The sequence below is a fragment of the Rhodococcus sp. IEGM 1379 genome (assembly GCF_030056815.1).
GTDB lineage: Bacteria > Actinomycetota > Actinomycetes > Mycobacteriales > Mycobacteriaceae > Rhodococcus_F.
On record NZ_JASHKR010000031.1, the window covers coordinates 1 to 53,806 of the forward strand.

Genomic DNA, 53,806 nt, shown 5'->3' on the forward strand with positions numbered 1-53,806 from the left:
TCCGATATGTCCAGAAGGCTGGAACTGTGATCAACGCTGTAGGTAACCCGCAAACTGTTTTGCTTCTCGGTGGAACGTCCGAGATCGGCCTCGCCATGTGCGAGGAGTACCTGAAGAAGGCGCCGGTTCGCGTCATTCTGGCGACGCTCCCCGGCGATCCCGGCAGCGATGCCGCGGTCAAGCAGTTGGAAGCCAAGGGCGCCACCAAGGTCGAGGTTGTCGACTTCGACGCCGTGGCCTTCGACAGCCACCCCAAGGTCATCGACGCGGCGTGGTCCGGCGGCGACGTCGACGTCGCGATCGTTGCGTTCGGTCTGGACGGCGACCCCGAGGAACTGTGGCAGAACCAGCGCAAAGCTGTGCTGGTCGCAAACGTCAACTACACCGCGGCAGTGTCCGTCGGTGTGTTGATCGGCGAAAAGATGAAGGCTCAGGGCTTCGGCAAGATCATCGCGATGTCCTCGGTTGCCGGTGAGCGCGTCAAGCGCGCCAACTTCGTCTACGGCTCCACCAAGGCCGGCCTGGACGGCTTCTACCTGGGCCTCGGCGAGGCGTTGGCAGAGTTCGGGCCGAGCGTGACGGTGGTACGTCCGGGCATGGTGCGCACCAAGTTCAGCGCACACGTCAAGGAAGCGCCGCTCACTGTCAACAAGGAAGACGTCGCGAAGCTCGCTGTTGCAGCGTCCGACAAGGGCAAGGAAATTGTCTGGGCTCCGGGTCCGTTCCGCTTCGTGATGATGGGCCTGCGCCACGTCCCGCGCGCGGTTTTCCGGAAGCTGCCCGTCTAAGCTCATTTTCGTGTCACAGACAACAGCCGAACCAGCTCTGACAACGATCCCCCCGTCGCCGTGGCGTAATGCCGCGGCGACGGTGGTGGAAATGCTGCTCGCTGCACTCGTTGCCGTCGTCGTCGCGGCGGCAGGACTGTTCGCTTTCAGCAAGGTCGACTGGCCGGCATTCACGTCGTCGAATGTCACGCAGGCTGTCACGACGGTCCTGCAGGTCGTCTGCATCGCCGTTATCGGTATTGCCGTCCTGATGTTCCGCGCGCAGAAAGCCGAACGTTTCGCGAAACTCCTGTCGTGGGTCGGACTCTCGGGATTCGTGACGACGACGCTCGGGCTTCCCCTCGCTGCGACAACCTTGTATCTGCACGGGGTTTCCGTCGATCAACAGTTTCGCACCGAGTACCTGACCCGGCTCACGGATTCTGCTGCGCTGCATGACATGACGTACGTCGATCTGCCGCCCTTCTATCCGGCCGGCTGGTTCTGGGTCGGCGGGCGGGTAGCGAACCTTCTGGGCCTGGACGGCTGGGAGGCGTTCAAGCCTTACGCAATCGGCTCGTTGGCAGTTGTCGCCGTCGTTGCGCTCGTATTGTGGACCAAGCTGATTCGACGCGATTGGGCTGTTGTTGCCGCGTTGGCCGTCACGGCCGTCGTGTTGGCGTACAACTCTCCCGAGGCCTACGGCGCCGTCGTCAACCTGCTGATTCCGCCGGTGCTGATCTTGGCGTGGGGCGCGCTGGATCGGCCTGGCGCACAGCGCTTCGCCGGAGCGGGCGCTGTTGTGGGCACCGGTTTGTTCCTTGGATTCGCCGCAACCGTCTACACCTTGTACCTCGGGTTCACTGCCTTTGCCGTGACGTTGATGGCGGTCGTTGCCGCGGTACTCGCCGCACGGGCTCAGAATTCGTGGAAAGCTGCTCTGGGGCCGCTGGTTCGTTTGGCAGCAATCGCAGCAATCTCCGGCCTGGTCGCGCTGATCGTGTGGGCTCCTTATCTGATCAAGGCCATCTCGGGCGCTACGGCAGAGTCCGGCACGGCGATGCACTACCTGCCGGATTCCGGTGCGGTACTGCCCTTCCCGATGCTGAAATTCTCACTCGTCGGCGCGCTGTGCATGTTGGGCGCCGTCTGGTTGATTTCTCGTTTCCTGTTCTCACGTCGCGCACGCGCGCTGGGCATCGGCGTTATCTCCGTCTACCTGTGGGCTCTGCTGTCTATGACGGTTACCGTCGCGGGCACCACCCTTCTCGGATTCCGGCTTGAACCCGTACTCATTGCTCTCCTCGCAGCAGCCGGCGTGTTCGGGTTCTTCGAGTTCGCGAGGTGGATTGTGTTGGCCACCAGTGAGAATCCGCGGGTCAAGGCAGTGCTGGTCGCACTCGGCGTGATCGGCGCAATTGCTTTCGCGCAGAACATCCCGCAGGTATTGGCTCCGGATATCGCTGTCGCCTACAGCGATACCGACGGCAACGGCGAGCGGGGCGACAAACGTCCACCCGGAGCCGAAGCGAATTACGCCGACGTCGATCGCATCATTCGTGAGCAGTTGGGCCGCGAACCCCATGACCTCGTAGTGCTGACGGCCGACATCGGATTTTTGAGCTTCTATCCGTACTACGGGTTCCAGGGACTCACGTCGCACTACGCAAATCCGTTGGCAGACTTCCGCGCTCGCGCGGAACTGATCAAGAAGTGGTCGGAACTCGAAACGCCGGACGAGCTGATCGCGGCTTTGGATTCCGCACCGTGGCGAGCACCCGACGCCTTTGTCTTCCGCCAGGGAGCCGACGGCTACACCTTGCGTCTGGCCGAGGACGTCTACCCCAACGATCCCAATGTCCGCCGATACACGGTCACGTTCCCGAAAGAACTGTTCGACAGCCCGCAGTTCACGGTTACCGAGCAGGGACCATTTGTGGTGGTAACCCGCACCGGCGCAAGCCGACCGGGATAGACCTCACAGCGGGTTTCCCGACGAGGGCGTTGACGCAGTGCCCTCCGCACCCTAACTTCATACGGTGACGAGAACCGATGCCCGAGCGGCAATGATCGATGCGGCCGAGCGATTGGTGGCAGAGCGTGGCCTGGCCGCGATGACCTTGCGTGATGTCCAGACCGAAGCGGGGCAGGCAAACAAGTCGGCCGCGCAGTACCACTTCGGTTCACGTGAAGGACTGCTGACAGCGGTGGTTGATTCTCGGATGAAGCCTGCCGGGGAGCGTCGACGCGAACTCCTCGACGCAATCGACCTCGGGCCGCAGCCTCCCACCATGCGCCAACTGGTGGAAGCGTTGATCCTGCCGTTGGCAGAGCAAACCATCGAACGTGAGCACAGTTTGTACGCTCGGTTCCTTGTGCAGTCGATTTTCGATCCGGCGATGTCGTCGACCATCCGTGAACACATGCGCGCTGAGAGTTTCCGGGACGTTCGACGTCGGATCGAGTCCATCTCCCTATTGCCGGCTGATATCGCGGAGTTGCGGACGGGCACTCTGTCGGTTCTCAGTGTCGTTACTTTTGCCACCTGGGAAGGCAGAATTCACGGACCGGAGGAGTCTGCGCCGATCGTCGCCGATCTGATCGAATGTTGCCTCGGTGCCTTGAACGCACCCGCGCCGGCGCGGTAAGTCCCCACCGTTCACACCGAGTTTGTCGCCGTCATCTCCGGGGTATTCGGCTGTTACATGGCGCAGTTGACAGCGACTGCATCCACCCATCTTGCCGGGGCAGGTGATGACATTGAGCGAACTCATTGCTCCAAGTCGCGAATTGGTTCCGCACCGCGCAATCTTGGATGCAGCGGAGCACACTCTTGTCATTGCGCGGGGGCGGCCGTACGGCGCGGAGCAAGCGTTCCACGAGTTGCTGGGTGTTGCCATCCGCCATCGCGTCGAAGTGCTCACTCTGGCGCGGGCACTGATCGATGTCTCCGCCGCACGCCCTCCGGACGACCTTCCCGCGGACACTGCGCATACGGTTGCACTCCAGGAGTGGGGCGACCTCTTGGATCTACCTGTGCAGGAACAACCCTCGCAGGAGGACGGAGCCTCGGACAGCATCGAGCCTGCTGTGGAGTTCCTGCTCTCCTCAGATACCTCCGGACGCGTCGTGAACGTGTCGCTCGCCTTCACTATCGGCGCGATCATCGGACTCTTCGCTCACGACTGGATGGTCTTGTTCATCGCGACTGCGGCGTGCACGATCTGGGCGTCGGCGGCGATCGTCGTGAAAATCGTTCGACTTTCACGCGCACACAGTTGGGCGAGTTCCGATACTCAAACCAAGCCGACTACTCAGGGCAGCAACAACTCTCGCCGTCACGCTATTGCAGCGTAGCGGCGAGAGCAGTCACGTCACTCTTAAAGACGCTGCGGCACACCGTAAGTCACTACCGTGTCACCATTGGACGTCACTGCCTTTGCATACGGCCGAATGGTTACCGGGCCGAGCGCACCCTGCACATACCCGTGAACTCCGGACAACCGCACCGACGCTTCCGGACCGTCGAACGACTGGTCTGACAGCAAGGCGACGTCGGTGATTCCGCCCGGAGTCAGATCGACATCAAGTTCCTGCGACGGGATGATGTCTCCGCCGATCACAAACCCGTTCGAGATGTCGAGTCCCAGTATCGGGTTGTTCACGATATCGCCGATACCGAGATTCGTTCCACCGGTCACGCCCCAGTCGAGTCCCGGAGTGTTGAGCACGACAGTTGCACCGGCCAAGGCGATCGGGTAACCGATCTGATAGCCGATTGTCAGTTTGGTGCCTGTGAAACTGTCGGCACCGGGTCCGTCGATCTTTACGCCGGCAATACCGTCGTGGAAGAACTCGACGCTGAGCGGGGAACTGTCGAGCGGCGGAACACTATGGATTGACGTGTCCATCTGTAGAACTTCTATCCGGTTTCCTTTGGAGTCGACAATCGAACTGGCATTGTCGACGCCTGCCGATGCGCTGGTGCTGCCCAAGGCGATGGCAAGGGCTGCGACTGCCCCGACCACACCGATCCGAGACCTTCTTCCCACACTGTTCTTAGTCGCTTCGCCGTCACAAGCCCGCGTAGTCGTCATGCACAAGCACCATCCCGTCCGGTAGTGGCCCCGGACGTATGTCCAGTTCGTGGACAGAGCAGGAATCCGTCGGGGCTGTGTGAACGAATTCGGGTTTCACGAATTCGAGCAAGACTCTTCCGAGGTACCCACGTCACAAAGCCGTCAAACTGCGGCGGCCGATGATCTCGATCCGAGCACGGCGGATCCGAAATCCGCGAAAGAACGTGTCACAAATGTCCCGCTCATCGCACTGTCGGCGAACTGTGAACACATTGTTCGTTAGGCTGACGGGATAAGTTACCGAATCGATACCTGAGTTGCCACCTCGTAACCACCGAGGTGGATGACATCCGGAAGGCTCCGACTGCATGACCGAGACTCTGCCCGAAGACCGACAACAGCTGGTCGAGGCAACCCCCGGGCGGGTCCGCATCGTCGTCAACCGCAGTCGAATGATCGATCTGGCGATCATGGTGATCTTCGTCCTCGCTGCGGCGTGGGTGATGTCCAACCTCTGGCGCAATCTGGAATCCGGATACCTGGTCAATGCCGGCCGCGACCAGTCCATGTGGGAATGGTTCTTCGCCGATACTGCTCACGCTCTCTCGCAGTTCCGCACGCCGTTGTACAGCGACCTGCTGAATTACCCGCTCGGCGTGAATCTGATGGCCAACACAGCGATGTTCGGCATCAGCATGCCGCTGGCGCCGCTCACGCTGATCTTCGGTCCGACGCCGGCGTACGCGATCGGGTTGACGCTGGGCCTCGCTGGTACCGCAATTGCCTGGTACTGGACCTTCTCCCGTCACGTACTGACCGGCGATTCCATCCGCACCAAATGTGCAGCCGCAGCCGGTGGCGCATTCTGCGGATTTGCCCCGGCCATGATCTCGCACGCCAACGGACACCCGAACTTTGTCGGCTTCTTCGTAATTCCGTTCATTTTCATGCAGGTCATCCGTGTTTCACGTGGAACCAAGCCGGTCCGGGACGGAATCATCCTGGGACTTCTGATGGCCTGGCAGATCTTCCTCGGCGAAGAACCGCTTCTCATCTTCACGATGTCCGCGCTCGTGTTCGGCGCGGCCTACGCGTGCTCGGATCTCACTAAAGCGCGAGCCTCGATCAGGCGCAGCTTGCCCGGCCTGGCCGTCGGCGCGATCGTGTCCATTCTCATCACGGCAGTTCCGCTGTACTCACAGTTCTTCGGCCCCGCCAGCTACGACGGCGTCGGCCACGGTCAGGCCGGAGCCGACTTCGGGGCATTCACCACCCTTCCGACCGAATCCGTGGGCGGCGACTCGAACGGCGCCGAGTTCCGAATGAACCCCACCGAGGAGAACGCGTACTTCGGTTGGCCGATCGTCATGCTGATCCTCGGCGGGACCGTGTGGCTGTGGAAGAACAAGCTCGTTCGTGCCGGCGCAGCTGTCATCGTCTTCATGGGTGTGCTGTCGCTGGGATCCGAACTTGTGTACAACGGCGATCACACCGGCATCACCTTGCCGTGGAAGTTCCTGGCGCACTTGCCCCTGTTCGAATCGGTCCTGGAATCCCGCTTCGCGATGGGTGCGATTCCCGCTATCGGACTGCTTCTGACACTCGGCACCTATCGCGCGCTCGTGGAGATCCGGGATCCTCGCATCCAACGTCGCATCGTGCCCGGCGCCTGGTTGATCGTGTTGGCGATCGCATCGGTCGTTCTCATTCCGACGCGCATCGATACCGTCGAACGCCCCGCCACTCCCGAGTTCATCAGCAGCGGATCATGGGAGCAGTACGTCAGCGACGGCTCTCTCGTATCGATACCCGTATCCAACGGAGAAGAAGTGCGGGCCATGCAGTGGCAGGTCGACTCCGGTTTTGCCTTCCCGATCGCCGGCGGCTACTTCGTCGGCCCGCATTCGATCACCCGGGGTGGCATCTACGGCGCCGAGTCACGTCCCACCTCATCACTCCTGGTGAAGACCAAGGAAACGGGCCAGATCCCCGCCGTCGACGCGACTACCCGTGCCAATGCACTGACAGATCTCCAGTTCTGGCACGCCGACGTCCTCGTGCTCCCCAAAGCTGACGACGACAACGCCCTGCGTCAGACTGTCAACGATTTGGTGGGCTTCGACGCCAAGCCTGTCGACGACGTCTGGGTGTGGGATGTTCGGAGCCTCGTGAGCGGCGAAACCACCAACTAGTTACCTAGTCAGAATCAGCGGTCCGTCCTCGGTGATCGCCACAGTGTGTTCGCTGTGGGCCGCTCGCGCGCCGGAAATCGTCCGCAAGGTCCAACCGTCGGCGTCGTGGCGATAATCGTCGGTGCCGTCGGCGATGAGCATCGGCTCGATAGCGATGACAAGGCCGGGCCGAAGTCTCAGGCCTTTGCCGACGCGACCTTCATTGGGCACATCCGGTCCTTCGTGCATCTCGCGCCCGATGCCGTGACCTCCGTGATCGGCGAGCATCCCGTACCCGAGACTGCGGGCGTGGTTTCCGATCGCGGCTCCGATGTCGCCCAATCGATTTCCCGGTAGCGCGGCCGCAATGCCCAGTGCCAGAGCCTGATCTGTGGCATCGATCAATGCCTGATCTTCACGCCGCCCTTGGCCGACGGTGAAGCTGATGGCCGAGTCGCCGCACCAACCGTCGAGTTTCGCTCCGCCGTCGATGCTGACCAGATCGCCGTTCTTCAGTCGATAGGCGTCCGGAATACCGTGCACTACAGCATCATTGACACTGGCACAGATGACACCCGGAAACGGCGATGCCCCGTGGGGCGCGTAGTTGAGGAACACCGGCGATGCTCCCGCCCCGGATATGACGTCTGCGGCGATCGCATCCAACTCGAGTAGTGTCACGCCGACGCGAGCATTTTCTCGCACTGCAGCCAGAGCCTGTGCCACGATCTTGCCCGCAGCCGCCATTGCGTCGATCTCTCCTGCAGTTTTCAGTTCGACCATCGTCAACATCTCCCTTGCTCGAATAACTATACCGGTATTACTATAGGCATATGGTGCGTGTGCCGTTGACGGCGGAAGAACTCGAACGAGGACAGCGACTGGGCGAACTCCTGCGCTCTGCACGCGGCGACCGGAGCATGGTCCAAGTGGCACTTGATGCCGGAATATCCGTGGAGACCTTGCGCAAGATCGAGACAGGCCGCATCGCGACACCGGCCTTCTTCACCATCAGCGCAGTTGCCGAAGTGTTGGACATTTCACTCGACACGCTCGCCAAGACACTCGAAACGCCGCAATCGCGGGAAAAAGCCGCATCCTGAGTCCGTCTCTCAGGATGTGACGGGCAATACTCGCCTAACATCGTTCCTTGTGCCGCCTGAAGTAGAAGTACCCCCGAAACCTCTCCCGCCTGGTCCCGAAACTCCACACGAGTCGGACTCCCACCGGGTCCGGACGGCACGACTCATCGCGATAGTCACCGGCCTCCTGGGCCTGATCCTGGCTCTCGCAACCCCGTTCCTTCCGGTCAAGCAGGAAGCAGCGAGCATCAACTGGCCGCAAGACGGCACGCTCAGCAGCGTCTCGGCGCCACTCATCTCGTACTCCCCGACGGCACTGGACATCACCATCCCGTGCGGCGCCCTCGGCCAACTGGGCGAAAGCGGCGGGACGCTGGTCTCGACCATGCCGAACGGTGCACCGGACCGCGCTGCGCGAGGACTCACGATCAAGGTGGGCCCACCGGCCGATGGCCTCAACCTGGAAATCATCGCCCGTGACTCCGTCCTCCTGTCGCAGCAGATGAATGAGCCCGGTTGCCAGTCACTCCACATCGTCTCTGACGCCACCGCGACCACCGTCACCACGACCATCAACAGCGTCACTTCGATCAACACTCTGACCGGCGACTACCGCCCCCAGGTCGTCGGAATCTTCACCGACCTACAAGGCGCTGCTCCGGCCGGCCTGTCCGTCCACCTGGACGTCGACTCCCGGTTCTCGTCCAGTCCCACACTGATCAAACTGTTCGCGATGATCGTGGCGGCACTGTCCACCATCGTTTCGCTGTACGCGCTGCATCGGATCGACGGCGTCGACGGCCGTCGCGCCCGCCGCTTCCTTCCGTCACGCTGGTGGAAATTCACCGGCATCGACGCAGTAGTGATCGGCACACTGCTGCTGTGGCATGTGTTCGGCGCCAACACTTCTGACGACGGTTACTTGCTGGGCATGGCGCGGGTTTCGGAGCATTCCGGATATATGGCCAACTACTTCCGGTGGTTCGGTGTGCCCGAGGCCCCGTTCGGTTGGTACTACGATGTCCTCGCGACGCTCGCGAAGGTCAGCACCGCCAGCATGTGGATGCGCTTGCCCGCGTTGATCGCCGGGATCCTGTGCTGGATGGTGATCAGCCGTGAGGTCATTCCGAGGCTCGGAGTTGCGGTGCGCCGCAACAAAGTTGCCATCTGGACCGGCGGGCTTGTGTTCTTGGCGTTCTGGTTGCCGTACAACAACGGCCTGCGCCCCGAACCGATCATTGCCCTCGGCGCGCTACTGACGTGGTGCTCCATCGAGCGCGCTATCGCCACGGGTCGATTACTCCCAGCTGCCATGGCAGTTCTGATTGCCGCATTCTCCCTCGCTGCCGGTCCGTCGGGACTGATCGCGATCGGCGCACTGCTGGCCGGGGCACGTCCCATCGTGAAAATCCTGGTGGCACGGGGCAAACGAGTGGGATTCTTCTCCCAGATCATGCCGATATTGGCGGCGGGCACCATAGTGCTCGTTGCTGTTTTTGCCGATCAAACTTTGGCGACGGTACTCGAATCAACAAGGGTGAGAACGGCTATCGGACCCAACGTTCCGTGGTTCGAAGAGCGCGTCCGCTGGGACGCGTTGATGACCATCTCTCCGGACGGCTCGTTGGCCCGTCGATTCGGCATGTTCGTCATGCTCCTCGGCCTCGTCTTCTGCGTCATGATGATCCTGCGCAAGGGCCGCATTCCCGGCACCGCTATCGGACCGTCCCGGCGCATCCTCGGCATCGTGTTCGCGTCGTTGCTACTCATGCAGTTCACTCCGACGAAGTGGACTCACCACTTCGGTGTGTACGCCGGCCTGGCCGCGACGGTGGCGGTGCTGGCGGCGGTCGGCGTGAGTGCGTCGAGCATGCGCTCCAAACGGAACCGCGCACTTTTTGCGGCCGGAATCCTGTTCATTCTCGCGCTTGCGTTCACCAGTTCCAACGGTTGGTGGTACGTCTCGAGTTACGGCGTCCCGTGGTGGGACAAGCCGCCGTCCATCGCCGGCAAGGGCTTCTCCACCGGATTCCTCGGCCTGACGATTCTCGCTCTGTTGTTGGCGGCCTGGTACCACGTCCGTGAACCACTCCAGAACGGAAAGAACGACAACAACGGCAAGGCAGCCCGGCTACTTGCCGCTTCACCCTTGACGATCGCGGCCGCTGCCGTCGTATTGTTCGAGGTGTTGTCCCTGCTCAAGGGTGCTGTCGCGCAGTATCCGGCGTACTCGATCGGCAAGTCCAACATCGAATCCGTCTTCGGTGGATCGTGCGGCTTGGCCGGCGAAGTTCTGGTCGAATCCGATCCCAATGCCGGTCTGCTCACGCTGATCGACCGGCCGACGGACCTCCAAGGCGGAGGCGCCTTCGGCACAAGTGACGCCGTCGGGTTCAGTCCCAACGGCGTGGCGAGCGATCTCACCGCCGACGCCGAGGACAAAACTGCGGGCAGCGCCAACAGCCTCGACACCACCAACACGTCCACCACCTCCAACCCCGGCACCGGAGCGGGAACCGAGGGTGGCGCGGCGTCCGGCGCCGGAATCAACGGCAGCGATGTCGCTCTCCCCTTCGGCCTCGATCCGGCGACCACACCGGTCCTGGGTAGTTACGGCGCTCCGCAGTCGGCCTCGCTCACCACGGGTTGGTACGGATTGCCCGAACGAAGTGACGCGGCGCCCGTGCTGACGATCGCCGCCGCCGGACGCATCCGCTACGTGAACTCCGACGGCATCGTCACACCCGGCGCGGTACTTCAGGTGGAATACGGCCGGAAACAGCCCGACGGCAATGTCACTTCTCTGGGACGCGTCGATCCGATCGACATCGGTCCGTCGCCTTCGTGGCGCAACCTGCGTGTCCCGATGGATCAACTGCCGGCCGACGCCGACACCGTGCGTCTGGTCGCCAGTGACACCGACATCAGTGGCGAGCAGTGGGTTGCGGTCACCCCGCCACGGGTTTCGACGATGCGAACGCTCCAGGACGTCGTCGGATCCACCGATCCGGTACTGATGGACTGGGCTGTGGGCTTGGCGTTCCCGTGCCAGCGGCCGGTAGACCACCTCTACGGTGTGGCCGAGGTCCCCAACTGGCGCATCCTGCCCGACCGTATCGGCGCGGAATCCACCAACGCGTGGGAAGACCATCTCGGCGGCGGACCGCTGGGATGGACCAGCCAACTGCTCGGGGCGACGGCACTGCCGACGTATCTGAACAACGACTGGGATCGCGATTGGGGTTCACTCGAGCAGTACACGCCGCTCGATCCCGCTGCTGTCCCAGCACAGTTGGACGTGACCACGGAAACGCGTTCCGGCACCTGGACTCCCGGACCGATTCGAAACCAGTCGTAATTATCGCCTGCCCGTAGCTGTTGGATACAGCCATTGCTGTGACGCGTGGACCTACTAATCCCACGGGTGCGTAGGTCTACGCGTCACGCTCGCATACCATCGGTAGCCGTGCCCGACGTCGTAACAGTGTCACCCGTAGCTCCGAGTTCGCCGCCGCCGTCCCTTCCGGATGCCCGCGAACTCTTCCGGCGAACCCGATTGGTTGCGATTGTCGCCGGCCTCATCGGGTTCTTCCTGGCGCTGGCTACACCGCTGCTGCCGGTTACCCAAACGACAGCGGCGGTCAATTGGCCGCAGAACGGCGTCATCGGCGATGTCGAGGCGCCGCTGATGGCCCAGGTCCCTATCGACGTCAACGCATCGATCCCCTGCAGCAGCGTCGGATCCTTGCCGGAAGCCGGCGGCATTCTTCTCTCGACTGCGCCCGCTCAGGGCGCCGGCGCGGCACTCAGCTCCATGTTCGTCCGGGTGTCCGCTACCAACGTCGACGTCCTGGACCGCAATGTGGTGGTGGCGTCGGCTACGCGCGAGGACGTCGAATCGGGTCGATGCACCGCCATCACCTTCAACTCCGACATCAATCGGACAGCTGCCGAATTTGTCGGACTCACCTACCCCGACGGCAATCCGCTTCGAGGGCAACTCGACGGTGACTTCCGGCCCCAGGTGGTCGGCGTCTTCAGCGATCTGCCCGACGGCGCAGCGCCCGAAGGCCTCGGCTTCTCGATGACAGTCGACTCGCGCTTCTCCTCGAGCCCGACGACGCTCAAGCTCGTCGCCATGATCACCGCAGCCATCTCGACCATCATCGCGCTGGTTGCGCTCGCAAAACTCGACGGCACCGACGGCCGCACCCACCGACGCTTCTTCCCGGCGCGCTGGTGGAAGTTCTCCGGTCTCGACGGCGTCGTGGTCGGAACCTTGGTGCTGTGGCATTTCATCGGCGCCAACACCGCCGACGACGGTTACCTTCTCACCATGGCCCGGGTCGCCCCCGACGCCGGATACATGGCCAACTACTTCCGCTGGTTCGGTGTCCCCGAGGCCCCGTTCGGTTGGTACTACGACGTTTTGACCGCGATGGCCCAGGTTTCGACGGCCAGCCCGTTCATGCGACTGCCGGCATTGATCGCCGGAATCCTGTGCTGGATGGTCATCAGTCGTGAAGTTGTTCCCCGGCTCGGACGCGCCGTCCGCCGGAGCAACGTCGCTCTGTGGACCGGCGGCATGGTCTTCCTCGCATTCTGGCTCGCCTACAACAACGGCCTGCGCCCCGAGCCGATCGTTGCACTCGGCGCACTGTTGACCTGGTGCTCCATCGAGCGCGCCATCGCCACCGGCCGGTTGTTCCCTGCTGCCATCGCAGTTCTGGTCGGAGCCTTCACCTTGGCTGCCGCGCCCACCGGATTGATGTGTATCGCAGCGCTTCTCGCCGGCGCTCGCCCGCTGATCCGCATCGTCGTCAAGCGTCACCGCGAGGTCGGCACCGCGGCTCTGCTCGCGCCGATCATGGCTGCGGGCACCATCGTGCTGGTTGTCATCTTCGCGGATCAAACCCTGGCCGGTGTCCTCGAAGCCACCCGCGTCCGCACCATCATCGGACCGAACCTCGAGTGGTACAAGGACTTCCTGCGGTACTACTACCTCTTCGTCGAGACCGTCGACGGCTCCGTGGCGCGCCGCTTCGCGTTCCTGACGATGATCCTGTGTCTGTTCACCACACTCTTCGTGATGCTGCGTCGAGGCCGCGTTCCCGGCGCGGCGACGGGTCCGTCCTGGCGCCTCGTGGGAGTCGTCTTCGGCACCATCTTCTTGATGATGTTCAACCCCACCAAGTGGACTCACCACTTCGGCGCGTATGCAGGCATCGCCGGTTCTCTTGCAGCTCTGACGGCTGTCGCAGTCTCCGCGACGGCTCTGCGGTCGCGTCGTAACCGCTCGGTGTTCGTTGCCGGACTCCTGCTGATGTTGGCGTTGACCTTCGCCGGCATCAACGGCTACTGGTACGTCTCGAGCTACGGCGTGCCGTGGTTCGACAAGACGGTGTCCTTCAACGGCCACGAATCCAACACTCTGTTCCTCGGACTCTTCGCTCTCGCACTGGCAGTGGCGGCATGGCAGTACTTGCGCGAAGGATTCGCGCCGGCACCCGAAAAGCCGAACACCGCCAAGGGCAAGCGCATTCGTAAGTTCGCGGCAGCACCACTCACCGTGATCGCCGGCCTGATGGTTCTTTTTGCAGTGCTCTCACTCCTCAAGGGCGCAATCTCGCAGTACCCGGCATATTCCTTGGGTCGCAGCAACATCGAAGCCCTCGCCGGCAAAACCTGTGGCATGGCCGACGACGTCCTCGTGGAGACCGACGTCAACTCCGGAAACCTTCGGGTCATCCCCACAACCGGGTCCAATGCCGAAGATCCACTGTCCGGCGCCGACGCGAAGGGCTTCTCCGCCAATGGAGTTCCCTCCGATCTGACTGCCGATTACATCGAAGTCAAACAGGGCATGGGCAACACCGACAACCAGAGCGTCGGCCCCACATTCGCCACCGGATCCGGTGCCGGGACCAGCGGCGGCACCGGCAAGGTCGGCGCCAACGGCAGCACCGCCAAGCTCCCCTTCGGTCTCGACCCGGCGGTCACTCCCATCATGGGCAGCTACCAAGCCGGCGTCCAAGAACCGGCCTCACTCATTTCGAGCTGGTACCAATTACCCGCTCGCAGTGAACAATCCCCCCTCGTGGTCATGTCGGTCGCCGGGCGCGTCTGGTCCGTCGACATCACCGGCGCCGTCACCTACGGACAATCCTTGTTGGTCGAGTACGGCAAAACTCAGCCCGACGGAACCGTCGCAGCGCAGGGCTCGTACATGCCGCGCGATATCGGGCCTGCCCCGTCGTGGCGCAATGTTCGCATCCCCATCGACGAACTTTCCGCCGACGCCGACGCCGTCCGGGTGGTCGCATTCGATCCCAACCTGACGGGCGATCAGTGGATGGCGTTCACGCCGCCGCGTGTCCCCGAGCTCGAGTCCCTGAACTCGTACCTGGGTACCGAGCAGCCGGTCCTCCTGGACTGGGCTGTGGGCCTTCAGTTCCCGTGCCAGCGCCCGTTCTCGCATCTGAACGGTGTCGCCGAGATGCCGAACTTCCGCATCCTTCCGGACCGCCCCTTGGCCGTGAGCTCCACCGATACCTGGCAGTCCGCGGACAATGGCGGCCCCCTCGGATTCACCGAGGTACTCGCCGGCGCCACGACGGTCCCGACGTACCTCAAGGACGACTGGTCCCGCGACTGGGGCTCACTCGAGCGCTACGACCGCTTCTTCCCGAATGCCACTGCGGCAGTAGTGGACACCGGCACCGCCACCCGTTCGGGTAGGTGGATTCCAGGCGAGATGCGGGTGCACTGACCGAGCCGGCAAGGTCCCAAGTCACTGCTTCAAAAGATCATGCAAGTGCTACTCGGGTGCGTTTGACGGAGACGGCTGATACCGCCCCGACGACGACAACGCATCCGAGTAGCTGCATAACACTGGGCCGCTCACCTACGAGGAGAACTGCCAGAAGGACAGCGAGTACCGGTTGCATGAGTAGGAGTGTCGCTCCGACTTCGGCGGAAAGCCGCGGGAGCGAACGGCCCATCAACACCCAGCCGAACACTTGACCGACGAGAGCCAGCGCGACGAGCCAGAAGAACGCTTCCCAGCCCGGAACAAAATCGATCCGCCCCCACAGTGATCCGATCATGGAACCGGCAATACCCGCCGAGATCGTGGAGGTCAATACCTGACTAGCGGCTCGATCCGACGCCCCGGTGAAGCCGACCATGAATATGTATCCGCCGTAAGCGATTCCGGAGACCAGGGACAGTACTGTTCCCAAAATCAGGTCGGGTCCCGCGACCCCGCCACCGATCACACCGCCGGCAAGGGCAATGCCTCCGAACAGGAACGGCAATGCGAACAGGAATCGTCGCGGAACCCGATTGCCGAGTATCAACCAAGACAGCGCAGGTACCACGATTACCTGCACATTCACGACGACGCTCGCGATGCCTGCGCCGATCATCAGGATGGACTGCGACCACAGCGCGAAGTCCACGCCGAGCAGTATTCCGCCGAACAATTGCAGGATCACTGCCCTGCGGGTGGGCATGCCTACCCCGCGACATTCGCGCCACGCCATCCACGCAAGAGGAGGCAGCGCGAGGAAACAGCGAAAGAAGACAGCCGTCGACGGTCCGACATCGGCGAGTTTGATCAGTATCGAACTGACAGAAATCGCTGCCGCACCGGCAATGACCAGCACTCGAGGATCGATGCTTGCCTGAGCAATTCCGACGGGGTGGGGTGTTCCGGTAGTCGTACCGGTCAAAGACGTCACTACGACAATGTTCCTATTGCTAACTATTCAGCACAAGCAAATATTCACACTGATTATTCAGTAGCATTGCTACTGTGTTGAATCTCGAAAGACTACGCGCGCTGCATGCTGTCGCGGAGACCGGATCAGTCGCTGCTGCCGCCCGCGCCCTGCACGTCACCCCTTCGGGCATTTCTCAGCAGTTGAACAAACTCGAACGCGAGGTCGGAGTGCCACTACTCGCACCCCAAGGCCGCGGTGTCCGCCTCACGGAAGCAGGATGGGTGCTCGCCCGCCGAACCGGTGAGGTCCTCTCGGTACTCGCCCAGGCCGAAGCCGAAATCGCCTCTCTGCAGAGCGAAGTGACGGGTCGACTACGCGTCGGCGCATTGGTGTCCCCCAGTCGAACCGTGCTGCCGCGAGCAATCGCCGAGATCAAACAAAATCATCCCCGGCTCGAGATCACGTTCCACGAAGGCGAATCCGAAGAACTCCTGCCGGCCCTGATCCGCCGCGACCTGGACATCGTAGTAGTGGACAGTTGGAGTACCGCTCCCGTCGAACTGCCCGACGGGATCTCGTTCATCCCCGTACACGACGATGTGGTGGTCGCCGCGCTTCCCGCGTCACATCCATTGGCCGACAACAAGATCGTCGCACTCAGCGACCTGTCCGATCAAGCCTGGGCCACCTGGACGCCGGGCACGGACTTCCACGCCTTCACCGTGAGAATGCTGCGCTCTCAAGGATTCGATCCTCGCATCGAATACGAGGTTGCCGAATTTCCCGCGCAGGTAGAGTTTGTCGCCCAAGGACTTGCCGTCGCGCTGATTCCACGGCTTGCGAGAGTTGTACCGCCCGAAGGCGTCCGAATGCTCGACACGATCCCGCCATTGGGACGCAGCATCTACCTGGCCTGGCGAACCGACAGTGATCGACCGGCTGTGCGGGCAGCAATCGAAGCGCTGCGCCGCCAGTTCGACGCACTCGACGGTCAGCCGCTCAATCCCTGAGCGGCCGACCGGAGCAAAGCAACTAAATTACAGTTACAGCGGGACCAAGTTGTGCTTACGCGGGTTCTTGTAAACCGCCTTGTCCTTCAGCAACTTCAGGGCCTTGCGGATCTCGAGGCGAGTCTCCGACGGTGCGATGACCGCATCGATGTATCCGCGCTCGGCCGCGATGTACGGCGTCGCGACAAACTCGTTGTAGAAGTTGATCAACTGCGCGCGAACTGCCGGCGCGTTGTCCCCGGCCTCGGCAAGCTGACGACGACCCATGATGTTGACGGCACCTTCGGCACCCATCACGGCGATGCGAGCGGTCGGCCAAGCCAGGTTGATGTCCGCTCCGAGTTGCTTGCAGCCCATAACGGCGTAACCGCCGCCGTACGACTTACGAACCACCACAGTCACCTTCGGCACCGTCGCTTCGATGTACGCGAAGAGGAAGCGACCACCACGCTTGATGACACCGACCTTTTCCTGCTCGACGCCGGGCAGGAACCCCGGTGTGTCGACAACAAAAACGAGCGGAATGTTGTACGCGTCGCACAACCGCACGAAGTGCGCAGCCTTGTCGGAACTGGCGGCGTCGAGCGCCCCACTGAGGTACGTCGGCTGGTTTGCAACAACACCGACAGGCAAGCCGTCGACGCGCGAGAACCCGGTGATGATGTTGTGCGCGACCTGAGCACCGACTTCGTGGAAGGTACCGTCGTCGAAGATCCGCAAAATGATGTCGTGCATGTCGTAGCCCGCATTGTCGGCGTCCGGCATGAACGCGTCGAGATCGAGGTCCGACTCGGTCATCTCGGGTTCGAGACCCGGGTTGACCACAGGAGCCTTCTCCTGGCAGGAGGAAGGCATGAAGCTCAGGTACTCGCGCACCCAGTCGAAAGCAGCCTTCTCGTCGGGAGCGACGTGATGGATGTTTCCGTATTCGGCCTGCTTACGAGCGCCACCGAGATCATCGAGGCTGACCTCTTCGCCGGTCACCGACTTGATGACGTCGGGACCCGTGACAAACATGTAGGACTCTTCGGTTGCAACCACGATGTCGGTGTTGATCGGCGCGTACACCGCTCCGCCGGCACACTTTCCGAGGATCACCGAAATTTGTGGGCAGATTCCCGACAGCGGCTCCTGGCGCGAACCCATATTGGCGTACCACGCCAGCGAGGAGACTGCGTCCTGGATTCGAGCGCCGCCGGAATCATTGATGCCGACGACCGGGCAACCCACCTTGAGCGCGAAGTCGTTGACGGCCGCGACCTTTCGGCCGAACATCTCGCCTGCAGCACCGCCGAAGACCGTCTGATCATGCGCGAACACGGCAACGGGACGCCCGTCGACCGTTCCGTGGCCGGTCATGACGCCGTCGCTGTACGGGTTGCCTTCGCCCGCCATCTTGACCAGTGCGCCGATCTCGATGAAGCTGCCCGGATCGAGCAGCATGTCGATGCGCTGGCGGGGCGTACTGTGGCCGGCGGCGTCACGCTTGGCAATGGCCCGGGCCGAGCCGGGTTCCTTTGCCTTTTCCAGCTTTTCGCGGAGTTCAGCTAGCTTCTCCGCGGTAGTCGTCGTCACTTCTGAACTCCGGTTTCCGCTGTCTCGATCTGGGCCAGCTTTGTGGTGAGGTCTGCCGCGACCTTCGCGATGTACGGCTCGTCGACGATCTGCAGGTGGTCCCCGCCGATGTAGACGACCTCGAGGTTCTTCACGTAGCTGCCCCAACCGCCGTCTGCCTTACGCGTTTTGAACGCAGGTTCGAGCGAGATGAGTTCATCGTGGTATTTGTCAGCCATGTAGATCACGACGTCGCCGTCGTAGTTCTTGAAATCGGCAGTCTGGATGGCACGGTTATCCAACCACGACGTGCGCTGATGCTCGATGATGCCGCCGGGAATCTTGACGCCGCTCATCTTGATCATGTCCATGAGGAACTGAATCTGATCTTCATCGGATTCGATCTCGGCCAGAATGTCCACCGGCAGTGGAACATCCAGGTTGTAGGTGCGCTTTGCGAAGGCTCCGTACCGCTCCCAGCGCTTCCGCCGCTCTTCCTCGGTGTTGGGGACATCCACGCCGGCCATGACGGTGTCGAGCATGCCGACAACCCTCACGTCGGCACCTTGCTCACGCAGGATGTTCGCGACCGCGTAGGACAGCACTCCACCGAGCGACCAACCGCACAGGACGTACGGTCCGTCACCCTGAATCTCGCGCAGCAGTGGCACATACGCGGCGGCACGTTCCTCGATAGGACCCTCGATGCGCTCGAATCCGTACATCGGCGTACCGGCAGGCAGGCGCTTGAGCAACGGCTCGTACGTCACCGTCGAACCACCGGCCGAATGGAAGACGAATACCGGTACAGCAGTGGAACCTTCGGGGCGGCCGCGCAGGACACGCATGACGCCGTCGATCTTGCCGTCGTCCTCGAGGTACTGACGGACAACGTCCGCGAGTTCCTCGATCGTCGTGGAATTACGCACGTCATCGGCAGTGACTTCGCCGTCGGCACGCTCGGAGAGTCGAACCGACAACTTCTCGGCCGTCTCGTCGTCGACAGCCGGCAGGGTGTTGAAGATACCCTTGGCCGACGCGCCGGTGACTACGGCCCACGTCGCAAACGTCAAGCGCTCGGCCGCATCTCGCGGCGGAACATCGGATCCGGCGTCGTCCGCAGTACCCGCACGCGAAGGATCGGCAGGCGAAGCGGGAACTACGGGAGCAGTAGGAGCATCGGCAACCGGTGCCGGCATCTCTGCCAGCGACTCCCCTGACACTGCCTCGTCGTCAGCAGCATCTGCGGCCAACTTCTCGGCCGCCTGCTTGTCTGCCATCTCCTGAACTTCTTCACGGTTCTCGATCGCGTAGCGCAGGTACTTGTTGACCTCGAGCAGGCTTGCATCCTTGACTGCCTGCAACTGCAACTGCGGAATATCGAACTCGTACTCGACGCGGTTCTTGATACGCATCGCCATCAGCGAGTCCAAGCCCAGTTCGATGAGCGGAACCTCGGCCGGCAGATCTTCCGGCGAGTAACCCATCGATTCGGCGACAACGATCTTGAGGCGATCGTCGAGGCTCTGCGAACCGTTGGGGTCCCACTTGTCTCCGGCGTCTTCGACGACCTCGGTCAGGGCTTCCATCGTGCCTGTAGACCGAACCGGTACAGCTACAACAAGTTCCGGCAAAACCTCACCCGAAGTGACGACGGCGTCGAGCAGCAACCGGAAGCTGCCACCTTCACGTGCATGCACCTGCAACGACGCACCACCGGGATGCGGGTTCAACGTGGTGGTCAACGTGACAGCAGTGACAATGCCACCCTGCGTGACACCGACAATGCCGCTCTGCGTGGCACCGACAAGCTCGCCCTGCGGAACAGCTGCAGTAAGCGTCACGTCCGAAAGGACCTGCGCGGCAGCGGCAGTCACGAGAGCGTTCAGATCACCGGCAACTGCGGCGTCGACCTCCCACACGTGGCGGCCGTCGGGCAACGCGACGTGCGAACCCGGAACGCGGGATGCTCCACCGGCACTGACACGAATGTCGAGCCAGTACGGCTTACGCAGGAAAGCGGTACGCGGCAAGACCGCGAATTCGCCTGCGGGAAGCAGAGACTCGAGATTCACGGCATGGCCGTGCACGTAGAGCTGAGCCAAAGCCGTCAGAACGCCGGCAGATTCGTCTTCTTTACGCTTGAGCGTCTGGATGAGCGCCATGTCGTGCAGACCGGCATCGAATGCCGTCGCAGCCACCGACATCAACGTCACCGGGTTGGGAGCAAGCTCCACAAACGTGGTGTGCCCGTTGGCAACTGCAAGCCGTACGGCGTTGGTGAAGTACACGCTGTGGCGCAGGCCCTTGACCCAGTACGCCTCCTGATGGATCGGCTCGTGGCCGGCCCGGTAGAAGGTTTCCTTGTCGACGGACGAGTAGACGCCCAACTTCAACGTCCCCGGTTCGATACCGGCCAATTCGGCAGCAAGCTCGCCGAGCAGCGGATCAACCTGCGACGTATGGCTTGCACCCTTGGTCTGCAGAACCCGAGCCATCTTGCCGTCAGCCTCGGCCGCAGCGACGATAGCCTCGATGTCGGACTGCGGCCCACCGATCACCGTGTGCGTCGGAGCTGCGTAGACGCACACCTCGAGCTTGGGATACGTGGGAAGTAGTGCTTCGATCTCGGATGCACTGTACTCGAGCAGAGCCATCAGACGGATGTCGTCACCGACCAGGCCGCTCTCAGCCTCACCCATCAGACGTGAACGCGAACAGATAACGCGCACAGCATCTTCGAGGTTCAATCCACCTGAAATGTATGCTGCGGCAGCCTCGCCCATCGAGTGGGGAACAACCGCTTCGGCGTCGGCGCCGTGATGACGCAGCAGTGCCGCCAAACCGACCTGGATGGTAAAGATAGCTACCTGAGCAGTTTCGACGTTGTACTCGAGCGAATCGTCGAGGAACATCTCGGCCACCGAATAACCGGCTTCGTCCTGGATCAGCGCATCGACCTCGTCGACGGCTGCCTTGAATACCGAATTCTCCGTGTACAGCTGCTTGGCCATCTTGCGATGCTGCGAGCCGAAGCCCGAGAACACCCACACCGCACCCTTGGGCGACGGCGAGTCAGCCGAAAATACTCCGGGAGCAGGCTTTCCGGCAGCAACGGCACGCAACGCGCTGATCGCTTCGGAACGAGTCGTGGCAACTACAGCGGCGCGCGAACGACCGTGGTTACGACGCGAGAGTGCGCGCGCAACATCGGCAAGCGGCGTCGTGCTGCCGGCTTCGGTTTCGAGCCAGTCTGCCAGGTCGGCAGCGGCGCGGCGACGACGCGACGGTAGTGCACCGGAAACTGCGAGCACAACGGCCTGGTCCTCGGCGGCGTCGGCCGGAATCCCCATCGACTCGGCGGCCTCGGCAAGAACACCGGCGGCTTCCGTCTCGACATCCAGATCAGCGTCGGGGGTAACCGGCACGTACTCACGAACAACGACGTGAGCATTGGTTCCACCGAAACCGAAGCCGGAAACGCCCGCAACAGCTTTGCCGGTGTACCGCGGCCAGTCCGTCGTCTCCGACGTCACCTGAAGATGGGCCTTGTCAAAATCGATGTGCGGGTTGGGGCCCAGGTAGTTGATGGTCGCAGGAATCTTGTTTTCCTGCATCGCCAGGACGACCTTGATCAGACCGGCAGCACCGGCCGCGGCCTCGAGGTGTCCGAAGTTGGTTTTTGCGCTACCGAGCAGTGCCGGCTTGTCGTCGTCGCGACCTCGACCTACTACGCGGCTGAGAGCGTCGGCCTCGATGGGATCCCCGAGATCGGTGCCCGTGCCGTGTGCCTCGATGTAGTCGACGGTGCTCGGCAGGATGCCGGCGTCGCGGTACGCGAACCGCAACACGTCGGCCTGAGCATCGGGGTTGGGAGCGAGGAGACCGTTGGAGCGGCCGTCCTGGTTGATCGCGGTTCCGGCGATCACGGCAAGGATGGAATCGCCGTCACGCTCGGCGTCCTCCAGACGCTTGAGCGCAACCAGTCCGCCACCTTCGGAACGCACGATGCCCTCGGCCTGAGCCGAGAATGCGCGCAGTTTACCGTCGGGTGCGAGCATGCCGATCTGATCGAAACCGAGGGTTCCGGCAGGAGCCAGCAGCATGTTGACGCCGCCGGCCAACGCGAGGTCGGAATCGCCGCTGCGTAGCGAGCGCACAGCCTCGTGTACCGCGACCAGCGAGGACGAGCACGCGGTGTCCAGAGCAATGGACGGTCCACGGAAATCGAAGAAGTACGAGACACGGTTCGCGACGACGGCCGTCGACGTTCCGGTCAATGCGTACGGATGCGCATTCGGATCGCTGACAGCGAGCAACTGGTAGTCGTTGGCGGAACTACCGATGAAGACACCGACCTGCTTGCCTTTGAGTCCGCTGGCGGGGATGCGTGCGTGCTCGAGCGCTTCCCAAGCCAATTCGAGTGCGAGACGTTGCTGCGGATCGACGTTGACAACCTCGAGCGGAGACATCGCGAAGAACTCCGCGTCGAATCCCTTGACGTCGTCGAGGTAACCGCCCTTGGTGTGAGCTTTCTCGATCGCCGCCTTGATCGCGGGATCGGACATGAACTCGACCCAACGATCCTCAGGCAGGTCGCTGATGCCGTCGCGGCCCGCGGCGAGCATCTCCCACATGTCCGAAGGGGTGTGCCCGGCGCCGGGGAAACGCGTCGACATGCCGACGATCGCGATGTCGTGAGCATCCGTCGCGGCACCTGACGCGTAGTACGACGCGTCAATAGTCTCTTCCGGCGCTTCGGGCTCACCCTCGATGATCCGGGTAGCCAGCGAGGCGATGGTCGGATGTTGATACGCAACCGTCGCGGTCAGCGTGATGCCGAGCAGATCTTCGATGTCGCCGCTCAAGGCAACCGCATCGCGAGATGCGAGCCCGAACTCTTCCATCGGCCGATCGTCGGTGATCAATGCCACGGGCTGACCCGTCGCGTTGGCAATCCAGTTGCGCAGCCACTCACGTAACTGCGAAACACTCATGTCGACGCCGTTCACGCTGGAGTCGACTGTATTGCCCTGCGTACCATCTTGTTCAACCATCAACTCACCAAGCTACCGATCATGTAAGGGAATGTTCCTCAAACGCTATCGGGGAATGCAGATTGCTGATAGCCACCACGCAGCGTTCCCTCGATGTAGCTTGCCTTGCACGCACGCCGAGCGATCTTGCCGCTGGATGTACGGGGAATGGAACCGGCCGGAACCAGCAGAATGTCGCGTGCCGTCACACCGTGACGAGACGCAATCGCAGCCCGGACGGTATCGGCGATCGGCTGCGGATCAGCCTTACCGGCACCCGGCGCACGCTCTGCGACGATGACCAACTGCTCCGACGCATCGTCGTCGTCGAACGTCAGACCCGAATGGGAGTTCGCGAACACGACGGGCGGCAACTGGTTTGCCGGAACGGCGAATGCCGCGACAAATCCCGGACGCAGAGCGGGGCTTGCTTCCTGCGCCGAAACCTCGATGTCCTGCGGGTAGTGGTTGCGGCCGTCGACGATCACAAGATCCTTGACGCGTCCGGTGATGTAGAGCTCGCCGTCGACGTAGACGCCGAAGTCGCCGGTACGCATCCAGTTGGCGTCCATCGGCAGGTCTTCGGTGTGGCTGTCTTCGGGCAGACGGTTGGTCAGCTTGTTGTGGAAGGTCTCGGCGGTCTCGTCGGGACGTCCCCAGTAGCCGACGCCGATGTTCTCGCCGTGCAACCAGATCTCGCCGACATGATTGTCGGGAACCTCGGTCGCAGTTTCGGGATCGACGATGGCAGCCCACTGGCTACGCGAGACGTATCCACACGAAACCTGCGCGATCGCGTTTTCCGCGTTCTGATCGACGATGACCATGCGGCCCTTGTTGAGTTCGGCGCGGTCGACGTAGATGACCTTGGCCTCGTCGGAATGCTTGGTCGAGGACACGAACAGCGTCGCTTCGGCCATTCCGTACGACGGCTTGATCGCTGTCTTGGGTAGACCGTAGGGCCCGAAGGCTTCGTTGAACTTGCGCATCGACGACGTCGTGACCGGCTCACTGCCGTTGATCAGACCGATGACGTTGCTCAGGTCCAGCTCTTCGCCGTCCTTGGGCAGACCACGCGCAGCAGCATGCTCGAAGGCGAAGTTGGGAGCGGCAGCGAAGGTTCCGGCGTCGTCCGAGGCAGCTGCGAGTTCCTTGATCCAGCGGTACGGCCGCTGAACGAACGCCCGCGGGCTCATGATGGTGATGTACTTGCCGCCGAACGCAGGCAGGATGACCGTGAGCAGGCCCATGTCGTGGAATAGTGGCAGCCAGGTGACGCCGCGTGAATCTTCGGTGAGTTCGAGAGAATCGACCATCTGCAGGGCGTTGGTTCCGACAGCGCGGTGCGTGATCTCCACACCGGCGGGAACTCGGGTCGAACCCGACGTGTACTGGAGGTAGGCGATGTCGTCGAAACCGATATCGGGCCGAACCCACGTATCACCGACGGTGTCGGGAATGGCGTCGACGGCGATGATGCGGGGACGTTCCGCAGCCGGCAGTGACCGGAAGAGCGCACGGACACCGGCAGCCGACGAGGCGGCCGTCAGGATGGCCGTCGGCTTGCAGTCACCGAGGACTGCGTGCAAGCGATCGGAGTGACCGGGCTCGTCGGGATCGAAGAGCGGAACGGCGATCGAACCGGCCTGAATGGCCGCGAAGAACGAAACTACGTAGTCGAGGCCCTGGGGTGCCAGAATCGCCACTCGATCGCCACGCTTGGTGACCTGCTGCAGACGCGCAGCAACAGCGCGCAGACGTACACCGAACTGGTGCCACGTCAATTCCTGCGCTTCGCCGTCACGCTCACGTGAGTAATCGATGTAGCGGTACGCAAGCTCGTCCGCGTTGACACGCGAGTGTTGCTCGACATAGTCGACCAGAGTAAAGCCTTCTTTAAGGCGAATCCGGCCCTTCTCGTCGAGAAAACCATCGAACAGCGCGTTCATTCCATCTCCTCCGAAGCGATCACACAAGCATATTTGGTCATGCTTGCGCCCCAGACTTCCTTCGCTCTCTCGGGTATACCTTCGATCAATCCAATCGCGCTCAGTGCGCAACTCACCTGAATCACTTCATCGATCCCAAACCATCGATATGTTACAGATCCGCATCATCCGCATCGCCGGTGCACTCTATCCACCTCGGCGAAGCGTGAAAACTCGGATCGAGAACCGTGATCATGACCACCTCGTGGCCGGCTGCGAACCGGCATACGCGGCGCGCCGGGCGGCCGTCGGTGGACTCATGTATCGCTTCTCCTGTGTCGAACGGATCGCGTCTGTCGGACAGACGTGCGTAGTCAACTGACTCCGGCGTATCGAACCTACTCGTGAGTCACCTCCGTGACAGCACTTTAGAGGACAAGTCGGATCATTTCTGTATTTCACCTGCGCCCAATCCAGCGGCATCAACTGTGCGGCGGAGTCGGCGCAGCATTTATCTTGTCAGCCGCCCACTGTGCCATCCATTGAGTGGCCGTCGTGCCATCCGGATCGACTTGGAAGGAGTTGTACATGGCATGCACAGGATTGTTGTAGTACTCCAACAGGCGAGGCAGGGACGTCAGCAGGTTTCCCGGATTCAATGCTGCCGGCGGCGCGTCACAGATTCCGTCGCTGGGCGCGCAGATCTGATAAGTCCGATCGTCGAGTTTCCCGAACCCACCTTCGCGGGCACCGGTCATCGTGAGACCCGGTAACTTCAGCCCGTTCAAGGACAGTTCTGCACCCACTCCGGCAACGCTGGGGCCAACGGTGATTCCATGGGCCGGATCACGACGCCCGTCGGCAATCAACCCGACTCCCAGAACCAGATCTGCCGGCACTGCGCCCGTCCCGTTTCCGATACCGGCGGCAACGTCTCCGGCGATGACCGCACCCTGCGAAAAGCCGGTCAGCAGATAGCTCGTCAGCGGACATTCAGCGTGACGCTTTGCCAGAAAATCGTTGGTGGCAGCAGTTCCCGCTGCCCGACTGTTGTTGTACGACTGCTGTCCGTCCGGCGGAAACGCAACCGGATTGGAGAACTGCGCGACGTACGGAACGGTGTAGACGTCAGCGCGTGACGGATCGAACTGACCCTGCAACGGCCTAGTGACGTTGAGCATCAACGACGCCGGATTAGCCGTCGGGTTGTATGGATCATCCGTGGCGCTGGATTCCCATGTTCCCGGGATGGCAACTACCTGGACATCGGTACAGTTGGCCGGCTGCGTCGTCGGCTTCTCCGGACTCGGCGGCAACGGCACCGGGGACGGAACGCGACCGGCGAGGATGTACCAACCGCCGATCACGACGGCAGCAACCACCAGAATGATTAGCAGCGGGATCAGACAACCCCGCCGCTTTCCGCCTCGCGCCATCATCTACTTGCAGAAAGTGGCGTTGGCGACGTCGATGTAGATCTGTGCGTTCGCGGTGGCCTGCTCGGTTGTGATCGCGGTGCCGTCCGGAGTCGCGGAGCCCACGACAGCGGTCACCAGCGCCAAGACCTCGGCGTCGGAGGTGCCTTGGACGTTGGCAGCGCAGATGTAATTGGCGGTGTTGACGGCAATGCTGCCATCACCCTCCGGAGTGATTCCCTTAGCCTTCAGACCGTCGAGGAACGCCTGCGCTTCGGGGCTGACCTCTACGTTTGTCGGACCCGGGAATCCTTCGATGCTCTGGGGCTGCTCCGGCGGTGCCGTAGCAGCCGCGCCGGGACTGGTGGGCGGCGCTGAGACCGTGGTAGTTGCGGACGCCGAAGCTGAACTGCTCGGGGCTGCCGTCGACGAAGAAGACGCTACGACGGACGATGTCACCGGATTGGATGTGACGGTCGAATCGTCACTTCCACAGGCGACCAGTAGGCCACCGGTGGCGAGCGTCAGAGATCCCACTGCGATCGCACGCGCAAACGTGTTTCGGTTACCCGAGAAAAGCGACATCAAAGTCCATCCTTGCCTTCAGTCGAAAGTCCATCATCAGGTTACGCAACGCACGACGGGCGAGCACCGATCAGTGATCGGGCCCGCCCGTAGCGCGGTACGTGTCGTACGTTTCGTTCTACTGGTGAATTTCGGTCTTGTCGCCGATCACCGTGATCCAGCCGAACTGGAAGTTCTGCTGAACTCCGCCGGGGATGTCGAACTTGTCACTGATCGGGAATCCGATCTTTCCGGCTTCGTAGCCGACGCTCTTCCAGCCGTCGAAAATCGGTCCGTTGGCGACGGTCCAGGCACCCGATGCGGGGCTCCAGTAGATGTTTCCGCCGTCGAACTCTGTGAAACGGCCGTTGTCCTTGACCATAACTTCATTGGACTTGGGGAAGCCGAGCCATCCGCCTTCCCAGCCCTGTTCGCCGTACTTGGCCATGATCATGCCCATGACGGCGTAGGTGCCGCTGGCACTGTTGTACATCGCTCCGATTTCGAAGCCCTGCACGTTGCCGGCCTTGCCGGGAGTCGCGATCGCGGCGGCAGTCGGGTAGCCGAGCGGGCCACCTTCCCATCCCTGACGGGACCATTCGTCCAAGATCGGTCCGCTCACTGCATGCGCGCCGGTCTGCGGGGTCCAGTAGATGGAACCCTTCTGGAAGTGGTTGTAGCGTCCACGTCCGTCGGGCGTTCCCAGTTCCGGGGTGGTCGGGAAGCCGAGCGGGCCGGCTGCTGCACCGTTGTTCATGTATTCGCCGGCGATGCGGCCGGCAACAGGATTTGCACCGGTACCCGAGGTCCAGTAGATGCGTCCGCTACGGAAGTCCTGAGCAAGACCGCCGGCGACGCTGTACTCGGACGTGACACAGTCACCGATCCAGGTGTTTGCCGCTGCCGTTGCACCGATCGCACCGGAAGCGCTGCAGAGAGGCTTCTCGACATCGGTACCGATTGCGTTGGCGAGCTGCGGCCACAGCTGATGAAGCTCGAACTGCCAGTACGGCCACGAGTGCGTGCCGGACGGACGGTAGTTGATCTGGGCAGGAATGCCGAGGGTGTTGAGCTTGGTCGCAAAAGTCTGCGACGTCAGTCGAGCCAGAATTTCGAGGCCCATGCCGGCGTAGTTGGTGCTGACGCCAGGAACGAGAGACGGCTGGTCGTACGGACCGGTGGTACCGCTACCACTCGAGACATACAGGCTGACGCCCTTGAGCTTGTCTGCGATCGAGTACGGATCGTGAGCAGCCCACGCGGGGTTGGACGGCGGGCCCCACATAGCGGTGGAGTCGAACTGTCCGGCGTCGTTCATCGCGAAGCCGATTGCCTGCGGCATACCGAGCGAAGTCGTCGTCAGGATTCCGGACAGCGACGCTGCGAACTTGAAGAAGCCTGGGTTACGCGCGGTGAGGGCCATCGCGGCCGTGCCACCCATGGAGAGTCCGACGACGCCACGAGTCTGCGTGGTTCGCCAGTCGTTCTCGAGAATGGACGGGAGCTCCTTGGTGAGGAACGTTTCCCACTGGTAGAACACGCCGTTGTCGGGCTTGAGCCAGTCGGCGTAGAAGCTGGACTGACCGCCGATGGGAAGAATCACGTTGACGTTCTTGTCCGCGTAGAACGATTCGGCGTCGGTTTCGGCGGTCCAGCCGTTCTCGATGTCGGTGGCGCGAAGGCCGTCGAGCATCCAGACGGAGGGGAAGGACGCTGCCGGAGTCACATTCCAGTCACGGGCCAGGAGAACCTGAACCTGAATCGGAATGCCCATCGACGGGGAGTTGATCCACAGTGCGACGCGGCGCTCGCTGAGCCACTCGACCTTGCCGACAGTCGCGCCGCCCTGGTTCTGGCTCGCGACCGGTGCGGTGAGCGCCGGGACGGGGGCAGCGGTGGCGGTGCCTGCAGTCGTCAGACCTGCCGCGATCGGCAGGACCAGCAGAGCTGCCAGTGTTCCGACGACCTTCGATCGATAGGTCCCGTGGGACCGACGACGGTCCCTGGCAAGGCCTACTCGCATGAGTTCACTCTCTTTCCTTACGTCCGGTCCGCGTGTCTTGATCATCGTGTCTTGATCATCGTGTCTTGATCGTCGTGCTCGATCGTCGTGCTCGATCGTCGAGGCAAATAAGCATCGGTGCGCCAGTTCAGCGGCCAGACCCCGGTCGAAACTCTTTCTACACGCAAAGGAGTCACGCGTGGGGTCGGCGCGCTGTTACTGATGGTGCAATTGTTACCGAAGTCTAGGTTTACGTCATTCCTTGAACGCACAAGTGCCGCTCCGATCTCCTTTTTCGGGAGTCCGGAACGGCACGTGTGAAGTGACTAAGTCACGATCACCAAGCGTTCATGGTGTCGAGAATCTGATTGCGAGCCTTGAACAGTTCCTCTGACCAGTAGGCCCACATGTGGGTTCCGTTGGAGGGGAAGCTGTAGGTGGCCGGAATGCCGAGCGTGTTCATCCGGACCTGGAAAGCACGGGTGTTTGCCAGTGCAAGTGCCTCGAGGCCCATGGCGTTTGCCGTGTTGTAGTAACCGACCAAGCCCTTGGGGTTGTCGTACTTGCCGGTCAGACCGCTAGCTGCCGAGATGTACATCGACAAGCCCTTCAGGCGCGGAGCGAAGACGAACGGATCGTTACGCAACCAAGCCGGGCTCCACGGGGGTCCCCACATGGAGTCGACGTTGAAACGACCGGCATCGAGCATTGCGACGCGGATGGCTTCACGCATACCGGGAGCCGAGATGTTCAGGTAACCCGACAGCGAGCCGGCAAACTTGAACTGATCGCGATGGTAGGCGGCGAGAGTCAGTGCAGCACTGCCACCCATCGACAGGCCGAGAACGGCGTTGTTGTTGGGCGAGACACCGTAGTTCGCGAGGAAGTTCGGCAGCTCTTCCGTGAGGAAGGTTTCCCACTTGTAGGTCATCGGCTGACCGTTGAAGTTCGAGGGCGCGTACCAGTCGCTGTAGAAGCTGGACTGTCCACCGACGGGCATCACCAAGGTGATGTTGTCGTTGCGGTACTGCTCGAGCGCGTTGGTCTCGAAGGTCCACGCGTTGGCGTCGTCACGAGCACGAAGGCCGTCGAGCAAGTAGAGAGCCGCGTTTCCGCCGCGTGCGGCCCACTGGACCTGCACCTTGATGTTGCCCATGGTGGAGGGAACCCAGAGTTCCTCGAATCCACCCCACGGAGCGGAGTGAGCGGGAGCAGCGTGCGCGGGAGCAGCGGTAGCAACAGCGCTACCGGCGATGCCTGCGGCGAGGGGAAGCACAAGTGCTGCGGCACCGATTGCAAGTGCTCGGTGCTTGAGGCGCTGCGATAGCCCCGTTCTGGCAAAACGCATGAATACTGCTCTCTCTCTTCGTCTGCGGCACCGCTCCGGGAGGAGAGATACCGACGGATTCCGTCGGGGAACAGGCTTTTCCGTCAGCCCCGACAATCCGGGCTGGCGGCGGACCTCGTTCCAAGTCACACTGCGCTCGGTGGACCTTATGTCACAGGTTCCTGCGTGACAAATGGATCTCGGCAACCGAGTCGTTCTTCCCTAGTACTCACCGGAGTGTTTCGGGTAGGTGAATCGTCTTCGAATACATCGGCGCCGATCAGCGCGGCGTTACAGGATCGCAACACTCGCACCGAAGTTGCGCAGTGATACGCATCACTTTGCCGGCTCTGGCGGTACCAAACCACACCTCTGCAATTCGTAGGCCGGCACTCGATCGAAGCGATATTTCGCGAAATCAAATGCCTGCCGGAAGTTCTGCTTGAACCTCGGCCAGGTGAGCTCACTGCGATACGACGTGAGCAATTCCTGGGTTTCGGGGCAGGTCAGCGCGAGTTTTGCATCCGCCACCCAATCCTCGTCGAGGAAGTACGGCAGCCACGGACGGACGTCCACCATTCCCGTATCGACTACCACCCAGTCCGCGTACAGGTTCTTGTCGTGACCGATTCGACCGTCTTCAAGCCTCTCGGTGTGCGCAGCGAGCGGGTACGCCAACCCCATCTGATCGAGAACCCGAACATCGAGTCCGACGTTCATGCTCGTCATACCTAGGTTGAGGAAGAAGACGACATGCTCGGCCGGCTCAGCGATCGGCCCGGGCGGCGGAACAACGAACCACGAGTTGTAGCTCGGACCGGAGATGAGCAGCCCACCCTCGGGCGTCGCTGCGATGGTTTCGACCATCGCTCGCATCCGCGGGTAGTCGAGGTAGTCCTCGGCCCGGATCGGATGCGCGTGGCCGGTATTGAGGGCGTAGAACGCGCGCTCGTCGACGATGCCCGAGCGTCCGACGACGGATCCTTCGGGCATACCCGTCGTATTGGCCGCGAAGAAGGCCCACACGACGGTCCCGACCCACAGCACCGCCGAGATCCCGAACAATGCACTGTCCCGGTTGCGTCCAAATGCCGCGCGAGCCGGAACCCGCAGCGGAATGACGGCCACCGGAACAAGCAGGCAGAACAGCACGGGAAGCAGAACGCGTCCGTGCATGAAGTCGCCGCCGACGCGGAGCGAGTAGACGCCCAGGATCAGGCCGCTACCGAGCATGAAGGTGACGACGGCGCGCGGAGTGCGCAACCACGCCTGCAACCGAACCCACCGCGACCCCGTAGAGCCGTGAGCGGCTTCAGATGCTTCAGGCTTGCGCCCGGTTCGGCCCGACAAGGCAAAGAGCAGCGCGCCGACCAACAGGAACAGCAGCGGCAGCCACAGAAGATACGGTCCGACGAGGTTCCACAGGTACGCGAAGCCCTGTGACCACTTGGCGCCACCGGCGTCTTTCGACACCGCGGTGTTGGGGTACGGAAGCCCGTAGTAGCCCATCCGCCAGATTTGATACGCAACCGGAGTCAATCCCGCGACAACCACGATCATCGCGCGGACTTTCCACGTCAGAGACGCCGACGCGACGATCATCATCAGCGCGAGCGCCCCGGGAATCGCCATCTCCGGGCGCACCAGGGGTCCGAGTCCGGCGACAAACGAAAGAACCAGAATCGACGATGTCGACGGAACAGATACTGTCGCCCACCGCACCAGGAGCAGCCACAGCAGGGCGATCCAGAAAATCACCAGGCAGGTCTCGAGTCCGGACGTCGCAAAATCTCGGGCGGGCGGGACTGCGATGTAGACGAGCACTCCGGCGGGAACCAGCAGAATCGTTCCACCGGTGGTGGGTCGCATTCCGCGGTAGAGGCGGCCGGTTCCGAGCATTGCCAGGACGACGGCAGCGGTCGAGAGCACCAATGCGATTGTCAGAACAACATATTCGAGGCGGATCTGCGTCAGCCAACCGAACGCGTAGACGATGTACGTCCAGGCGGTACTCGTGTTCGCTTCGACTCGCTCCCCCGCATTGAAGACGGGCCCGTTGCCCGCGAGCAGGTTGCGCACCGTTCGCAGGACGATGAGTCCGTCGTCGGCAATCCACCGACGCTCCCACGCTCCCCAGAACATGAGGACAGCAGCAAGCACCACCCCGCCGAGGAATACTCGGCTCGAGGTGGTGCGCGGTGCCACGTTGTCGGCGACCGGGTCGGCATTGGTTGCCGACTCAGACGAGGTAAACAGCGACACCCACTACTCCGATCCACGCAATTGCGAGGAATTGCAGCACCCGGTCTCCGAGCGCGATTTCCTCAGGCTCACCGGCTTCTCCGCCGTCGACGTCCACCGCGTAACGAAGCACGGCGACAACAAACGGAACCATCGAGATGGCGTACCAGTTGGTGCCCTTGAACGCGTCCTGCTGGAAGGCCCACAAGCCGTAGCAGAGCACCAACGCCGTTGCTGCCATCGTCCACACGAACCGCAGGTAGGTCATGGTGTAGCTCTCGAGCGACTTGCGAATCTTGGCACCCGTACGTTCAGCCAGTTTCAGTTCGGCGTACCGCTTTCCGGCTGCCATGAAGAGCGAACCGAATGCCATCATGAGCAGGAACCATTGCGAAAGTTCGATCCCGGCTGCCACGCCGCCGGCAATAGCCCGCAGCAGGAATCCGGACGACACGATGCAGATATCGATGACGGCCTGATGCTTCAAGCCGAAGCAGTAGGCGAGCTGAACAGCGATGTAAATGCCCATGACCACGGCGAGCTGCCAATTGGCCAGGAATGACAGCGCAATCGAACCGGTCAGCAGTACCAGTGCCATCGCGTAGGCGATGTTGACAGGCAGAACTCCGGCCGCGATGGGACGGAAACGCTTGGTCGGGTGCGCGCGATCTGCTTCGACGTCCATCGCGTCGTTCACCAGGTAGATGCCCGATGCTGCCATGCAGAACACGACGAATGCCAAAGCGACGGGCAGCAGCACGTCGGTCTCGGTGGCTGTACCGGCCGCGATGGGCGCTGCCAGTACAAGAACGTTCTTGACCCACTGGCGTGGGCGGAGCGCCTTGACGATGCCGGCGGGCAGGGACTTAGGGGGTCCGCTGACAGTGGCCGCTTCCTCGCTCATTTTTCTCCAAATTTCTGTTCGACCTTGCGCACTACTGCCGCGGATGCGGCGCCCAGTGCCGCACCGGCGAGCACGTCGGTCGGGTAATGAACTCCCAGAACCAGACGCGAGAGCATCATCGGGGGCACCAGCAACGCCGGTAAGGGTAGCCCGGTGAGGCGACCGATCAAGACAGCCGCCGCCGCGGTCGAGGTTGCGTGCGAGGACGGGAAGCTCAGCTTGCTCGGCACCGCGACGTTGACCTGCACCGACGGATCGGACGGGCGCTTACGCCGAACGACACGCTTGATGACGACGGACGCAGCGTGCGCGCCGAAAGCACCGACGGCTGCGCCGGCCCATTCGCGTCGACGGGGTTTGTCCACGGCAGCGCCGACGGCAGCGATCGCGATCCAGCCGAGGGAGTGCTCACCGAAGTGCGACATCCCGCGGGCAACCTTGACTGCTCCCGGAATCTGTCCGACTGTGGACTGAATTCCGGCCAGAATCTTGACTTCAGGAGATGCCGAAGACACGTTCCCACCTTTCCGTGCTGGTCAGTGAAGGAACGGCGTCCTGGTACTGCTTCTTGAGTTCGGGGAACCGAGCAGCGAGTTCGCGGCGCAACCGGGTGGCTTCCTTGAGCAGTTCGAGTGCCTGCTTCGGGTTGCGCTTGCGGAAGACGACTCCGCGGCCGTCAGCGGTGGTGACGGTGACGCCGTCGACCTGCGAGAGCAGGAACCAGCGGGCGTCGATGGTCGGCACGTTGAGCTGCGGCCGTTCGAGGTGCTGCGGCTTGGCCGGCTTCACGTTGTGGACGGCAGCCCGCAGAACACGGGTCACCTTCGCGACGGTGGTGAGCGGCAAGCTCACATCGCCGACGTCGGCACCCGAAGGCAGTGGCAGCGAGGTCGACGACGGCAGTACGACGGCGTCGGAGAATTCCTTGCGCTGGGCGTGGACCTCCCCGAGTGCGGTCGGCAGCATGTTCGCGACGTGTTCGGGGCCGGCGAGGAAGTCCTCGATTGCCTTGTTCTGGATTGCGACGGTGGAGTACTCGAGGCACAGCAAGTGCTTGAGAGTTGCCTTCACCGTGTTGATCACGAGGCCGCGGCCGTTGCCGGGCATGTGAAGTGCGGCAACGACGAGACGGTTACGGAGGTGGAAGTACGCCTGCCAGTCGATGGCGTCGTCCTTGTCACTCCAGGCCATGTGCCAGATCGCGGCACCCGGAAGTGTGACGGTCGGGTAGCCGGCTTTCTTTGCGCGCAAACCGTATTCGCAGTCGTCCCACTTGATGAAGAGAGGGAGGGGCTGCTTGATTTCTTCGGCAACCTGGCGCGGGATCATGCACATCCACCAGCCGTTGAAGTCGACGTCGATGCGACGGTGCAGGAGCTTCGATTCGCGCAGCGGCTTCGTGGAGAAGTCGTGGTCGTATTCGACGTTCGGGGCGGCCGTCCACATGAAGATGCCGCGGTTGACCACTTCACCCATCACGTGGAGGTGGCTACGTTCCTGCAGGTTGAGCATCTGTCCACCGACGAGCATCGGCGATTTCGCGAAGCGCGAGAAGGACAGGGCACGCAGGATCGAGTCGGGTTCGATCTCGATGTCGTCGTCCATGAACAGAATGTGCTGGCACGAAGTGTTCTTGAGCGCTTCGTACATGATTCGGCTGTATCCGCCGGATCCACCGAGGTTTGGCTGATCGTGGATAGCAAGCCGATCACCGAGCGCCGCAGCGGCTTCCGTAAATCCGGGCTCGTCACGAACCTTGCGGGTGCCCTGGTCCGGCATGATGACGGCCTTGATCACACTGGACACCAGCGGATCGGATGCCAGTGCGGCAAGCGCTTTCACGGCGTCTGTCGGGCGGTTGAATGTCGGAATGCCAACGGCGACAGTCGCTTCGCCGGGAGCTTCGATGGGGGCATACCAGCCGCCACTCTCGACAACGACGGCCGAGTCGGTGGTGATATCGAACCAGATCCAGCCACCGTCTTCGAAGGGGGCGAGATCGACGTCGAATTCCAGAGCGGAGTCGCCGTCGGCAAATTCCTTGCCCTCCACATGAATTCGCGAGGAATCAGCCTTGGAGCGGTAGATGTCGACGCGCCCGTGACCGGACAGTTCAAGACGCAGGACCACCGATTTCAGGATGGACCAGCGTCGCCAGTAGCTGGCGGGGAATGCGTTGAAGTACGTGGCAAACGAAACCTCGGTCTCGGCGCCGAGGGCGACCGACGTGCGCGAGGTGGAGTGCGCCCGGCGACTGTTGCTCCAGGACTCCTCCAAGTACAGGGTGCGGACATCGAGGGGTTCGCCGGCCCGCGGCAGGATGATCCGCTGAAGCAAGGACTTACCGAGGTAGCTCACCTCATCTCCGGATTTACTGTCGGCGTCCTCTAGTAGATGACGTGCGTTCATTCGCTCTCCCCTGCCAATTCCGCACCCGATTCCAGATGCGGACGCAGGGTGTTCTCGAACATGGTCAGCGCGCTGGCGATGGCCATGTGCATGTCCAGGTACTGGTAGGTGCCCAGGCGGCCGCCGAACAGCACCTTGTTGTCGGCAGTTTCCTTCTTGGCACGCGAGCGGTACGCGGTGACCTTGTCGCGATCCTCGGGCGTGTTGATCGGGTAGTACGGCTCGTCCGTGGACTCCGCGAAGCGGGAGAACTCGCGCATGATCACAGTCTTGTCCGCCGGGTACTCACGTTCCGGATGGAAGTGACGGAACTCGTGGATGCGGGTGAACGGAACGTCCGCGTCGTTGTAGTTCATGACCGGGGTGCCCTGGAAGTCGCCGACGGGCAGAACTTCGGTCTCGAAGTCGAGCGTGCGCCAGCCCAGTTCACCTTCGGAGTAGTCGAAGTAGCGGTCCAGCGGGCCGGTGTAGATGACGGGCGCGTCGGGGTTTGCGCTGCGCAGTTCGTCGCGGACGTCGAAGTAGTCCGTGTCGAGGCGGATCTCGATCTTCGGGTCGGTGACCATGTTCTCGAGCCACGCGGTGTAACCGTCGACCGGCAGACCCTCGTAGGTGTCGCTGAAGTAGCGGTTGTCGAAGTTGTAGCGAACCGGCAGGCGACTGATGTTGGCTGCGGGCAGTTCGGTGGGATCCGTCTGCCACTGCTTGGCCGTGTAGTCGCGTACAAACGCCTCGTAGAGGGGGCGTCCAATCAGGGAGATCGCCTTTTCCTCGAGGTTGGATGCATCCTTGGCGTCGATCTCGCTGGACTGCTCGGCGATGAGCGCGCGCGCCTCTTCGGGCGTGAAGTAGCGGCCGAAGAACTGCGAGACCAGACCGAGGCCCATGGGGAACTGGTAGGCCTGGCCCTTGTGCAGCGCGAAGACGCGGTGCTGGTAGTTCGTGAACGCCGTGAACTGGGTGACGTAGTCCCAGACCTTCTTGTTGGAGGTGTGGAACAGGTGAGCACCGTACTTGTGGATCTCGATGCCCGTCTCCGGTTCCGCCTCGGAGTACGCGTTACCCCCCAGGTGGTGACGGCGGTCCAGCACCAGCACGCGCTTGCCCAGTTGGGTAGCGGCACGCTCGGCGATGGTCAGCCCGAAGAATCCCGAACCGACGACGATGAGGTCGTACTGGGCAGGGGCGGTCTCAGAATTTGCAGCGGTCACGATGAACCAGGGTATCGGACCTGCGAGGCGGGGGGTGTATTAGCAGTCGTGATCACACCCACCGCCATGCATGCCGCGGAACCGAGGTCGGGTCGGGTACGTCCAGGCTCCATTATTAGTTGGATTGCCAATCATTGTCTTGCCAATAATTGGCATCTCTGTTTACATGGTCCTGAACCCGGATTCATCCGACCTACTCAGGGAGCGCAACTGTGATCCAGGAACTGTCGTACATCGGCATCGCATCACCGAGGGCGGAAGAATGGAGGACGTACGGAACGGAACTCCTGGGCGGCAAGCTCGCCTCCGACGGCTCCGACGGCTCAATCCGACTTGCAGTCGACGACATCAACTACCGAATCGCGATACACCCTGGCATGGAGGACGAATTCCTTTATGCCGGTTGGGGAATGGCGAATGAAACTGATCTTCGATCCTTCGCCGATCACCTCACCCGAAGCGGCGTCACCGTACAGTCCGGCGATTCCGAGCTACTGAGGGAGCGACAAGTTGCCGAGTTGGTGTGGTTCACCGATCCCTGGGGAATCCGCCACGAATTGTCGTGGGGCAAGGCTGCGACACCCTTGTCATTCACACCCGGACGGGCAATGCGCGGCGGCTTCGTGACCGGAGATCAAGGCCTCGGCCACATCGTCCTACAGGTTCCCGACATCGAACTGGCCAACCAGTTCTACGCCGACGTTCTCGGATTCCGCCTGTCCGATCGGATCACCGATGATCGCTTCACCGTGCGGTTCTACCACGTCAACGGCCGGCACCACTCGCTGGCTTTGCATGAATTCCCAGGTCATGTGGGGTTCAACCACCTCATGCTCGAGGTCGAGCAATTCGATGATCTGGGACGACTGATCGACCTACTCGATGCCCACAACACGGAAACAATGCAGACACTCGGGCGCCACACCAACGATCTGATGACGTCGACATACATCGGAAGCCCGTCGGGGCTTCAGATCGAGTACGGATACGGCGGCCTCACGATCGACGACCTGAGCTGGGTGGCGCGTACCTACAACCAACCGAGTTACTGGGGCCACAAGCGCCCGGCGAACACACGCTCCCGGATACCCGGAATCGTCAAGCCCGTGGAGATCACTCCGACGGGCGCATGAGCTTGGCCAGCCATTCCGTCAGCGACTGGCGGTCCTGCTCCGTCAACTCCCCGAAAATTATTGCTTCCAGCGCGTCGAGCGCCGCGTCTCCCTCGCGCAATTTCTCGATACCAGCGTCGGTCACAGTGACTACCTGTCGACGCCTATCGGCTCGATCACGTTCACGCACAACGTATTCCGACTCTTGCAAGGTGTCGAGATAGGCGACGATATCGCCGGGATCAACCACGACGCGCGACGCGAGTTCTTTCTGATGACAAGGTCCGAGCTCATGGAGCGTGCTCAGAATGGCGTGGTGGTTGGGAAGCAATCCGACTTCCGATAACGCGTCTGCATACGACTGTCGCACTCGTAGTGCCGCTTTGACCAGGCCGTATCCGATCCGGCCGGATAGAAGTCGGCTGGGAGGGGTCGCCTCGATCGCGGTCATCGACCCATTCTAGGTGCGAGCAAAAAGTAGGCCCGGCATAGAACTGGCCGGACCTACTTTTGCCGTTCTGCGAGTTGCTACAAGCTCTTCGCGATGATGCCCTTCATCACTTCGTTGGCACCGGCGTAGATCTTCTGCACGCGGGAGTCCTCGTACATGCGCGCGATCGGGTATTCACGCATGTATCCGTAGCCGCCGTAGAGCTGAACGCACCGGTCGACGATGGCGCACTGCTGCTCGGTGAGCCAGTACTTGACCATCGCGGCGTCGGAACCGTCCAGTTCACCCTTGAGGTGATCCTCGATGCAACTGTCGAGGAAAACACGGCAGGTGCGGGTAATGGTCTGGCATTCAGCCAACTCGAAGGCCGTGTTCTGGAACTCGAAGAGGCTGTGCCCGAACGCTTGTCGCGCCTTCGTGTAGGCCACCGTCTCTTCGACTGCGCGTTCCATGGTGCCGATGGCCTGCGCGCCGATGATGAGGCGTTCCTGCACCAACTGCGCCATCAACTGTCCGAAGCCGAGGCCCTCGGACTCGCCCAGGAGATTCGAGACGGGAACGCGTACGTCGGTGAAGGAAAGTTCCGACGTGTCGGCTCCGTGCTGGCCGACCTTGTCCAGGACTCGGCCGACGGCAAAGCCTTCGCAGTCACGCAGGTCGACGATCAGGAGTGAGACGCCCTTGGCACCGGCCTTGGGATCGGTCTTCACGGCGAGGACGATCATGTCGGCACTGCCACCGTTGGTGATGAAGGTCTTGGACCCGTTCACCACGTAGTGGTCGCCGTCCCGGATGGCCGAGGTCGTGATGGCTTTGAGGTCGGAACCGGTGCCGGGCTCGGTCATGCCGATGGCGCCCAGGATCTCGCCCGTCGCCATGCCCGGCAGCCACGCCTGTTTCTGCTCCTCGTTGCCGTACTCGAGGACGTAGTGGGCGACGATTCCGCTGTGTACGGAGTTACCAAGCGCGTAGTCGCCGCAGTATCCCTGCGCCTCGAAGATCGCGAGGTCGTGCGCGAATGTTCCACCGCCCCCGCCGTATTCCTCGGGGATGGAGCAGCACAGGAGTCCGAGCTTGCCGGCTTCGAGCCACACGGAGCGGTCGACGCGATGCTGCGCGTCCCACTGCTCGCGCTTGGCAATCAGTTCACGATCGAAGAATCCGCGGGCCAGTTCGGCCACAGCGGTGATCTCGTCGTCGTACCACGACGGCTTGCGCTTGGTCGCCATGATCAGACTCGCTTCAGCAGTGCTGCGAGTGCCTGGCCGCCGCCGATGCACATAGTGACGATGCCGTATTCGAGGTCGTTGCGAACCATGTCGCGTGCCGCGCGCAGGGTCAGGATGGCGCCGGTGGCGCCGACGGGGTGGCCGAGCGCGATAGCTCCGCCGTACGGGTTGGTCTTCTCCGGGTCGAGGCCGGCGTCACGGATGACGGCGATGGCCTGCGAGGCGAAGGCTTCGTTGACCTCGGCGATTCCGATGTCGGCCGGGCTCAGTCCGGTCTGCTCGAACAGCTTCTTCAGGGCCAGGACGGGTGCGTAACCCATCAGAGCCGGGTCCATGGCTGCAGTCGTGACGGCTTCGAGGGTGACCAGTCCGGTCAGTCCGCGCTCGGCAGCGGCAGTGCCGGTGGCGAGTACCAATACGCCGGCGCCGTCGTTGATTCCCGACGCGTTGCCGGCGGTGACGGATCCGCCTTCTTCGAATGCGGGGCGCAGTTTCGCGAGGGTTTCCATCGTGGTGCCGGGCTTGGGGTGCTCGTCCTCGGTGACGGTGACTGAGCGTCGGCCACCGGTTTCGACGGGAGTGATTTCCTCGGCGAAGGCGGCCTTCGCGGCGGCAGTGGCTGCGCGACGCTGTGATTCGACGGCAAATTCGTCCTGCTGCTCACGGCTGACGCCGTACTTGCGGGCGACGGCTTCGGCAGTGCGGCCCATGTGGGCGTTGCTGAACGGGTCGGTGAGCATCGCGACGGTGCCGTCGACGAGGCTGCGGTCGCCCAGCTTGTAACCGGAGCGGGCCGCAAAATCGTAGAAGGGCATGCGGGACATGCTCTCGTCGCCGCCCGCGAGGGTGACGGCGGCGCTGCCCCAGCGCATCTGCTGAGCGGCAGACCAGACGGCCTGCAGGCCACTGCCGCAGAGGCGGTTGACGGTGTAGGCGGGAACGTTCTCGGGCAGACCGGCAGCGATGCCGACGCGGCGTGCGTTGTAGGCGTCGGGGCCGACCTGGCCGATGCAGCCCATGACGACCTCGTCGATGTCCTCGGCGGCAACTCCGGCGCGGTTCAGTGCAGCTTTCGCTGCGGTGGCGCCCAGCTCGTGTGCGGGGACGTCTTTGAAGACGCCGCCGAAGCTACCTACGGGGGTACGAGCCCCGTCGACGATGACGATCGGTTCGGGAGTAGTCATGGGTTGTCCTCATCTGCTGAGCGCGAAGCGCGATTCTCTGTCCGTCGCCGATACTAGGACAAAAGAAGTATTTCGCAGATGAGGACGATCGTTCAGGACGTGGCTGCGGACTCACCCTCGAGTTCGACAGTCTTCTTGTCGTCGTTTCGATAGCGGTACAGACCGATTCCCACCAGGATCGCCGCGAGAGCAAGCGAAACGATCATCTGGCTGCGTGTGGATTCGAGAGTCATCATGCCGATGCAGAGACCGACGATTGCCACGATCGTGGCGTAGGTCAGGTACGGGAAGAGCCACATCTTCAATTCCAGTTCCACGCCCTCAGCTTCGAGCTTGCGACGGGTCCGGAGCTGGGAAACGGAGATGACGAGCCAGACGAAGAGTGCGATCGCACCGGACGAGTTGACCAGGAAGAGGAAGACCTTGTCCGGGGACAGGTAGTTCATGCCGACTGTCAGGAAGCCGACGATGGTCGAGACGAAGACTGCGCGCATGGGGACGCCGGTCTTCTCGATGCGCCTGAGCGCCTTGGGGGCGTCGCCGCGGCCGGCGAGCGAGAAGATCATGCGGCTCGCGGTGTACAGGCCGGAGTTGAGGCAGGACAGTACGGACGTCAGGACGACGACGTCCATGATGTTGCCGGCTCCGGGGATGCCGAACGAGTCCATGACGGCGACGTACGGGCTGAGTGCGACGGAAGCGCTGTCCCAGGGCAGAAGCGTGACGACAACGGCGATCGAGCCGATGTAGAAGATGAGGATTCGCCAGACGACCGACTTGACTGCTGCGCGCACAGCTTGCAGCGGATTGGCCGATTCACCGGCGGCGATGGTCGCAATTTCGGCTCCGAAGAAGGAGAACACCACCACAAGGACCGCGGCGAGCATGGCTCCTGTGCCGTTCGGCAGGAATCCGCCGTGTCCGGTCAGGTTGCTCATTCCGGGTGCTTCGACGCCAGGCATGAGGCCGAGGATCGCGAGGATGCCCATTGCGAGGAACGCGATGATGGCGACGACCTTGATGGACGCGAACCAGAATTCGAACTCACCGAAGGCCTTGACCGAGATGATGTTGGTCAACGTCAGCACGATCATCAGGATCAGCGCCCAGGTCCACTGCGGAACGCCCGGCACCCAGCGGTTCATGATCAGTGCGCCCGCGGTTGCCTCGATTCCGAGGACGATGATCCAGAACCAGGCGTACAGCCAACCGATGGAGAAGCCGGCCCAGCGGCCGATGGCTTTGTCCGCGTAGGACGAGAACGATCCGGTTTCCGGGGACGCTGACGCCATCTCGCCGAGCATGCGCATCACGAGGATGACGACCACTCCGGCGAGGGTGTACGAGATCAGGACACCGGGGCCGGTTTCCTTGATCGCGACGCCGGAGCCGACGAAGAGTCCGGCACCGATGACACCTGCAATGGCGATCATCGACAGATGCCGCTGCTTCAGCGTGTGCTGAAGCGCGGGCTGGTCGGTGCTGGACATCAGGGCTCCTTCTGGATCTGGATGGGTACTTCGAGGTGAATCGGTACTTTGCGGTAGCCAGTGTCGAACCTCGAGCCACTTCCAGGAAGGCTCCACTTTGTACAAACGTGATTGCAGGCACTACAAAGCGGCGAATTTGGGTGGCAGACTGTACGCATGCCGATCACCATCCGTCAGCTGTGCGACACCGAGTTGTTCAGACTACGCGTGCTGACCGGGCACGATCAATTAAATCGCCCGCTGACCTGGGCACATGCCTCCGAATTGCAAGATCCGACGCCCTTCCTGGACGGCGGTGAATTACTACTTCTCACGGGGCTGTCGCTCCCCACGACGGCGGCACAAACGACCCGATTCGTTCGAACTCTGGTCGCCGCCGGAATTGCTGGAATTGGATTCGGAACTGGCCTGCACTACGAAGAAGTACCGCGAACTCTGATCGACGCGACCTCGCATTTCGACATCCCGTTGATCGAAGTCCCACTGCAGACTCCGTTCATCGCCATCACCAAGGCCGTGTCGCGGGCCCAATCCGACGACGACATGAAGCAACTCCGAAACAACTACCAAAGCCTGCGGCGGCTACTGCAAGCTGCGCTGACGGTCAACGGGACGCGCGCCGTGGTACGCCGCGTCGCGGAATTGATCGGCGGCTGGGCCGGGTTGCTCGACAGCGCCGGCCACATGGTCGAGGTATCGCACGGCCCGGCGATCAGCGGAGTGGAACGCACCGCGTCCGAACGCCAGGCTCGGCCCATGGAGGTCAGTTTTCTCACGAGCGACAACGAGGACGTGATTTCGCATCCACTGTTGACGTCGACCGGCAAGTTGATGGGATATCTCGTCGCGGGATGTCCAGGCGCGGTCGGGTCCTTGAACCAGGGCATCGTCATCGCCGCATCGTCACTGCTGACACTGATGACCACCCGGGCACGTGACGCCCAGTTGACGATGAACCAACTGCGTTCAGTCGCGATGCATCAACTCTTCGAAGGGCAGAACACCCTGGCCCGCGACATTTCCGGGGAACTGTGGGGAGGTTTTCCGGTCGAGCCGTTCCAGGTCTTCCATGTTGCCGGGAGCAGCGGACTGCTGGAAAGCGTGTCCGTCTCACTGCTCGACGGCCTCAGCCGCGATCTCGCTTTCGGGATTACCGACGATGCGCTGACCGTGGTCGTGTCGGCGACGGACAGTGGACGAATCCTCGCGCGCATCGAAGAGGTCGACGTAACCGTCGGCGTTTCGGACGTTTTGTGGTGGGAGGATCTGTCACGGGCCAGAAGGCAAGCGGCGCAGGCGGCGGCCGAAGCAAGTTCACGTAACCTGCGCTCGATGCGGTTCGCGGAACTTTCGGAGAGCGGCTTGTCAGCGTTCCTCGACCAAGATCGGTCGACGGCCTTCGCGGCAGCCCACTTACGTCCCCTTCTCGAAGCGAAGGGCGGTAGCGAGTTGTATCGGACCTTGGCAATGTGGCTGGCCCACAACGGAGCCAATGACACTACGGCGACGGCCTTGAACGTCCATCGACATACATTGCGCAGCAGACTTTCTCGTATCGAGGTTCTTCTCGGGCTCGACCTCGGCTCGCCCACCGAGCGGGCCGAACTGTGGCTCGAGTATCGCCTTCTCGGTGATGCCCCCACCACCTGAGCCGGCTGCTGAACGACCTGAAGGGTCCCACCGGATTGCGGTGGAACCCTTCAGAGCCGTTTCGTGCGAGGTGCTACCGACCGACCTTCCCCTAGCTTTCGCCCGTCGGTATCCACTCGCGAAGCACGTTGGCATCTACTACCTGCGCACCCAAAACCTTTGTCCAGATGATGGTCCCATTCTCGTAAACGCGGAAGGTACCGGCCTCGGACGGTAACTGCATCTCCGGTCCGGCCGGAGCGCCGAGGGAACCGGAGGCCCCCCCGAACTCGCGATACTTAGCATCGATCTGCGTCTCGCCAACCGTACCGGACGCTTGTGAAATTGGCGAATTAGCTTCCGGCACTACAGATTCCGGAGCCTTAGGCGTTACCATATCGACGTCGTTACCGATAGTGAACCAGTCGGATTTCAGCCCTAGTTTCACCCTTGCCTGTGCTCCCGTCACACCGACAGTGGCGTTTGTGCCCACCACTTCGATTGCGCTCACGCGACCTCCGCCGGTCCCCAACCCATTCCGGGAGACGACCCTCAGAGACTTCAATTCACCGACTCCGAATGCTTCCGCAATCTCTCCCGCAGTCAACGTCTGCGTCCAATCGTGATTGGGAGAGATGGTGTCACCTTCGTCGGCAACTGCGGGGAACTCGCCGCCGGAACTGTAACCGCCTGTGGATGAAGAGAATTCGGTAGCCACAATCTGGCCGTCACGCGAAAGTACAGCTCCGCTGGTGGTGCGCACAGCCTCCGTGGTTCGAGGATCCTCCTTGCCCGCACCGCCGTACACCTGACAGTCCTGCGTGTCGCAGGTATCTGCGTAGGAGCTTCGATGTTCGACGGCAGCGTACGAACGTGCTGCTACAGCCTGCGCCCGCAATGCCTCCGCTCCGCCACTGTCAGCCCAATCGGCCTTGGCCTCGACCGGAACGACACCGAGAAGGTAATCCTCCATGTCGAGTAGATTCACGGTCCGCGCGGATCCGTCGTCGAGCACAACTCCGAGCGCACCCCGATACGGAGAGTTGTTGTCGCACAACGTCAAGAACTGATCGGCAGGCCGATCCGGAGACAAGTCGATCGGATCCACCCACGGATGATCCGTGACCGCTTCCCAGACAACTCCGCCGCCACACCCACTGGTGACAACCACATTTGCGCCGCCGCCCGGCAAAGCCGTCAGGTGCGCAGCTTCCCCCGGAGCAGTGCGCTGCCCGTTCACGACCATCCCGGCAGCGGAATAGACGTCGAGCGTCGCGTTGTCCTGAGCGGTGAGTCGCACACTCATCTGAGCGGCCGGCATGGTGTCGAGGACAGTGCCGCCGTAATAGTGGCTGAGAATTCGCTCGCCGGACCATCCTTGGTTTTTGGCGTAACCGTAGGCCCCCCACTGCCCCATCCCGCGGCCGTGCCCGTTGCCATGACCGGACAGGGTGAATTGAGTGTCGGCGGAGACTGCGGGCACGATCGACGGTTCGTCGACTTGGAACGCCCCGATTCCGCCGACGGCGATTCCCAGAGCGAGGGCGGGAACCAGTCCCAGCACCGAGATACGCATGACCGAGCGGCGTCGACCGGGTCCTCCCACCAAAAAGTAGCGCCCACCAGGCGTCTTACCTGCAGTTCCGCTTCTTTCGCTCTTCGCCATCGACGCTCTCCTGATCACCGCCGGACTCACGGGGTTGCGAAGTCGGGTCTCCGCACGTGGTCCAGTCCACAACAATTGAGTAAAGTCTCACCCTAAGGTTGAGCGTTATGGACTTGTGTGACTAGTGTTGCAAGAGTGCCCGGACTTAGCAACACCAGTCACACGAGTCACATCAGCATCACGAGTTGCAGACATATGCGTCCGAAAGACGGCGTTGATCCGCGAAACACGGCCTCCGACCTGCTCGGATCCGGTTCGGGTCAATTCCACTCGAGGCCGTAACCGGCCCTGAAATTCGCTCGTAAGTAACTACAACCGAGGAGTAACCCCTTGCCACACCGTCGTCCTAAGACCTCATTCGTACTTGGGGCCGTAGCCGTACTGGCTGTCGCAAGTCCGTTTGCGGTATACGGCCTCACCGACTCCACGCCCGATGTCCGTTCGGCAAACGAATCGTCATCCGTGGTGGCCCCCACCCAAATCTCGGAGATACTCCTCGCGTCGGTTCCGGACATCATCATTCCGATCAAGGAGCTGACCGGCCTCGATCTGCCCGACATCAACCTGGGCGATCTCAAGAGCCTGATCCCCAAGGATCTCCAGCTTCCCCCCGGAATCACGATTCCGACGGAACTGCTCCCGGCTCCCGCAGTCCCCGGCGCCGTCACCGAAACCCCTGTTCAGAGCGAAGAAGTACCCGGAGCCGTTGTCAAGCAACTGACTCGCGACACTCCTTTCAGCATGGTTGCGTTGACCTCCGACACGGTCGACTCGGCGAAGTCCAAGGTCCGCGCCCTGTCCGAAGACGGCATCTGGGGTCCGTGGTTCACACCCGACGCCATTGATTCCGCAAGCTCTGACCAGGCCACGAACAGCGGCAGCGCTACTGAACCCGTCTATGTCGGGCTTACCAAGGCCATCCAGATTCTGACGCCGCCGAGCGCACCGGCACCGGTCGCAGAACTGGCACCCGCAGCCGCACCTGTTGCGGAAGCTCCAGTTGCGGAAGCTCCTGTTGCTGAGGGCGAACTCGGTTACACCCCGGCATCGGTATCCAAGCCGCTCCACCAGGTCGAGACCGCCGCCGACGCTGTCACCGCTGTGCTGATCGATCCGAGCGCTCGTGGGGCTGACGCCAATCTGCAGACAGTTGCCGCACCGATCGCCACTGGCGGACCCGCAGTGATCACCCGCGCGCAGTGGGGCGCAGATGAGTCCAAGCGTTGCCAGAATCCGACATACGACGACGGTCTCGGCGGCGCAACCGTGCACCATACCGCCGGTAACAACAACTACTCCAAGGCCGAATCAGCCGGGATCGTCCGCGGCATCTACGCCTACCACGCACAGACGCTGGGCTGGTGCGACGTCGGATACAACGTCCTCGTCGACAAGTACGGTCAAATTTTCGAAGGCCGCGCAGGCGGACTCGACAGGCCGGTTCAGGGCGCTCACGCCGGCGGCTTCAACGAGAACACCACCGGCATCGCGATGATGGGCGACTACTCCAACGTGCAGCCTTCGCAGGCAATGCTGAACTCGGTTGGCCAGTTCCTCGGATGGAAGCTCAAGAAGGCCGGCCTCAATCCGCTGGGCACCACCGTCATGTACTCCGAAGGCACCGAGTACACCAAGTATTCGCAGGGAACGGCCGTGACGCTCCCGATCATCTTCGCGCACCGCGACGTCGGATACACCGAGTGCCCGGGCAATGCGGCGTACTCCCACATGGGTGAAATTCGTCAGATCGCAGCAGCAGCCGCAAACGGGGCCGGCCCCAGCAACCCCAGCCCGAACGTGCCGAACCCCAATCCGAACCCTAATCCGAACCCCAAGCCTCAGACTCCCGCCGATACCGTCGCCGGTGGCACCGGTTCCGTCAGTGACCTGGTCAACCAGGTCATCAAGATGACCGACAGTTCGCCGCTGGTTCAGAAGTGGATCGCCGAGGGTGGCGACCTAGGTCGTCTCGGTGAGGCGATCACGGGCGAACTGCAGGCGAAGTTCGGCAATCTGGGAGCGTTGTTCCAGAACGGCGCTATCTACACCTCCCCCAACGGGGGCGTGTACACCGTCCTCGGTGAGATCTTCAAGGCTTGGCAGAGCTTCGGATCCGACTCCGGTGTTCTCGGACTCCCCATATCGGACGAGTACTTGATTCCGGACGGATTCCGTAGCGACTTCGAGAACGGTTCCCTGATCTTCAACCAGATCACGGGCATCGTCACCCAGATCATGAAGGCTGTCGGCTAACAGTTTCGAAGCTAGATTCACCCTCGGGCGCTGGTGTGTATTACAACCACCAGCGCCCGAGGACTTTTGCTACCCCGTCGCGTGAATTGGTGTCGGTGACTTCGTCGGCTGCGGCCTTGGCATCGGCGTGCGCGTTGCCCATCGCGACGCCGAGATCTGCCAGTGCAAGCATCGGAATGTCGTTGGGCATGTCACCGAACGCAACCAGCCCGGAGAGATCGAACCCGAACTGCTCGGCCGCGCTCACCAGGCCCGACGCCTTCGTGACACCCGGTGCCGAGAGCTCGATCAGACCGTTTTCTGTGGAAAACGTCATGTCGGCAAGAATCCCGACGTGCGGGGCCAAGGCGTCGTACATTGCGGTGCTGGTCATGCCTGGCCGACGGATCAGCAATTTGACGGCGGGCGCGGCCAGGACATCATCCTCGGACATCTCGGTGTTGTCGGGGTTGAGCCAGGCATGTTCGTAGTCGGGTGAGCTGACGAACTGCGGTGTTGCGGCGTCGTGTGCACTGGCGCCCACTCGTTCAGCTGCCAGGCCGGCACCGGGAAGCGCGTGGAGCGCCAACTCCGAGAGTTCGACCAGAGCCTCGACCGAGAGTGTTGCGGCGCTGAGCACGCGGTCCGTGTAACTGTCGTAGACGACGGCGCCGTTGGCGCAGACGGACAACGGCGCGTAGCCCAAACTTTCGACTACCGGCGAAATCCAGCGCGGTGGGCGCCCGGTCGCCAGCACGAACGGTGTTCCCGATTCCACGACGGCGTGAATGACCTCGCGAGTACGGGCACTGACCAGCTCGTCGTCGTTGATGAGGGTGCCGTCGACATCGGTCGCGACCATGGTTGGACGGTCTGGGCTGATCTGACGGTCTGGGCTCACCCCGCCATTGTGCCTGTCAGGTACGACAGCGGTGCGCTCAGTGCGCTCACTTCGCGCGCTCAGTGCGCCCTCTTGGCACGTTCCTGCGCGTCGATAGCGGCGGCTTCCTCGGGCGCCGGCGCCCCTCCCCCGAGTCGATGCGGCACCCAATACGCACCCGGTTCATGAACGAAGCCTTCCTGGACGTGGCGCAAAATTGCGTCCATCTCGATGCGCAGGATCTCACTGAGGGCATCGGCCGGTTCGACGGGTTCGATCGCGGAGCCTACTTCGACGGATATCGGAAACTTGTTGCGGCCCAAATTCTTCGGCCCACCTTTGGTGACGAGCCGCTGGGCGCCCCAGACAATCACCGGGATGATCGAAACGCCCGCTTCGATGGCCATGCGGGCGGCACCGGACTTGAATTCCTTGATCTCGAAGCTTCGGCTGATCGTCGCCTCCGGGTACACACCCACCAACTCGCCACGACGTAGGGCGTCGACGCCGACCCGGAAGGCCTCGGCACCCGCGGACCGATCCACTTCGATGACACCGCAACCGCGCATAAGGAAACCGAGAATCTTGTTGTCGGCCAGCTCCGTTTTTGCCATCAACCGAAGCTTGCGCTTAGTTTCACCCACCGCGAGTGCTGCCTGGACAAAATCGAGATAGCTCGTGTGATTGATCGCCACTACCGCACCACCCGTATGCGGAATGTTCTCGAGTCCCGTGCGGGTGACCGCCAAACCCTGAAGGCGGCAGAGGACACGCGCAATGCCCTCAACTGCGCTGTAGACGGGTTCGACGGCCATCAGATCGTCATGCCGACTTACGTGCCTCGCGTGCTTTCGCTTTTGCCTCGGCTTCTTCGGCGTCCATCTTGTCGGCCTGTTCGAGGGTGGGTGCGCTGCCGCCGAGTCGCGCCGGTACCCAATATTCGCCGGCCGGGTGCTGGTAGCCCTTCTGCGCTTCGAGCAGCAGTTCCTGCATCGTCGAGCGCAGCTTAGCGGTCAATTCACTGGCAGGCTCGAACGGTGCGATCGGCTCGCCGACAACGATCGAGATCGGAGTGTTGGTGCGTCCCAATCGCTTCGGGAACCCCTTGGTCCAGACGCGCTGCGCACCCCAGATCGCGACTGGGATGATCGGAACACCGGCCTCGATGGCCATGCGAGCGGCACCGGACTTGAATTCCTTGATCTCGAAGCTACGGCTGATCGTCGCCTCCGGGTACACACCCACCAGTTCGCCGCGCTTCAAGAAGTCGACGGCGGCCTTGTAGGAATCGGCACCGGCGCCGCGATCCACCGGGATGTGCTTGAGTGAGCGCATGATCGGGCCGGAAATCTTGTTGTCGAAAACTTCCTTCTTGGCCATGAACCGGATGTAGCGCTTGGGGGTGCGTGCCGGCAGACCCGCATACGTGAAGTCCATGTATCCGGTGTGGTTGATGGCGATCACCGCACCACCGGATGCTGGAATGTTTCGATCACCCTGGACCGAGAACTTCAGGCCTTCGAACGCGAAGACGGTACGGGCGATGCCGATGACTGTTCTGTATACGGGGTCCACGGGTCCCCAGCCTAGCCGTCAACCCGTGATCTGACCCACCGTCCGGGTGGGCGTTTTCAGCGGTGACGTCGGTTTATTTGCAGTGCTCAGGGGTTGCTTGATCGAGGACCCTCCACGGAGGGCCTACGCTGGTAGCGTCGCTCAGCTCTTTCAGGAGGCATACCAGTGCAGGTCACCAGCGTCGGTCACGCCGGATTTCACATCTCGACCACTGCAGGATCAATCCTGTGCGATCCGTGGGTCAACCCCGCCTATTTCGCGTCGTGGTTCCCGTTCCCCGACAACACGGAGTTGGACTGGGATGCCATCGGCAATTGCGATTACCTCTACGTGTCGCATCTGCACAAGGATCATTTCGATCCGGAGACCCTGAGCAAGCACGTCAACAAGGACGCCACCGTCCTGTTGCCGGACTATCCGGTGCCGGACCTCAAGCGTGAGCTCGAGAAGCTCGGCTTCCACAAGTTCTTCGAAACCGAAGACTCCGTCAAGCACACCATCTCAGGTGCCGGCATTCAGGTCGCTCCGCAGGCTCCGCTCCAGGCGGGTGAACTGGAGATCATGATCATCGCGTTGCGCGCCCCGGCCGACGGCCCGATCGGCGACTCCGGCATCGTGATTTCCGACGGCGAGACCACTTGTTTCAACATGAACGACGCTCGTCCCGTCGACATGGATGTGCTCGGCGAGCAGTTCGGCAAGATCGACATCCACCTTCTGCAGTACTCGGGCGCCATCTGGTACCCGATGGTCTACGACATCCCCACCGGCACCAAGCGCAACTTCGGTAAGCAGAAGCGTCAGCGTGGCATGGACCGCTGCCGTAGCTATATCGAGCAGGTCGACGCCACCTGGGTGGTTCCGTCGGCCGGCCCGCCGGTCTTCCTTGACGACGCTTTGCGCAGCCTCAACGACGATCACGGCGACGAAGGCAACATCTTCCCCGACCAGATCGTGTTCCTCGAGCAGATGCGAATCCACGGCAACAACGGCGGGCTCTTGATGATCCCCGGCTCGGTTGTGGACATTCACGGATCCGAAGCTGTTCTGTCCCATCCGATTCCGGATGCCGACGTAGACGCTATCTTCTCGAACAAGGCCGAGTACATCGAGAACATGGCAAAGAAGATGGCGCCTGTCATCGCAGCCGAAAAAGCTACGTGGGCATCAGCCGAAGGCGAGCCCCTTTTGGGCCCCTTGCAGGCGAAGTTCGAGCCGATCATGGCGCAGTCCGACGTCATCTGCGACGGCATCGGCTACCCGGTCGGTCTCGTCATGGGCGACGAGACAGTGGTTCTCGACTTCCCGAAGCGAATCGTCCGTGCGCCCATCGAGGGTGAAGGCAAGTACCGCTACGGATTCCGCATCGCCCCCGAGTTGGTCCGTACAGTCCTGCGCGACGACGAACCCGACTGGGTCAACACCATCTTCCTCTCCACTCGCTTCCAGGCTTGGCGCGTGGGCGGCTACAACGAGTTCCTGTACACGTTTTTCAAGTGCCTCACCGACGAGCGCATCGTCTACGCCGACGGTTGGTTCTCCGAAGCGCACGACGACACCGCATCCATCGAGGTGGGTGGCTACGAAATTCAGCGTCGTTGCCCGCATCTCAAGGCTGATCTCACCAAATTCGGTGTGGTGGAAGGCAATAACCTCACGTGCAACCTGCACGGCTGGCAGTGGGATCTCGAAACCGGCAACTGCAAGACCTCGCGGGGTCACGAACTGCGAACACGCAAGCTCTGATCCCAGGATAGACAAAAGCGGGGCTGGAAGGTCATCAGACCTTCCAGCCCCGCTTTGTTCTACCAGCTACCTGTTACGAACCGAAGATGTTTCCCAAGGAACCCAGCGAACCTGAACCCGAGCCCGTTCCACCGGTTCCGTCGTCCACAGCGGTGATATCGACCGTCGACGGAGTCGAGATCGACGTCGCCACACCCAAACCACCACTGAACACTGCAGTGACCGTGTGACTACCCGTTGTCGTAAAGACGTGATCAAGAACAGCAACACCATCGACCACACTCACTGCAGCACCCAAAGGCACAGTGCCCTCGAAGAACTGCACCGTACCCACACTGCCCAACGGCGACACATTCGCCTTCAACTGCACAGCAGTACCCACAACACCCGAAGCCGGAACCGTCAACGTCGTCGTCGAATCCGCATCGATCGGCGTTTCAACAGTCACATTGACCGAAGCCTCATTCGACGTCGAACCCGCCAACGTACCGGCACCGCTGTACACAGCAGTCACAGTCGCCGAACCGGGTGCAGTGAACGTGTACGACAACGTCGCCGCACCATTGACCACCGGAGCAGAGCCGACACTGTTGCCGTTGACCTTGAAGTCAACCGTGCCACCCGACGGAGCCGGATCACCCGAAGGCTGACCGGCAACAGCAGCAGAAAGATCCAGTGCTACACCGACCTTCGCTTCACCGGCAACACTGAGCACCGTCGTCGACGTCGTGTCGACTACCACTGCATCAGAAACCGTCACCGTCTGAGCCGAAGCCGACGAACCCACAAACCCTGCCGCCGGCACGAAAACCGCAGTCACCGAATGCGAACCCGCAACATTGAACGCATGACTCAACGTCGCCGTACCACCGGAAACCGCAACCGGCCCACCGATGTTGGAACCACCATCACGGAACTGAACACTGCCCACAGCATTAGCCGGAGTCACCGTCGCCGTCAGATCAACAGCCACATCCGTCGTCGCAGCAGCCGGAACAGTCAGTGCCAGAGTGGTATCCACATCCAGCGGAGCCGGATCAGAGACCGTCAGAGTGACCGGAGCCGAAGCAGCACCGGAACCAACAGCATTCGCAGCAACAGCAGTCACACTCAACGTACCGGCAGCACCGGTCACGATGTCGCAACTGAACACGCCCGCAACATCAGCAGTCGCCGTGCACGTCACAT

37 protein-coding genes are annotated in these 53,806 nt (G+C 62.1%); 13 read left to right on the forward strand and 24 right to left on the reverse strand.

From position 1 onward, the window contains the following. The first annotated feature begins 26 nt into the window (after nt 1–26). The 4 genes from dprE2 (at nt 27) to QM600_RS17275 (ending at nt 4,124) form a co-directional block, all read left to right on the forward strand. Entirely contained in the window at nt 27–788 is a 762-nt protein-coding gene (dprE2, locus tag QM600_RS17260; RefSeq protein ID WP_094270748.1) for a decaprenylphospho-beta-D-erythro-pentofuranosid-2-ulose 2-reductase, read from the forward strand. 91 nt (nt 789–879) lie between these two features. After that, a complete protein-coding gene (locus tag QM600_RS17265) occupies nt 880–2,742 on the forward strand; it encodes a galactan 5-O-arabinofuranosyltransferase (RefSeq protein WP_283262742.1) in 1,863 nt (620 codons plus the stop codon). A gap of 64 nt (nt 2,743–2,806) precedes the next feature. After that, the gene (locus QM600_RS17270) at nt 2,807–3,415 is read left to right on the forward strand and encodes a TetR/AcrR family transcriptional regulator (RefSeq protein WP_283262710.1); all 609 of its coding nucleotides are present in this window, start codon (nt 2,807–2,809) and stop codon (nt 3,413–3,415) included. A gap of 106 nt (nt 3,416–3,521) precedes the next feature. Next, complete coding sequence (locus QM600_RS17275) at nt 3,522–4,124, forward strand: hypothetical protein (protein WP_283262711.1); 603 nt, start codon at nt 3,522–3,524, stop codon at nt 4,122–4,124. A 23-nt stretch (nt 4,125–4,147) separates the two neighbouring features. On the opposite strand, the gene QM600_RS17280 is transcribed toward QM600_RS17275, so the two are convergent. Continuing rightward, entirely contained in the window at nt 4,148–4,864 is a 717-nt protein-coding gene (locus tag QM600_RS17280; protein WP_283262712.1) for an MspA family porin, read from the reverse strand. A gap of 350 nt (nt 4,865–5,214) precedes the next feature. Here QM600_RS17280 and QM600_RS17285 point away from each other — a divergent pair, with 350 nt between their 5' ends. Next, nucleotides 5,215–7,038 carry a DUF6541 family protein gene (locus tag QM600_RS17285; protein WP_283262713.1) on the forward strand — a complete coding sequence of 608 codons (1,824 nt, stop codon included), beginning with the start codon at nt 5,215–5,217 and terminating at the stop codon, nt 7,036–7,038. Here QM600_RS17285 and map read toward each other — a convergent pair whose 3' ends face one another. Next, the gene (gene map, locus QM600_RS17290) at nt 7,039–7,800 is read right to left on the reverse strand and encodes a type I methionyl aminopeptidase (protein WP_283262714.1); all 762 of its coding nucleotides are present in this window, start codon (nt 7,798–7,800) and stop codon (nt 7,039–7,041) included. A 50-nt stretch (nt 7,801–7,850) separates the two neighbouring features. Here map and QM600_RS17295 point away from each other — a divergent pair, with 50 nt between their 5' ends. From QM600_RS17295 to QM600_RS17305, 3 genes are all read left to right on the forward strand, one after another. Further along, on the forward strand, nt 7,851–8,120 hold the full coding sequence (locus QM600_RS17295; RefSeq protein WP_283262715.1) for a helix-turn-helix domain-containing protein: 270 nt from the start codon (nt 7,851–7,853) through the stop codon (nt 8,118–8,120). Nucleotides 8,121–8,169: 49 nt separating this feature from the next. Continuing rightward, on the forward strand, nt 8,170–11,457 hold the full coding sequence (locus QM600_RS17300; protein WP_502943013.1) for an arabinosyltransferase domain-containing protein: 3,288 nt from the start codon (nt 8,170–8,172) through the stop codon (nt 11,455–11,457). Between the two features lie 108 nt (nt 11,458–11,565). Beyond that, nucleotides 11,566–14,868: an arabinosyltransferase domain-containing protein gene (locus tag QM600_RS17305; RefSeq protein WP_283262716.1), complete on the forward strand. Its 3,303-nt coding sequence runs from the start codon at nt 11,566–11,568 to the stop codon at nt 14,866–14,868. A gap of 37 nt (nt 14,869–14,905) precedes the next feature. On the opposite strand, the gene QM600_RS17310 is transcribed toward QM600_RS17305, so the two are convergent. Next, nucleotides 14,906–15,841 carry a DMT family transporter gene (locus tag QM600_RS17310; protein WP_283262717.1) on the reverse strand — a complete coding sequence of 312 codons (936 nt, stop codon included), beginning with the start codon at nt 15,839–15,841 and terminating at the stop codon, nt 14,906–14,908. A 74-nt stretch (nt 15,842–15,915) separates the two neighbouring features. Between QM600_RS17310 and QM600_RS17315 the strand changes: the two genes are divergently transcribed. Beyond that, nucleotides 15,916–16,833: a LysR family transcriptional regulator gene (locus tag QM600_RS17315; RefSeq protein ID WP_283262718.1), complete on the forward strand. Its 918-nt coding sequence runs from the start codon at nt 15,916–15,918 to the stop codon at nt 16,831–16,833. 33 nt (nt 16,834–16,866) lie between these two features. On the opposite strand, the gene QM600_RS17320 is transcribed toward QM600_RS17315, so the two are convergent. From QM600_RS17320 to glf, 12 genes are all read right to left on the reverse strand, one after another. Further along, complete coding sequence (locus QM600_RS17320; RefSeq protein WP_283262719.1) at nt 16,867–18,408, reverse strand: acyl-CoA carboxylase subunit beta; 1,542 nt, start codon at nt 18,406–18,408, stop codon at nt 16,867–16,869. Next, nucleotides 18,405–23,444 carry a polyketide synthase Pks13 gene (pks13, locus tag QM600_RS17325; protein WP_283262720.1) on the reverse strand — a complete coding sequence of 1,680 codons (5,040 nt, stop codon included), beginning with the start codon at nt 23,442–23,444 and terminating at the stop codon, nt 18,405–18,407. The genes QM600_RS17320 and pks13 overlap by 4 nt, the downstream gene beginning before the upstream one ends. A 38-nt stretch (nt 23,445–23,482) precedes the next feature. Continuing rightward, the gene (fadD32, locus tag QM600_RS17330; RefSeq protein ID WP_283262721.1) at nt 23,483–25,372 is read right to left on the reverse strand and encodes a long-chain-fatty-acid--AMP ligase FadD32; all 1,890 of its coding nucleotides are present in this window, start codon (nt 25,370–25,372) and stop codon (nt 23,483–23,485) included. A 461-nt stretch (nt 25,373–25,833) separates the two neighbouring features. Further along, nucleotides 25,834–26,787, reverse strand: coding sequence for a cutinase family protein (locus QM600_RS17335; protein WP_283262722.1), 954 nt, complete (start codon nt 26,785–26,787; stop codon nt 25,834–25,836). Between the two features lie 3 nt (nt 26,788–26,790). Next, on the reverse strand, nt 26,791–27,351 hold the full coding sequence (locus QM600_RS17340; protein WP_283262723.1) for a DUF732 domain-containing protein: 561 nt from the start codon (nt 27,349–27,351) through the stop codon (nt 26,791–26,793). A 118-nt stretch (nt 27,352–27,469) separates the two neighbouring features. After that, complete coding sequence (locus QM600_RS17345) at nt 27,470–29,353, reverse strand: alpha/beta hydrolase-fold protein (RefSeq protein ID WP_283262744.1); 1,884 nt, start codon at nt 29,351–29,353, stop codon at nt 27,470–27,472. A gap of 316 nt (nt 29,354–29,669) precedes the next feature. After that, entirely contained in the window at nt 29,670–30,680 is a 1,011-nt protein-coding gene (locus QM600_RS17350; protein WP_283262724.1) for an alpha/beta hydrolase, read from the reverse strand. Nucleotides 30,681–30,995: 315 nt separating this feature from the next. After that, nucleotides 30,996–32,921 (reverse strand): arabinofuranosyltransferase AftB family protein, encoded by a 1,926-nt coding sequence (locus tag QM600_RS17355; protein ID WP_502943015.1) that lies wholly within the window; start codon nt 32,919–32,921, stop codon nt 30,996–30,998. Then, nucleotides 32,899–33,804 (reverse strand): decaprenyl-phosphate phosphoribosyltransferase, encoded by a 906-nt coding sequence (locus tag QM600_RS17360; RefSeq protein ID WP_283262725.1) that lies wholly within the window; start codon nt 33,802–33,804, stop codon nt 32,899–32,901. Before QM600_RS17360 ends, QM600_RS17355 begins: the two co-directional genes overlap by 23 nt. Further along, on the reverse strand, nt 33,801–34,319 hold the full coding sequence (locus QM600_RS17365) for a phosphatase PAP2 family protein (protein WP_283262726.1): 519 nt from the start codon (nt 34,317–34,319) through the stop codon (nt 33,801–33,803). Before QM600_RS17365 ends, QM600_RS17360 begins: the two co-directional genes overlap by 4 nt. After that, entirely contained in the window at nt 34,300–36,213 is a 1,914-nt protein-coding gene (locus tag QM600_RS17370) for a glycosyltransferase (protein ID WP_283262727.1), read from the reverse strand. Before QM600_RS17370 ends, QM600_RS17365 begins: the two co-directional genes overlap by 20 nt. Continuing rightward, nucleotides 36,210–37,424: a UDP-galactopyranose mutase gene (glf, locus tag QM600_RS17375; protein ID WP_283262728.1), complete on the reverse strand. Its 1,215-nt coding sequence runs from the start codon at nt 37,422–37,424 to the stop codon at nt 36,210–36,212. The genes QM600_RS17370 and glf overlap by 4 nt, the downstream gene beginning before the upstream one ends. A gap of 212 nt (nt 37,425–37,636) precedes the next feature. Here glf and QM600_RS17380 point away from each other — a divergent pair, with 212 nt between their 5' ends. Beyond that, nucleotides 37,637–38,557: a VOC family protein gene (locus QM600_RS17380; RefSeq protein ID WP_283262729.1), complete on the forward strand. Its 921-nt coding sequence runs from the start codon at nt 37,637–37,639 to the stop codon at nt 38,555–38,557. Here QM600_RS17380 and QM600_RS17385 read toward each other — a convergent pair. The 4 genes from QM600_RS17385 to QM600_RS17400 all read right to left on the reverse strand — a co-directional run bounded on the left by QM600_RS17385 (nt 38,538) and on the right by QM600_RS17400 (nt 42,890). Further along, entirely contained in the window at nt 38,538–38,987 is a 450-nt protein-coding gene (locus tag QM600_RS17385) for a MarR family winged helix-turn-helix transcriptional regulator (protein WP_283262730.1), read from the reverse strand. The genes QM600_RS17380 and QM600_RS17385 overlap by 20 nt on opposite strands. Before the next feature lie 77 nt (nt 38,988–39,064). After that, nucleotides 39,065–40,216, reverse strand: coding sequence for an acyl-CoA dehydrogenase family protein (locus tag QM600_RS17390; RefSeq protein ID WP_283262731.1), 1,152 nt, complete (start codon nt 40,214–40,216; stop codon nt 39,065–39,067). 2 nt (nt 40,217–40,218) lie between these two features. Beyond that, the gene (locus tag QM600_RS17395; RefSeq protein ID WP_283262732.1) at nt 40,219–41,400 is read right to left on the reverse strand and encodes a thiolase family protein; all 1,182 of its coding nucleotides are present in this window, start codon (nt 41,398–41,400) and stop codon (nt 40,219–40,221) included. A 92-nt stretch (nt 41,401–41,492) separates the two neighbouring features. Beyond that, on the reverse strand, nt 41,493–42,890 hold the full coding sequence (locus QM600_RS17400; RefSeq protein WP_283262733.1) for an amino acid permease: 1,398 nt from the start codon (nt 42,888–42,890) through the stop codon (nt 41,493–41,495). A 156-nt stretch (nt 42,891–43,046) separates the two neighbouring features. On the opposite strand from QM600_RS17400, the gene QM600_RS17405 reads away from it, so the two are divergent. Beyond that, nucleotides 43,047–44,540 carry a PucR family transcriptional regulator gene (locus QM600_RS17405; RefSeq protein ID WP_283262734.1) on the forward strand — a complete coding sequence of 498 codons (1,494 nt, stop codon included), beginning with the start codon at nt 43,047–43,049 and terminating at the stop codon, nt 44,538–44,540. 91 nt (nt 44,541–44,631) lie between these two features. Here the strand turns inward: QM600_RS17405 and QM600_RS17410 are convergent, their stop codons facing one another. After that, nucleotides 44,632–46,185 carry a SpoIID/LytB domain-containing protein gene (locus tag QM600_RS17410; protein WP_283262735.1) on the reverse strand — a complete coding sequence of 518 codons (1,554 nt, stop codon included), beginning with the start codon at nt 46,183–46,185 and terminating at the stop codon, nt 44,632–44,634. A gap of 330 nt (nt 46,186–46,515) precedes the next feature. On the opposite strand from QM600_RS17410, the gene QM600_RS17415 reads away from it, so the two are divergent. Continuing rightward, the gene (locus QM600_RS17415; RefSeq protein WP_283262737.1) at nt 46,516–48,438 is read left to right on the forward strand and encodes an N-acetylmuramoyl-L-alanine amidase; all 1,923 of its coding nucleotides are present in this window, start codon (nt 46,516–46,518) and stop codon (nt 48,436–48,438) included. A gap of 40 nt (nt 48,439–48,478) precedes the next feature. On the opposite strand, the gene QM600_RS17420 is transcribed toward QM600_RS17415, so the two are convergent. From QM600_RS17420 to QM600_RS17430, 3 genes are all read right to left on the reverse strand, one after another. After that, nucleotides 48,479–49,300 (reverse strand): HAD family hydrolase, encoded by an 822-nt coding sequence (locus QM600_RS17420; protein WP_283262746.1) that lies wholly within the window; start codon nt 49,298–49,300, stop codon nt 48,479–48,481. Between the two features lie 77 nt (nt 49,301–49,377). Beyond that, nucleotides 49,378–50,112, reverse strand: a complete 735-nt coding sequence (locus QM600_RS17425; RefSeq protein WP_283262738.1) for a lysophospholipid acyltransferase family protein — start codon at nt 50,110–50,112, stop codon at nt 49,378–49,380. A gap of 7 nt (nt 50,113–50,119) precedes the next feature. Continuing rightward, nucleotides 50,120–50,872, reverse strand: a complete 753-nt coding sequence (locus QM600_RS17430; RefSeq protein WP_283262739.1) for a lysophospholipid acyltransferase family protein — start codon at nt 50,870–50,872, stop codon at nt 50,120–50,122. A 165-nt stretch (nt 50,873–51,037) separates the two neighbouring features. Here QM600_RS17430 and QM600_RS17435 point away from each other — a divergent pair, with 165 nt between their 5' ends. Further along, nucleotides 51,038–52,618, forward strand: a complete 1,581-nt coding sequence (locus QM600_RS17435) for an MBL fold metallo-hydrolase (protein WP_283262740.1) — start codon at nt 51,038–51,040, stop codon at nt 52,616–52,618. A gap of 73 nt (nt 52,619–52,691) precedes the next feature. Here the strand turns inward: QM600_RS17435 and QM600_RS17440 are convergent. Beyond that, the coding region (locus QM600_RS17440) for an Ig-like domain-containing protein (protein WP_283262741.1) at nt 52,692–53,806 on the reverse strand (1,115 nt) is incomplete at its 5' end.

Bases quoted from the DNA above. Each gene is read 5' to 3' on its own strand.
- QM600_RS17400 (WP_283262733.1), bottom strand. From the start codon at position 42,890: ATGTCCAGCACCGACCAGCCCGCGCTTCAGCACACGCTGAAGCAGCGG.
- QM600_RS17280 (WP_283262712.1), bottom strand. From the start codon at position 4,864: ATGACGACTACGCGGGCTTGTGACGGCGAAGCGACTAAGAACAGTGTG.
- QM600_RS17360 (WP_283262725.1), bottom strand. From the start codon at position 33,804: ATGAGCGAGGAAGCGGCCACTGTCAGCGGACCCCCTAAGTCCCTGCCC.
- QM600_RS17410 (WP_283262735.1), bottom strand. From the start codon at position 46,185: ATGGCGAAGAGCGAAAGAAGCGGAACTGCAGGTAAGACGCCTGGTGGG.
- QM600_RS17395 (WP_283262732.1), bottom strand. From the start codon at position 41,400: ATGACTACTCCCGAACCGATCGTCATCGTCGACGGGGCTCGTACCCCC.
- QM600_RS17405 (WP_283262734.1), top strand. From the start codon at position 43,047: ATGCCGATCACCATCCGTCAGCTGTGCGACACCGAGTTGTTCAGACTA.
- QM600_RS17385 (WP_283262730.1), bottom strand. From the start codon at position 38,987: ATGACCGCGATCGAGGCGACCCCTCCCAGCCGACTTCTATCCGGCCGG.
- pks13 (WP_283262720.1), bottom strand. From the start codon at position 23,444: ATGGTTGAACAAGATGGTACGCAGGGCAATACAGTCGACTCCAGCGTG.
- QM600_RS17350 (WP_283262724.1), bottom strand. From the start codon at position 30,680: ATGCGTTTTGCCAGAACGGGGCTATCGCAGCGCCTCAAGCACCGAGCA.
- QM600_RS17275 (WP_283262711.1), top strand. From the start codon at position 3,522: ATGACATTGAGCGAACTCATTGCTCCAAGTCGCGAATTGGTTCCGCAC.
- map (WP_283262714.1), bottom strand. From the start codon at position 7,800: ATGGTCGAACTGAAAACTGCAGGAGAGATCGACGCAATGGCGGCTGCG.
- QM600_RS17425 (WP_283262738.1), bottom strand. From the start codon at position 50,112: ATGGCCGTCGAACCCGTCTACAGCGCAGTTGAGGGCATTGCGCGTGTC.
- QM600_RS17285 (WP_283262713.1), top strand. From the start codon at position 5,215: ATGACCGAGACTCTGCCCGAAGACCGACAACAGCTGGTCGAGGCAACC.
- QM600_RS17370 (WP_283262727.1), bottom strand. From the start codon at position 36,213: ATGAACGCACGTCATCTACTAGAGGACGCCGACAGTAAATCCGGAGAT.
- QM600_RS17390 (WP_283262731.1), bottom strand. From the start codon at position 40,216: ATGGCGACCAAGCGCAAGCCGTCGTGGTACGACGACGAGATCACCGCT.
- QM600_RS17335 (WP_283262722.1), bottom strand. From the start codon at position 26,787: ATGGCGCGAGGCGGAAAGCGGCGGGGTTGTCTGATCCCGCTGCTAATC.
- fadD32 (WP_283262721.1), bottom strand. From the start codon at position 25,372: ATGAACGCGCTGTTCGATGGTTTTCTCGACGAGAAGGGCCGGATTCGC.
- QM600_RS17345 (WP_283262744.1), bottom strand. From the start codon at position 29,353: ATGCGAGTAGGCCTTGCCAGGGACCGTCGTCGGTCCCACGGGACCTAT.
- QM600_RS17340 (WP_283262723.1), bottom strand. From the start codon at position 27,351: ATGTCGCTTTTCTCGGGTAACCGAAACACGTTTGCGCGTGCGATCGCA.
- QM600_RS17265 (WP_283262742.1), top strand. From the start codon at position 880: ATGCTGCTCGCTGCACTCGTTGCCGTCGTCGTCGCGGCGGCAGGACTG.
- QM600_RS17295 (WP_283262715.1), top strand. From the start codon at position 7,851: ATGGTGCGTGTGCCGTTGACGGCGGAAGAACTCGAACGAGGACAGCGA.